This window comes from Williamsia muralis, assembly GCF_051487485.1.
In the GTDB taxonomy this organism is placed as follows: Bacteria; Actinomycetota; Actinomycetes; order Mycobacteriales; family Mycobacteriaceae; genus Williamsia; species Williamsia muralis_B.
On record NZ_JAHVCV010000003.1, the window covers coordinates 518811 to 576481 of the forward strand.

50 protein-coding genes and 1 riboswitch (2 of these 51 cut by a window edge) are annotated in these 57671 nt (G+C 64.7%); of the genes, 33 read left to right on the forward strand and 17 right to left on the reverse strand.

The annotated features are described in order from the left end of the window. The 4 genes from KXR83_RS10810 to hisG form a co-directional block, all read left to right on the forward strand. A protein-coding gene (locus tag KXR83_RS10810) for an acyl-CoA dehydrogenase family protein (RefSeq protein WP_437424824.1) crosses the window boundary here: on the forward strand, nucleotides 1-721 show its 3' portion. Its footprint begins 491 nt before the window's first position; 721 of the gene's 1212 nt are visible here — the last part of the coding sequence; its start codon lies off the left edge, out of view; its stop codon occupies nucleotides 719-721. Nucleotides 722-803: 82 nt separating this feature from the next. Further along, entirely contained in the window at nucleotides 804-1496 is a 693-nt protein-coding gene (locus KXR83_RS10815; RefSeq protein ID WP_437424825.1) for an HAD family hydrolase, read from the forward strand. Continuing rightward, nucleotides 1480-1743 carry a phosphoribosyl-ATP diphosphatase gene (locus KXR83_RS10820; protein ID WP_437424952.1) on the forward strand — a complete coding sequence of 88 codons (264 nt, stop codon included), beginning with the start codon at nucleotides 1480-1482 and terminating at the stop codon, nucleotides 1741-1743. The genes KXR83_RS10815 and KXR83_RS10820 overlap by 17 nt, the downstream gene beginning before the upstream one ends. A 52-nt stretch (nucleotides 1744-1795) precedes the next feature. Next, complete coding sequence (gene hisG / locus KXR83_RS10825) at nucleotides 1796-2641, forward strand: ATP phosphoribosyltransferase (protein ID WP_437424826.1); 846 nt, start codon at nucleotides 1796-1798, stop codon at nucleotides 2639-2641. Between the two features lie 8 nt (nucleotides 2642-2649). On the opposite strand, the gene KXR83_RS10830 is transcribed toward hisG, so the two are convergent. Together KXR83_RS10830 and KXR83_RS10835 are read right to left on the reverse strand one after the other, a co-directional pair. Further along, nucleotides 2650-3393 (reverse strand): thioesterase family protein, encoded by a 744-nt coding sequence (locus KXR83_RS10830; RefSeq protein ID WP_437424827.1) that lies wholly within the window; start codon nucleotides 3391-3393, stop codon nucleotides 2650-2652. Between the two features lie 109 nt (nucleotides 3394-3502). After that, nucleotides 3503-4444, reverse strand: coding sequence for a RecB family exonuclease (locus KXR83_RS10835; RefSeq protein ID WP_437424828.1), 942 nt, complete (start codon nucleotides 4442-4444; stop codon nucleotides 3503-3505). A gap of 108 nt (nucleotides 4445-4552) precedes the next feature. Between KXR83_RS10835 and KXR83_RS10840 the strand changes: the two genes are divergently transcribed. From KXR83_RS10840 to KXR83_RS10850, 3 genes are all read left to right on the forward strand, one after another. Continuing rightward, the gene (locus tag KXR83_RS10840) at nucleotides 4553-5383 is read left to right on the forward strand and encodes a tRNA (adenine-N1)-methyltransferase (protein ID WP_030162962.1); all 831 of its coding nucleotides are present in this window, start codon (nucleotides 4553-4555) and stop codon (nucleotides 5381-5383) included. Nucleotides 5384-5561: 178 nt separating this feature from the next. Continuing rightward, nucleotides 5562-7346: a proteasome ATPase gene (gene arc, locus KXR83_RS10845; protein ID WP_437424829.1), complete on the forward strand. Its 1785-nt coding sequence runs from the start codon at nucleotides 5562-5564 to the stop codon at nucleotides 7344-7346. A gap of 139 nt (nucleotides 7347-7485) precedes the next feature. Next, nucleotides 7486-9954 carry an FHA domain-containing protein gene (locus tag KXR83_RS10850; RefSeq protein ID WP_437424830.1) on the forward strand — a complete coding sequence of 823 codons (2469 nt, stop codon included), beginning with the start codon at nucleotides 7486-7488 and terminating at the stop codon, nucleotides 9952-9954. Nucleotides 9955-9990: 36 nt separating this feature from the next. Here the strand turns inward: KXR83_RS10850 and glgP are convergent, their stop codons facing one another. After that, nucleotides 9991-12576, reverse strand: coding sequence for an alpha-glucan family phosphorylase (glgP, locus tag KXR83_RS10855; RefSeq protein ID WP_437424831.1), 2586 nt, complete (start codon nucleotides 12574-12576; stop codon nucleotides 9991-9993). Between the two features lie 135 nt (nucleotides 12577-12711). Here glgP and dop point away from each other — a divergent pair, with 135 nt between their 5' ends. From dop to KXR83_RS10910, 11 genes are all read left to right on the forward strand, one after another. Continuing rightward, nucleotides 12712-14211, forward strand: coding sequence for a depupylase/deamidase Dop (gene dop, locus KXR83_RS10860; protein WP_437424832.1), 1500 nt, complete (start codon nucleotides 12712-12714; stop codon nucleotides 14209-14211). 100 nt (nucleotides 14212-14311) lie between these two features. Then, nucleotides 14312-14506, forward strand: a complete 195-nt coding sequence (locus KXR83_RS10865; protein WP_023959236.1) for a ubiquitin-like protein Pup — start codon at nucleotides 14312-14314, stop codon at nucleotides 14504-14506. Beyond that, the gene (prcB, locus tag KXR83_RS10870; protein ID WP_437424833.1) at nucleotides 14503-15321 is read left to right on the forward strand and encodes a proteasome subunit beta; all 819 of its coding nucleotides are present in this window, start codon (nucleotides 14503-14505) and stop codon (nucleotides 15319-15321) included. The genes KXR83_RS10865 and prcB overlap by 4 nt, the downstream gene beginning before the upstream one ends. After that, nucleotides 15318-16127, forward strand: a complete 810-nt coding sequence (gene prcA / locus KXR83_RS10875; RefSeq protein ID WP_437424834.1) for a proteasome subunit alpha — start codon at nucleotides 15318-15320, stop codon at nucleotides 16125-16127. Before prcB ends, prcA begins: the two co-directional genes overlap by 4 nt. A 40-nt stretch (nucleotides 16128-16167) precedes the next feature. Then, a complete protein-coding gene (gene pafA / locus KXR83_RS10880) occupies nucleotides 16168-17526 on the forward strand; it encodes a Pup--protein ligase (protein WP_081729813.1) in 1359 nt (452 codons plus the stop codon). Nucleotides 17527-17550: 24 nt separating this feature from the next. Further along, nucleotides 17551-18546, forward strand: coding sequence for a helix-turn-helix transcriptional regulator (locus KXR83_RS10885; protein ID WP_437424835.1), 996 nt, complete (start codon nucleotides 17551-17553; stop codon nucleotides 18544-18546). Beyond that, entirely contained in the window at nucleotides 18543-19508 is a 966-nt protein-coding gene (locus tag KXR83_RS10890; RefSeq protein ID WP_437424836.1) for a helix-turn-helix transcriptional regulator, read from the forward strand. Before KXR83_RS10885 ends, KXR83_RS10890 begins: the two co-directional genes overlap by 4 nt. 89 nt (nucleotides 19509-19597) lie before the next feature. Beyond that, nucleotides 19598-19864 carry a Sec-independent protein translocase subunit TatA gene (gene tatA, locus KXR83_RS10895; RefSeq protein WP_437424837.1) on the forward strand — a complete coding sequence of 89 codons (267 nt, stop codon included), beginning with the start codon at nucleotides 19598-19600 and terminating at the stop codon, nucleotides 19862-19864. A gap of 117 nt (nucleotides 19865-19981) precedes the next feature. Beyond that, complete coding sequence (gene tatC / locus KXR83_RS10900) at nucleotides 19982-20953, forward strand: twin-arginine translocase subunit TatC (protein ID WP_437424838.1); 972 nt, start codon at nucleotides 19982-19984, stop codon at nucleotides 20951-20953. Further along, a complete protein-coding gene (locus KXR83_RS10905; RefSeq protein WP_437424839.1) occupies nucleotides 20940-23732 on the forward strand; it encodes a DEAD/DEAH box helicase in 2793 nt (930 codons plus the stop codon). The genes tatC and KXR83_RS10905 overlap by 14 nt, the downstream gene beginning before the upstream one ends. Nucleotides 23733-23867: 135 nt before the next feature. Further along, on the forward strand, nucleotides 23868-24581 hold the full coding sequence (locus KXR83_RS10910; RefSeq protein ID WP_437424840.1) for a DUF4333 domain-containing protein: 714 nt from the start codon (nucleotides 23868-23870) through the stop codon (nucleotides 24579-24581). Between the two features lie 30 nt (nucleotides 24582-24611). Here KXR83_RS10910 and KXR83_RS10915 read toward each other — a convergent pair whose 3' ends face one another. Continuing rightward, the gene (locus KXR83_RS10915; RefSeq protein ID WP_437424953.1) at nucleotides 24612-25544 is read right to left on the reverse strand and encodes a 5'-3' exonuclease; all 933 of its coding nucleotides are present in this window, start codon (nucleotides 25542-25544) and stop codon (nucleotides 24612-24614) included. Between the two features lie 111 nt (nucleotides 25545-25655). Next, entirely contained in the window at nucleotides 25656-26702 is a 1047-nt protein-coding gene (locus tag KXR83_RS10920) for an alpha/beta fold hydrolase (RefSeq protein ID WP_437424841.1), read from the reverse strand. 94 nt (nucleotides 26703-26796) lie between these two features. Between KXR83_RS10920 and KXR83_RS10925 the strand changes: the two genes are divergently transcribed. Together KXR83_RS10925 and KXR83_RS10930 are read left to right on the forward strand one after the other, a co-directional pair. Then, nucleotides 26797-27915, forward strand: coding sequence for a M24 family metallopeptidase (locus KXR83_RS10925; RefSeq protein WP_437424842.1), 1119 nt, complete (start codon nucleotides 26797-26799; stop codon nucleotides 27913-27915). Between the two features lie 416 nt (nucleotides 27916-28331). Continuing rightward, complete coding sequence (locus KXR83_RS10930) at nucleotides 28332-29858, forward strand: DUF222 domain-containing protein (RefSeq protein WP_437424954.1); 1527 nt, start codon at nucleotides 28332-28334, stop codon at nucleotides 29856-29858. 41 nt (nucleotides 29859-29899) lie between these two features. Here KXR83_RS10930 and KXR83_RS10935 read toward each other — a convergent pair whose 3' ends face one another. Beyond that, nucleotides 29900-30310 (reverse strand): PPOX class F420-dependent oxidoreductase, encoded by a 411-nt coding sequence (locus KXR83_RS10935; protein ID WP_437424843.1) that lies wholly within the window; start codon nucleotides 30308-30310, stop codon nucleotides 29900-29902. Nucleotides 30311-30405: 95 nt separating this feature from the next. On the opposite strand from KXR83_RS10935, the gene KXR83_RS10940 reads away from it, so the two are divergent. From KXR83_RS10940 to KXR83_RS10955, 4 genes are read left to right on the forward strand one after another with little or no spacing between them, the layout of a single operon-like run. Continuing rightward, nucleotides 30406-31164 carry an SDR family NAD(P)-dependent oxidoreductase gene (locus KXR83_RS10940; RefSeq protein ID WP_437424844.1) on the forward strand — a complete coding sequence of 253 codons (759 nt, stop codon included), beginning with the start codon at nucleotides 30406-30408 and terminating at the stop codon, nucleotides 31162-31164. Continuing rightward, nucleotides 31161-32372 (forward strand): precorrin-6y C5,15-methyltransferase (decarboxylating) subunit CbiE, encoded by a 1212-nt coding sequence (cbiE, locus tag KXR83_RS10945; RefSeq protein ID WP_437424845.1) that lies wholly within the window; start codon nucleotides 31161-31163, stop codon nucleotides 32370-32372. The genes KXR83_RS10940 and cbiE overlap by 4 nt, the downstream gene beginning before the upstream one ends. Then, entirely contained in the window at nucleotides 32369-33136 is a 768-nt protein-coding gene (gene cobM, locus KXR83_RS10950) for a precorrin-4 C(11)-methyltransferase (RefSeq protein WP_437424846.1), read from the forward strand. Before cbiE ends, cobM begins: the two co-directional genes overlap by 4 nt. Next, complete coding sequence (locus tag KXR83_RS10955) at nucleotides 33133-33891, forward strand: cobalt-precorrin-6A reductase (RefSeq protein WP_437424847.1); 759 nt, start codon at nucleotides 33133-33135, stop codon at nucleotides 33889-33891. Before cobM ends, KXR83_RS10955 begins: the two co-directional genes overlap by 4 nt. Here the strand turns inward: KXR83_RS10955 and KXR83_RS10960 are convergent. The 3 genes from KXR83_RS10960 to cobG are packed head-to-tail and all read right to left on the reverse strand — an operon-like array spanning nucleotide 33873 to nucleotide 37147. Then, nucleotides 33873-35372, reverse strand: coding sequence for a precorrin-2 C(20)-methyltransferase (locus KXR83_RS10960; protein ID WP_437424848.1), 1500 nt, complete (start codon nucleotides 35370-35372; stop codon nucleotides 33873-33875). The two genes, KXR83_RS10955 and KXR83_RS10960, sit on opposite strands and share 19 nt — an antisense overlap. Before the next feature lies 1 nt (nucleotide 35373). After that, nucleotides 35374-35997, reverse strand: a complete 624-nt coding sequence (locus KXR83_RS10965) for a precorrin-8X methylmutase (RefSeq protein ID WP_437424955.1) — start codon at nucleotides 35995-35997, stop codon at nucleotides 35374-35376. A 25-nt stretch (nucleotides 35998-36022) separates the two neighbouring features. Beyond that, entirely contained in the window at nucleotides 36023-37147 is a 1125-nt protein-coding gene (gene cobG, locus KXR83_RS10970; protein ID WP_437424849.1) for a precorrin-3B synthase, read from the reverse strand. 73 nt (nucleotides 37148-37220) lie between these two features. Continuing rightward, a riboswitch (cobalamin riboswitch) is annotated at nucleotides 37221-37344 on the forward strand. A 51-nt stretch (nucleotides 37345-37395) separates the two neighbouring features. Here cobG and cobN point away from each other — a divergent pair. The 5 genes from cobN (at nucleotide 37396) to KXR83_RS10995 (ending at nucleotide 45775) form a co-directional block, all read left to right on the forward strand. Continuing rightward, nucleotides 37396-40998 (forward strand): cobaltochelatase subunit CobN, encoded by a 3603-nt coding sequence (cobN, locus tag KXR83_RS10975; protein ID WP_437424850.1) that lies wholly within the window; start codon nucleotides 37396-37398, stop codon nucleotides 40996-40998. Nucleotides 40999-41126: 128 nt separating this feature from the next. Next, the gene (locus KXR83_RS10980; RefSeq protein WP_437424851.1) at nucleotides 41127-41663 is read left to right on the forward strand and encodes an FxsA family protein; all 537 of its coding nucleotides are present in this window, start codon (nucleotides 41127-41129) and stop codon (nucleotides 41661-41663) included. A gap of 95 nt (nucleotides 41664-41758) precedes the next feature. Next, nucleotides 41759-43369: an amidohydrolase gene (locus KXR83_RS10985; protein WP_437424852.1), complete on the forward strand. Its 1611-nt coding sequence runs from the start codon at nucleotides 41759-41761 to the stop codon at nucleotides 43367-43369. Between the two features lie 38 nt (nucleotides 43370-43407). Next, nucleotides 43408-45003 carry an apolipoprotein N-acyltransferase gene (gene lnt / locus KXR83_RS10990; RefSeq protein ID WP_437424956.1) on the forward strand — a complete coding sequence of 532 codons (1596 nt, stop codon included), beginning with the start codon at nucleotides 43408-43410 and terminating at the stop codon, nucleotides 45001-45003. After that, nucleotides 44987-45775, forward strand: a complete 789-nt coding sequence (locus KXR83_RS10995) for a polyprenol monophosphomannose synthase (RefSeq protein WP_437424853.1) — start codon at nucleotides 44987-44989, stop codon at nucleotides 45773-45775. Before lnt ends, KXR83_RS10995 begins: the two co-directional genes overlap by 17 nt. A 53-nt stretch (nucleotides 45776-45828) precedes the next feature. On the opposite strand, the gene KXR83_RS11000 is transcribed toward KXR83_RS10995, so the two are convergent. Continuing rightward, the gene (locus KXR83_RS11000; protein WP_023959187.1) at nucleotides 45829-46170 is read right to left on the reverse strand and encodes an RNA polymerase-binding protein RbpA; all 342 of its coding nucleotides are present in this window, start codon (nucleotides 46168-46170) and stop codon (nucleotides 45829-45831) included. 128 nt (nucleotides 46171-46298) lie between these two features. Here KXR83_RS11000 and KXR83_RS11005 point away from each other — a divergent pair, with 128 nt between their 5' ends. Then, nucleotides 46299-46649, forward strand: a complete 351-nt coding sequence (locus KXR83_RS11005; RefSeq protein WP_437424854.1) for a hypothetical protein — start codon at nucleotides 46299-46301, stop codon at nucleotides 46647-46649. 22 nt (nucleotides 46650-46671) lie between these two features. Here the strand turns inward: KXR83_RS11005 and KXR83_RS11010 are convergent, their stop codons facing one another. The 7 genes from KXR83_RS11010 to KXR83_RS11040 are packed head-to-tail and all read right to left on the reverse strand — an operon-like array spanning nucleotide 46672 to nucleotide 55397. After that, on the reverse strand, nucleotides 46672-48306 hold the full coding sequence (locus KXR83_RS11010; RefSeq protein WP_437424855.1) for a TerD family protein: 1635 nt from the start codon (nucleotides 48304-48306) through the stop codon (nucleotides 46672-46674). A 19-nt stretch (nucleotides 48307-48325) separates the two neighbouring features. After that, entirely contained in the window at nucleotides 48326-49648 is a 1323-nt protein-coding gene (locus tag KXR83_RS11015; RefSeq protein ID WP_437424856.1) for a TerD family protein, read from the reverse strand. Beyond that, nucleotides 49645-50607 (reverse strand): HAD family hydrolase, encoded by a 963-nt coding sequence (locus tag KXR83_RS11020; RefSeq protein WP_437424857.1) that lies wholly within the window; start codon nucleotides 50605-50607, stop codon nucleotides 49645-49647. The genes KXR83_RS11015 and KXR83_RS11020 overlap by 4 nt, the downstream gene beginning before the upstream one ends. Then, a complete protein-coding gene (locus KXR83_RS11025) occupies nucleotides 50604-51734 on the reverse strand; it encodes a cysteine protease StiP family protein (protein WP_437424858.1) in 1131 nt (376 codons plus the stop codon). The genes KXR83_RS11020 and KXR83_RS11025 overlap by 4 nt, the downstream gene beginning before the upstream one ends. Beyond that, nucleotides 51731-53029 (reverse strand): phosphoribosyltransferase family protein, encoded by a 1299-nt coding sequence (locus KXR83_RS11030; protein WP_437424859.1) that lies wholly within the window; start codon nucleotides 53027-53029, stop codon nucleotides 51731-51733. The genes KXR83_RS11025 and KXR83_RS11030 overlap by 4 nt, the downstream gene beginning before the upstream one ends. Next, a complete protein-coding gene (locus KXR83_RS11035) occupies nucleotides 53026-54267 on the reverse strand; it encodes an HpcH/HpaI aldolase/citrate lyase family protein (RefSeq protein ID WP_437424860.1) in 1242 nt (413 codons plus the stop codon). The genes KXR83_RS11030 and KXR83_RS11035 overlap by 4 nt, the downstream gene beginning before the upstream one ends. Next, nucleotides 54264-55397 carry a hypothetical protein gene (locus KXR83_RS11040; RefSeq protein WP_437424861.1) on the reverse strand — a complete coding sequence of 378 codons (1134 nt, stop codon included), beginning with the start codon at nucleotides 55395-55397 and terminating at the stop codon, nucleotides 54264-54266. The genes KXR83_RS11035 and KXR83_RS11040 overlap by 4 nt, the downstream gene beginning before the upstream one ends. A 310-nt stretch (nucleotides 55398-55707) precedes the next feature. Here KXR83_RS11040 and KXR83_RS11045 point away from each other — a divergent pair, with 310 nt between their 5' ends. From KXR83_RS11045 to KXR83_RS11055, 3 genes are all read left to right on the forward strand, one after another. Then, on the forward strand, nucleotides 55708-56283 hold the full coding sequence (locus KXR83_RS11045; RefSeq protein ID WP_023959173.1) for a TerD family protein: 576 nt from the start codon (nucleotides 55708-55710) through the stop codon (nucleotides 56281-56283). A gap of 103 nt (nucleotides 56284-56386) precedes the next feature. Beyond that, a complete protein-coding gene (locus KXR83_RS11050; protein ID WP_437424862.1) occupies nucleotides 56387-57505 on the forward strand; it encodes a DUF475 domain-containing protein in 1119 nt (372 codons plus the stop codon). A 150-nt stretch (nucleotides 57506-57655) separates the two neighbouring features. Next, nucleotides 57656-57671, forward strand: the 5' end (the start) of a protein-coding gene (locus KXR83_RS11055; protein WP_437424957.1) for a ferredoxin reductase. It continues 1094 nt past the right edge of the window; 16 of the gene's 1110 nt are visible here — the first part of the coding sequence; it begins with the start codon at nucleotides 57656-57658; its stop codon lies off the right edge, out of view.

Below are 57671 nucleotides of genomic sequence, written 5' to 3' on the forward strand. Positions count from 1 at the left end.
CCACATCCTGGTCGCCGCGGACCAGGACGGCGAACGTGTGTCGGTGCTCGTCGACGCACACGCCGACGGCGTCACCCAACATGACGACTGGGATGGCTTCGGACAAAGGCTGACGGCCAGCGGCACAACGGAATTCAACAATGTCGTGGTCAGCCCAGACCGAATTCTGGGGCCGGGGTACGGAGGCGCGGGAAAGACCTACGCCACGTCGTATCTGCAGCTGGTGCAGTTGGCCGTGCTGGCGGGCATCGCCCAGCGCGCCACCGACGACGCCGCGGCATGGGTTCGCGATCGGACTCGCTCGTACACCCATGCCGCCGCGGATCTGCCCAGGGAGGATCCGCTGGTGCAGCAGGTCATCGGGAAGCTGTCGAGTGCCGCGTTCACTGCGCGCGCTGCGGTGCTGGCAGTTGCCGACGTCCTCGACGAGGTGCTTGTCGACAGTTCGACCGCTCAGGATCCCGAGTTGCTCGATCGTGCCGAACTCGCTGCGGCACAAGCACAATTGACTGTCATCGATCTGGTCCTGACCGCGACGACACAGCTCTTCGAGGTCGGCGGGGCATCCATCACCTCCGAGAGCCTGCGACTGGACCGACACTGGCGCAATGCGCGGACGATCTCCACGCACAATCCGTCGATCTTCAAATCGCAGGCGGTCGGGGCGTACGTCCTCAACGGCACCGAACTGCCCTATGCGTGGAGTGCCGGCAAGCGTTAACGAAGGTGGGGTTCAGCCGGATGCGGTAGCCACGCAAGCAGCACGATTTTCTTCCTGGGCCGGCGTCGGGAAGGATGACGTGGTGAGCGATCTACCCGACGCCGTCTTCTGGGACATGGACGGCACACTGCTCGACTCGGAAAAGCTGTGGGACGTCGCGATGGCCGACCTCGCTGCCGACCTGGGCATCGAGATGGACCATGCACTCCGGCAATCGACACTCGGCAATTCGATGACCGACGCGCTGACCAAGGTGTTCGTGGCCGCGGACGTGCCCGACGGCGAACGCGACTATCCCGGCCGGGCCGCGTGGCTTCGCGCGCGGGTATCGGCGTTGTTCAAGCTCGGGATTCCCTGGATGCCCGGAGCTCGCGAGGCCCTCGACCTCATCGGTGCGCAGGGGATCGCGATGGCGTTGGTGACCAACACTGAGCGCGAGTTGACCGACGAAGCGCTCGAGACAATCGGGGGACACCGGTTCGCGGCGACTGTGTGCGGTGACGAGGTGCCGCTCGGCAAGCCGCAACCCGACCCCTATCTGAAGGCGGCACGGCTGCTGGGCGTCGACCCTTCACAGTGTGTGGCCGTGGAGGACTCGCCGACCGGGTCACAGGCGGCAAGTGCTGCAGGCTGCGCGGTGATCGTCATCCCGTCGGAGGCACCGGTTCCCGGTGGTCCGCGTCGCACATTGCGTGAGAGCCTCGTCGGACTGACCCTCGACGACCTCGCTGCGGCGTCCAATGGAACACTTGAGCACCGTGAAGACCTTCGATGAGCTGTTCGCCGAGTTGACCGATCGGGCCGCCACCCGTCCCGAGGGAAGCGGAACGGTTGCCGCCCTCGACGAGGGAGTGCACGCCCTCGGCAAGAAGATCATCGAGGAAGCCGGCGAGGTGTGGCTCGCGGCCGAGCATGAGAGTGCGGAGGCAACCGCCGAAGAGATATCTCAGTTGCTCTATTGGCTTCAGGTGATGATGATCAAACGCGGCCTGACTCTCGACGACGTCTACAAACACTTGTGAGATGGCCCTGCCGCCGTCTTCCCGAACCGTCCGTTCCCCGATAGGACCACACATGCTGCGCGTTGCCGTTCCCAACAAGGGGGCGCTTTCCGAATCCGCCGCCGAGATCCTCAGCGAGGCCGGCTACCGGCGCCGTTCGGATGCGAAAGACCTCACCGTTCTCGACCCGGCGAATGAGGTGGAGTTCTTCTTCCTGCGCCCCAAGGACATCGCGATCTACGTCGGGTCCGGGGAACTCGACCTGGGTCTCACCGGGCGGGATCTGGCACTCGACTCCGGTGCGGATGTCGAAGAACGCCTTGCTCTCGGAATCGGTTCATCGACGTTCCGCTACGCGGCGCCGACCGAGCAGCAGTGGTCGGTAGCCGACCTCGCGGGCAAGCGCATCGCCACCTCGTATCCCAATCTCGTTCGCGGTGACCTCGCGTCGAAGGGCATCGAGGCCACCATCATCCGGCTCGACGGCGCTGTCGAGATCTCGATCCAGCTGGGCGTCGCCGACGCCATCGCGGACGTGGTGGGCTCCGGTCGCACACTCCGTCAGCACGATCTGACCGCATTCGGTGACTCGCTCTGCGACTCCGAGGGAGTGCTGGTGCAACGGGCGGGTGCCGACCGCTCCAAGGCCGCCGACCGCTTCATCGCCCGCGTGCAGGGCGTCGTGTTCGGGCAGCGGTACGTCATGCTCGACTACGACTGCCCCAAGAGTCTGCTCGAGTCGGCGATCAAGATCACGCCGGGACTCGAATCGCCCACGGTTGCACCCATGGCCGACGACAAGTGGGTGGCCGTCCGGTCGCTGGTACCGCGCAAACAGCACCAGAACCTGATGGACGAGCTGTCCGAACTGGGTGCCAAGGCGATCCTCGCCTCCGACATCCGGTCCTGCCGCTTCTGAGCGACGCCTTACACCGGGCGGATGAGTACGGTCTGCGCGGATCGCCCGACCGGCCCAGCCGCGTCGTAGAGATCGGCGAACGTCGCGCCATAGCCGTTCGGGCCGACCGCCATCTCGGCGGAGATGCCCGTCCAGTCTCCGACCGGCTCGCGGTGGAGGTGGACTGTGGTGTCGGTGTTCATGAACGTCCAATTGCCGATCGCCAGTCGCGATCCGACGCCGTTCGCGACGTCGAGCACCGTGAAGAACTTCTCGAGGTCGGTTGTCTCCTCGCCGGCGACAAGCGGCAGGGTCGGACGGACCCAGGCACGACTCGGGCCCTGTGCGGCGCGGTCGATCAGACGGTGTTCCAGGGTGCCCACGAACCCGACAGACCCCCAGTCCGCGGCGTCGAGAGGCCCGACGCCGGCCAGGCCGATCGATCCCTCGAGCTCGTCCGGAAGCGGCGTCAGACCGGGCGTGACGGAATGCTCCACCGTTGCGGTGTCGGCCGTGGCAAGACGCCATCCGGTGGCTCGCGCGGCAATCCGAAAGCTGCCGTCGGGTTGTTTAACCGACAGCTCTGACGCGAGCAGACTGATCTGCCTACCCGGCCGCAGTACGGTCGTCGACACCCGGTTCTCGGTCATCCCCACCGGACCGAGGATGTCGATTGCGATGCGGGTGAACGAATGTGACGCGTCCGGCTCGTGACGCAGCAGTGCTCGAGTCAGCAATCCGGTCGGTGGGCCGCCCGTGTTGCAGATCGGCACCCCACACGCTGACCGTGTGTTCGGTGGGTTCGAAATGGTCGAATTCGCCGTCATGGCCCAGAGGGATGAAGTAGGCGGGTTGCGCAGACACAAGGGGTGATTCAACCACCTACTCCGACACGGCCTCCGCATAGCTCGTCTCACCCGGCGACGACGGCCATCCGGGGTAGGGCAGCAGCGTCCCGCCGAACTCCGGGCAATGGGCCTTGTGGTCGCACCACTGACACATCCGACTGCGCTTCGGTGGGAAGTCCCCTGTTGTACCGGCTTTCAGGATCGCCTTCCAGATCGCCGTCAGTGTCTTGGCGAATCGATCGAGCTCGGCCTTCTCGGGCGTGTAGATCAGGCTCTGACCATCTGCGAGATAGAGCAGTTGGAGGCGGGCGGGAACGATCCCACGGAGCCGGTAGATCGCCAGCGCGTAGAACTTCATCTGGAACAGCGCGCGGGATTCGAAACTCTCGCCGGGGGAGCGCCCGGTCTTGTAGTCGACCACACGTACGCGGCCGTCCGGTGCGACGTCGATCCGGTCGACGAAGCCGCGCAACAACACTCGATCGGGGTCGTCGTCGTCCTCGGTCAGGTCGACCTCCACCCGCAATTCACACGATTCCGGTGTGAAGGCGGTTGGATTCTCCAGCGTGTAATAGGTGGAGATGAGTTTGTGTGCGTCGGCGAGGAACCGGTCGACCTGGTCATCGGGAACCAGATCGCGTAGTTCGGGTGTCTCCTCGCACAGTGCACCCCACGCGCCGTCCACGAGTAGCTCGGCTGACTCGGGTACCCGCAGCCCAGCCGGCATGTCGAACAGGTTCTCCAGAGCCGCATGCACCACGGTGCCCTTGACCTGGGCCTGCGTCGGGCTCTCCGGAAGCCGGTCGATCGCCCGGTACCGATAGAGCAACGGGCACTGCTTGTAGTCACCTGCACGGCTGGGCGAGAGCGCCGGGGCCCGGACCGCCTTGGCAGTGGTGCCGGTCTGCGTGGGCACTCCTCGAGCCGGCCGGGCGGCTGCACTCGTGTCGGGGCACAATTCGGTACTGAGACTCACACCTGGCAGGGTATGCCTGACCAACGACAACAACGATCATTTCGAGTCCGTGGGTATCCGATGCCGCTCAGGTTCAGATCCGCGCATCGAGGGAAGGCTCACCGCCCCATGTCAACAACAGGTCCGTTTGCCGTCGGCGACCGCGTGCAGCTCTCCGACGCCAAGGGCCGGAAGTTCACCGTCCGGCTCGAAGCCGGCAAGAGCTTCCACACGCACAAGGGCGCCATCGCGCATGACGACCTCATCGGGTCGGACGAGGGAATCGTCGTCAAGTCCACCTCGCAGACGCCGTACCTTGCGTTGCGTCCGTTGCTCATCGATTACGTGTTGTCGATGCCTCGTGGCGCGCAGGTCATCTACCCCAAGGACGCGGCACAGATCGTGATGGAGGGCGACGTCCATCCCGGGTGCACCGTTCTCGAAGCTGGTGCGGGGTCGGGCGCCCTGACCTGCTCCCTGTTGCGCGCTGTCGGCGAGCACGGCCGGGTCCTGTCCTACGAGGTGCGCGAGGACCACGCCGAACATGCGGTCCGCAATGTCAACGAGTTCTTCGGCGGACCACCCCCGAACTGGGACCTGACCCTGGCCGACCTGTCCGACCACCCCGGGACGGCCGACGTCGACCGCGTGGTGCTGGACATGCTGGCGCCGTGGGAAACGCTCGACACGGTGCGTCGCGCCCTGAAGCCGGGCGGCGTGCTGACCGTTTATGTGGCGACGGTGACCCAATTGTCCCGAGTGGTCGAAGCGATCCGTGAGCAACAGTGCTGGACCGAACCGCGCGCCTGGGAATCACTGGTACGCGACTGGAACGTGGTCGGCCTCGCCGTGCGTCCCGGGCACAAAATGCAAGGTCACACCGCATTTCTGGTGACCACCCGACGCCTCGCGGAGGGTACCGCACCGCCGCGGCCTCATCGGCGTCCCAGCAAGGGCTGACCTGCTTGGTGTAGCGTCGGAAAACCTTGCGGCGACACACTATTAACACATCGACAACACCACGTGCCGCGGGGCGTGAGGCAAGCCGGTCGATTCGCCGGTAACCTCGGGTAACGAGTCGATCGCACGGGCACCACGTGGTGGTGGCGCAGAGTCGACTCGGGGAGAGGAGTCAGAAATGACGGATTCCAGCAACGACGAGCCTCGGCAGAGTCGCGGTCCACAAGATTCGGCCGCAACCGATGCCGAGTGGGGATCGTCTTCGCGCCCTGCCACCGGGGCCGGCCCCACACCAGGAGGCGGCTCGTACGGCAAAGTCGGCGACGACGACATGCAGGCACGTGTCGACACGCTCACGACGCGAAATGCCAAGCTGCTCGAGACCCTCAAAGAGGCCCGGGCCCAGCTCATCGCCCTGCGCGAAGAGGTGGATCGGCTCGGTCAACCGCCCAGTGGCTACGGCGTCCTCCTCGAGATCTTCGAGGACTCGACGGTCGACGTCTTCACCTCGGGCCGCAAGATGCGGCTGACGTGCTCTCCCAACATCGATCTCGACACACTTCGTCGCGGTCAGACCGTGCGTCTGAACGAGGCCCTCACGATCGTCGAGGCCGGATCCTACGACTCCGTGGGTGAGATCAGCACCCTGCGCGAGGTCCTCGAGGACGGCCAGCGAGCGCTTGTGGTCGGTCATGCCGACGAGGAGCGGGTGGTGTGGCTGGCCGAACCGCTGAGCGAGAGTGTTCTCTCGGAGGTCGAGGGCAATCGCAAACTACGCCCGGGCGACTCCCTGCTCATCGACACCAAAGCCGGCTTTGCTTTCGAGCGGGTTCCCAAGGCCGAGGTCGAGGACCTGGTTCTGGAAGAGGTGCCCGATGTCGGGTACGAGGACATCGGTGGACTCGGCCGGCAGATCGAGCAGATCCGCGACGCCGTCGAATTGCCGTTCCTCCACAAAGACCTGTTCCGCGAGTACTCGCTGCGGCCACCGAAGGGTGTGCTGCTCTACGGCCCTCCCGGTTGCGGCAAGACCCTCATCGCCAAGGCTGTTGCCAACTCGCTGGCCAAGAAGATCGCGTTGGCCCGTGGTGATGATGCCAAGGAGGCGAAGTCGTACTTCCTGAACATCAAGGGCCCCGAGTTGCTCAACAAGTTCGTGGGCGAGACCGAACGTCACATTCGCCTGATCTTCCAGCGGGCTCGCGAGAAGGCGTCCGAGGGCACCCCGGTCATCGTCTTCTTCGACGAGATGGACTCGATCTTCCGTACCCGCGGTTCCGGCGTCTCCTCGGATGTCGAGACCACGGTCGTGCCTCAGCTGCTCAGTGAGATCGACGGTGTGGAAGGGCTGGAGAACGTCATCGTCATCGGCGCCTCCAACCGCGAGGACATGATCGATCCGGCCATCCTGCGTCCAGGTCGACTCGACGTGAAGATCAAGATCGAGCGTCCCGATGCCGAATCGGCGATGGACATCTTCTCCAAGTACCTGGTCCCGACACTGCCTGTGCACCCCGACGACATCAACGAGTTCGGCGGGGATCGGGCCGCGTGCGTCAAGGCGATGATCGAGCGTGTCGTGGAGAGGATGTACGCAGAGAGCGACGACAACCGCTTCCTGGAGGTCACCTACGCCAACGGCGACAAAGAGATCATGTACTTCAAGGACTTCAACTCCGGAGCCATGATCCAGAACGTGGTGGACCGCGCGAAGAAGTACGCCATCAAGTCGCAGTTGGAGACGGGCCAGGGAGGCCTTCGGATCCAGCACTTGTTCGATTCCATCCTCGACGAGTTCGCTGAGAACGAAGACCTGCCGAACACCACCAACCCCGACGACTGGGCGAGGATCTCGGGCAAGAAGGGTGAGCGGATCGTCTACATCCGCACACTGGTCACGGGCAAGAGCTCGGGTGCGAGCCGGGCGATCGACACCGAGACCAACACCGGTCAATACCTGTAACACCTCACGCAGAGTCAGGAGCGGTGGGGACGAAGTCGAGAACTTCGTCCCCACCGCTTTTCTGTCTCCGAACGGCGGATGCTCAATTGTCCGCACGAACCGCGGCGCCGCGGTCGGGGCCGTCTACAGTGATGCGTTAATGAACGCATCGCCTACGCCGCTCCGCATCTGGGTCGACGGCACCGAGCAGCGGCTGAGACAGGCCGGACGCTTCACCATCGGGCGCACCCCGGACAATGACATACCGATCGTCCACCCGATGGTCTCGCGCCACCATCTGGCCATCGAGTGGTCGGGCGACGCATGGCGAATAGTCGATGTGGGCAGCACCAACGGTTTCTACTTGGACGGCAAGCGGTTGACCGGCATGACGCTGTCGGGCAATCGTCGTATTCGACTGGGCGACAACGTGGTCGGGCCGCTGGTCGACATCGCGGTGATGCAACCGGCTACCGGTGGACACGTTGCACCGGCCCAGTACCGATCGGGTCCGATTCCACACCGCGGTGCCCAGCCACCCCCTCGAGCAACCCCGGCGCCGATGCGTCCGGCACCCCCAGGATTCAGTGGGGCGTCGGCGGCACCACACCTGCAAGCACTGCATCAGAACGTGTCGGCGGTCTACCAGATCAGTCCGGACGGCCAGATCAGCCCGCAGGCCGGCTCCGGGCAGCGAGAGGCCATCGACATCGGGGCATCGGCGCGAATGAGTATCGGCCGCACCCCGGACAACGACATCGTCGTCAGCGACGTCCTCGCTTCGCGTCGCCATGCCCAATTGACCGCATCGCCGCAGGGACTGGTCATCGAGGACCTCCGATCGGTGAACGGCACCTACGTCGACGGCCGGCGGATCAGCAGGCAGCTGCTCACCGAGGGCAGCGTGGTCACCATCGGCAACAGCGACTTCGTGGTCCAGGGCGGAACACTTGTCCGGGGACAGTCACAGGCCGCGGTCGCGGACGGTCTGCACGTGCAGGCGATCGGGCTGAACATCGACGGCAAACAATTGCTCCACGAAGTCGAGTTCGCGGCCGGGCCCGGGAGCCTCACCGCCGTCATCGGACCTTCTGGGGCGGGTAAGTCGACGGTCTCGAAGATCGTCGCAGGCGGGGCGAACCCGTCCACCGGAACCGTCACATTCGAAGGCCGCAGTGTCCACGCCGAGTACGAGGCGCTGCGCACGCGCATCGGAATGGTGCCACAGGACGATGTGCTGCATCGGCGGCTCACCTTGCGACAGGCGCTTCGCTACGCAGCTGAACTCAGGTTGCCGCCGGACATGAGCAAGGCCGACCGCGACAACGTCATTCACGGAGTGTTGGCCGAACTGCAGCTCATCGAGCACCTCGACACCAGGGTGGACAAGCTGTCCGGCGGGCAACGGAAACGGGCGTCGGTGGCGATGGAGTTGCTCACCGGCCCTTCTCTGCTCATCCTCGACGAGCCGACCTCAGGACTCGACCCCGCGCTGGACCGTCAGGTCATGTCGACTCTTCGTCGACTCGCCGACGCCGGACGTGTCGTGATCGTGGTGACCCATTCCTTGACGTACCTGTCGATGTGTGACCAGGTGCTGTTGCTCGCTCCGGGCGGGAAGACCGCCTATTGCGGCAGTCCTGGCGCCGTGGGCCCGGCAATGGGTACCGAGGACTGGGCTGAGATCTTCGCGTATGTCGCAGAACAACCCGACGCCGCTCACGAGCGTTATCGGGCCCGGAATCGACGCCCGCCGGCCAGACCGCCGAGTCGGCGGGCCGGGTCACCGATACGTCCGCCCCAGACCAGTGTCGCGCGCCAGACGTCGACGGTCTCGCGACGACAAGTTCGGCTGATCCTGGCAGACACCGGCTATCTGGTGTTCCTGGCGCTGCTGCCGATTGTGCTCGGGCTCCTGTCGTTGGTGATCCCCGGCACCGCGGGCTTTGATGTGAACAGCAGCACGAGTCTTGGTGAGACAGTTCAGATCCTGGTTGTGCTGGTGGTGGGGGCGAGCTTCATGGGCGCGGCTCTGACCGTGCGTGATCTGGTCGGGGAGCGGGCCATTTTTGTCCGGGAACGGGCAGTGGGCCTTCGCCCCGGCGCCTACCTGTTGGCCAAAGTCGTGGTCTTCTTTGTCGTCTCCGTGTTGCAGTGTGCGGTGATGGTCGCAATCACGTACGCGGGCAAGGAAGTTCCCGGGTCGGGCCTGTTCACCGCCGGTGCTGTGGAATTGTTCGTCGCCATCGCGTTTTTGGGATGCGTCAGCACGCTCATCGGACTGGCCATCTCGGCGGCGGTTCGGTCGAGTGAACAGACGATGCCGCCACTTGTGGTGGTCGTGATGGTGCAACTCGTCTTCTGCGGCGGGCTGTTCCCTCTGGCCGGGCGGGTCGGCCTCGAACAGTTGTCGTGGATCTTCCCCGCCCGGTGGGGGTACGCCGCGGCAGCGAATGCCGTTGATCTGCGCGCGGTCTCACCGTCCTCACCGTCCACACAGAAAGAGACCATCTGGGATCAGACGGTTGCCAACGCCGCCCTCGCCTACGGCGCGATGACGGTGATCGCGTTGATCCTCGCCTGGTTCACCTACCGCCGCCTGGTCTTGAAGAAAAAGTCACTGTCTTGAAGAAAAAGTCTCTCTAGCCGACGCAGTACCTGCGGCCTAGTGGGCGAAGGCCACCTTCGCGAGCTCGGCAGTGTTGGTGAGCAAGGGATGTGTGGGCATCACCCGCACGGTGTATCCCACCGGTCCGGTCATCGGAAGCGGCACCGCGACCTCGAAGATGGTCGACTCGTCGGGCAGTCCGCCACCGGCACTCACCGACATCGTCGTGGTGACGGCCTGCGACAGGTTCTCCTCGTCATCGACCCGACCCACGACGGCCTGGACCAGCACCTGGTCCGGGCTCAAACCGGCGAGGTCGACATGAGCGGTGATCGTCATGGTCGAGCCGAGCAGGGGAGTGTCGGGCAGGCCGGCTGTGTCGACATGACGCACCCTCACCGACGGCCAGGCCTCGTCCACCTGCGCCCGGAATCCGGACAGTTCACGGGCCCCGGCGAAGTCGTTGTCCGACACCGCGTGGCCAGAGATGGCTGCAGGCGCGTAGAACTGCTCGGCGTAGTCGCGCACCATGCGCGAGGCCAGGACCTGCGGCCCAAGGGTGTGCAACGTGTGGCGCACCATCTCCACCCATCGGGCCGGGACCCCGTCTTGCCCAACGTCGTAGAACTTGGGCACCACCACGTTCTCGAGCAACTCGTACAGCGCGGCTGCCTCGAGATCGTCGCGCCGGACTTCATCGGTGACGCCGTCCGCTGTCGGGATGGCCCATCCGTTCTCGTTGTCGGACATCTCATCCCACCATCCGTCGAGGATGGACAGGTTCAACCCGCCGTTGAGCGCCGACTTCATGCCAGAGGTACCGCACGCCTCCATCGGTCGCAGCGGATTGTTCAGCCACACATCGCATCCGCCGTACAGGTATCGAGCCATCGACATGTCGTAGTCAGGCAGGAACACGATCCGGTGCCGCACATCGTTGGCGTCGGCGAAGCGAACGATCTTCTGGATGAGTGCCTTGCCGCCCTCGTCGGCCGGATGGGCCTTGCCCGCCACCACGAGTTGCACCGGACGTTCTTTGTCGAGCAACAGCGCTTTGAGGCGATCGGTGTCGCGCAGCATCAGGGTGAGCCGCTTGTACGTCGCTGCGCGTCGGGCGAAACCGATGGTCAGCACTCGCGCGGAGAACACGCCGGCAGTCCAGCCCAGCTCGGCGGCCGAGTAGCCGCGCTCGAGCCCCGACTTGCGCAGGCGCCTGCGGACCTCGGCGATCAACTCGGTGCGCAGTTCATTTCTGGTCTTCCAGATCTGCTCTGCCGGAACATCTTTCATCGCAGCGAGCGCCTCGGTCTCGGTGAGACCGACTGACTCGCCGTCAGTGACCAATTCCGCCCAACGCCGCGACGACCACGTGGGTGCGTGTACCCCGTTGGTCACCGATCCGATGGGTACCTGGGCCGCGTCGAAGCCCGGCCACAGTGGACCGAACATCTCGCGACTGACCGCCCCGTGCAGTTTGGACACACCGTTGGTGCGCTGACCCAGCCGTAAACCCATGTGCGCCATGTTGAACACGGTCGGGTCCTTTTCCCGGCCGAGTTCGAGGATCCTCGCCAACTCGATCCCGGGCAGCAGCGTCGACTGCCCGCCGTCGTCGCCGAAGTAGCGGCGCACCATGTCGATCGGGAACCGGTCGATTCCGGCCGGAACCGGTGTGTGCGTGGTGAACACGGTCGACGCGCGCACCGCGGTGAGGGCCGTGTCGAAGTCGAGCCCGGCGCCGGCCGGACCCACCAGCTCGCGAATCCGCTCGGCGCCCAGGAAACCCGCGTGCCCCTCGTTCATGTGGAAGACGTCGGGGTCGGGCAGAGCGTTGATCCGGGTGTACTCCCGCACCGCGCGCACTCCACCGACACCGGCGAGGATTTCCTGATTGATCCGGTGTTCCTGATCCCCTCCGTAGAGCCGGTCGGTGATCATCCGTAGATCGGTGTCGTTGTCGGGGATGTCGGAGTCCAGGAGCAGCAGTGGGATTCGGCCCACGTCGGCAATCCAGACCTTGGCGTGCAGCACGCGGTTGTCGGGCATCAGAACCCGCACCGTCACCGGATTACCCTCGGCGTCGAGCACCGCTCGCACGGGCAGGCCCTGGGGGTCGAGATTCGGGTAGCGCTCGGTCTGCCATCCGTCCGCCGTCAGAGACTGACGGAAATAGCCGTAGCGGTAGAGCAGTCCTACACCGATCAGCGGCAAGCCCAGGTCAGAGGCCGCTTTGAGGTGATCGCCCGCGAGGATGCCGAGACCACCGGAGTAGATCGGCAGCACTTCCGACACACCGAACTCCATCGAGAAGTAGGCGATCGAGCGAGGGAATCGATTGCCCGAGGCCACCTGCTCCTGGAACCATCGCGGGCTGTTCAGATAGTTCTGCAGATCGGACGCCAACTCGTCCAGGCGACGAAGAAACCCTTCGTCGGCGGCAAGTTCGGACAGCCGCTGCGGTCCGACATCGGCGAGCAGCCGCACCGGATCCTTGCCGGTCGCCCACAGATCTGCATCGATCGATGCGAACAGATCCTGGGTGGCCGGGTGCCACGACCATCGGAGATTGGTCGACAGTTCGGCGAGGGCTGAAAGGGGCTCTGGGAGGTGGGCGCGGACGGTGAAGTGGCGCAGTGCTTTCACCGAGCAAACCCTACCCACGCGACAGCGGGTTCGCGACCCCCGAGAACTTCTGTACATCAGCCCGTCATCAGACGGCCGGACAATTCGGCGGGAGCGCTCGGTATGTGCCCGGCGACCCCCGGCTACGCTCGGGGAATGCAGCGAATTATCGGAACCGAAGTCGAGTACGGAATCTCGGCTCCGAACGATCCCGGTGCCAACCCGATCATGACGTCGACGCAGGCGGTCCTCGCCTATGCAGCGGCCGCCGGGGTGCCCCGCGCCAAGCGCACTCGCTGGGACTACGAGGTGGAGTCGCCGCTGCGTGATGCACGCGGCTTCGACCTCGGTCGCAGTTCGGGCCCGGCACCCATCATCGACGCCGACGAGGTCGGTGCGGCGAACATGATCTTGACCAACGGCGCCCGGCTCTACGTCGACCACGCCCATCCCGAGTACTCGGCGCCCGAGGTGACCGATCCACTCGACGCCGTCATCTGGGACAAGGCGGGGGAGCGCGTGATGGAAGCGGCAGCGCGGCACGTCGCCAGCGTTCCCGGGGCGCCGAAACTACAGCTCTACAAGAACAACATCGACGGAAAGGGTGCCTCCTACGGCACCCATGAGAACTATCTGATGGCCCGGTCCACGCCGTTCACCTCGGTGATCACCGGACTCACCCCGTTCTTCGCCTCCCGACAGGTGATCACCGGATCCGGCCGCGTCGGTATCGGCCAATCCGGTGACGATGCCGGGTTCCAGCTGAGCCAGCGTGCGGACTACATCGAGGTCGAGGTGGGTCTGGAGACCACCCTCAAGCGCGGCATCATCAACACCCGCGACGAACCGCACGCCGACCCCGAGCGCTATCGCCGGCTGCACGTCATCATCGGCGACGCCAACCTGGCCGAGACCGCGACGTACCTCAAGGTGGGAACCGCCTCGCTCGTGCTGGATCTGATCGAGGCCGGCGTCGAACTGGGCGACCTCGAACTGGCTCGCCCGGTCCACGCCGTACACGTCATCAGCCACGACCCCACGCTGCAGACCACGGTCGCGCTGGCGGACGGGCGGGAGATGACGGCGCTGGCGATCCAGCGGATCTATCACGAGCGTTGTGCCGCGTTCCACGACAAGAACAACAGCGATGACCTCAGGGCCAAGGACGTTCTCGACACGTGGGCCGACGTCCTGGACAAGCTCGAACGCGATCCGATGGAATGCGCAAACCTGCTCGACTGGCCGGCGAAACTGCGCCTGCTCGAGGGTTTCCGCAACCGCGAGGGCTTGGCATGGTCGGCACCCCGGTTGCAGCTGGTCGATCTGCAGTACTCCGACGTCCGCCTCGACAAAGGCCTCTACAACCGACTGGTGGCGCGCGGTTCGATGAAGCGGCTCACCACCGAGCAACAGGTGATGGACGCCGTCGGCAATCCCCCGGAGAACACCCGCGCGTACTTCCGCGGTGAATGCCTCAGGCGGTTCGGCGCCGACATAGCCGCCGCCAGCTGGGATTCGGTCATCTTCGATCTGGGCGGCGAGTCCCTGGTCCGCATCCCGACCCTGGAGCCGCTACGAGGCAGCCGCGCACACGTCGGCGAACTGCTCGATTCGGTGAAGTCGGCCGCCGAACTCGTGGAGCAGCTCACGAATTGAGGATCTGGCACGACTCGTATATCCCGAGCGGTGTCGGCTTTGAACGGTAGTGTGAATATACGGACGGCCCCGGCGGGGCCGTGTTCTGAAGGAGGCAGCGATGGCGCAGGAGCAAACCAAGCGTTCAGGCGGTAACGACGACGACAACGATGCCGGTTCGGATTCGGGCGCGGGTCAAGAGCGTCGCGAGAAGCTGGCCGACGACACCGACGACCTGCTCGACGAGATCGATGACGTGCTCGAGGAGAACGCCGAAGACTTTGTGCGCGCCTATGTCCAGAAGGGCGGCCAGTGACCGATCGAATCCAGTCACTTGGTCAGGACATCTCGTCGTTCTCCGACTACCTGCGTAACCACGCGCCAGACCTGTTGCCGGTCAACCGGTTTCCCGAGGGGGTAACTGCGAACATCCCGCACGGAACAACCATCGTCGCCATTGCCTATCCGGGTGGCGTGGTGTTGGCCGGCGACCGCAGAGCCACCGCGGGCAACATGATCGCCAGTCGCGACATGCGCAAGGTGTTCATCACTGACGATTACTCGGCGGCAGGTATCGCCGGCACAGCGGGCGTCGCCGTGGAGATGATCCGGCTCTTCGCCGTCGAACTCGAGCACTACGAGAAGATCGAGGGTGTCTCGCTCACCCTCGACGGCAAAGTCAATCGACTTGCCTCGATGGTTCGCTCCAACCTCCAGGCGGCCATGGCCGGACTCGCAGCCATCCCTCTGCTCGTCGGTTACGACTCCGATTCGATCGACCCGCAGCGGCCGGGTCGCATCTTCTCGTTCGACGTCGCGGGGGACCGCCACGAGGAACACGGCGGATTCCAGGCGATCGGGTCGGGCTCGGTGTTCGCGAAGTCGGCTATCAAGAAACTCTATCGACACGACCTGACCGGCCCCCAAGCTCTCGAGATCGCTGTCGAATCGCTGTACGACGCGGCCGACGACGACTCCGCCACCGGTGGTCCCGACATGGTCCGGGGGCTGTACCCGACTGCCGCGGTGGTGACCGCCGAAGGTGCAGCCGAGGTGTCGGCCGCCCAGATCGAAGAGGCGGCCCGATCGGTGATCACCCGTCGCTCCGCCGTCGAAGGGACTCAGTCATGACGTTCCCGTATTACGCCAGCGCCGAACAGATCATGCGTGACCGGTCAGAACTGGCACGCAAGGGTATTGCCCGGGGCCGCAGCGTCATCGCGTTGACCTACGCCGACGGAGTGCTCTTCGTCGCCGAGAATCCCTCGAACACACTGCGCAAGGTCAGCGAGATCTATGACCGGATCGGGTTTGCCGCGGTCGGCAAGTACAACGAGTTCGAGAGCCTGCGCAAGGCCGGTATCCAGCACGCGGACATGCGTGGCTACAACTACGACCGCGCCGACGTGAGTGGGTTGTCGCTCGCCAACGCCTACGCCAACACACTCGGCTCGGTGTTCACCGAGCAGCCGAAACCGTTCGAGGTCGAGCTGTGTGTGGCCGAGGTGAGTCGGCCCGGGAAGCCTGGCCCGTCCCAGCTGTACCGGATCACCTATGACGGATCCATCGTCGACGAGACACGGTTCCTGGTCATGGGTGGCGCCACCGAGGCGATCTCGGCTTCCATGAAGGACGCTTACGACGGGAACGCCGATCTACGAGGCGCGTTGGCCTCGGCGATCAAGGCGCTCGAAACCCCGCCTGCGCCCAACGGTTCGAGCTCCGGCTCGAGCTCGAGCGCCACGGTCGCCGAGCCGCGCAAGCTCGAACCGGGCGACCTCGAGGTGGCAATTCTGGATCACGGACGGCCTCGACGAGCGTTCCGACGGCTGACCGGAACCGCTTTGGTGGACCTGTTGCCAGAACGTCCTTCCACCGACTCCGATGGCGCCACCGGCGCGACCGGTGCCGGTGGCTCCATTGGAACCGAAAGCTGAATCCGTACCCACTCGGATACTCGGCGGTAGGGTTGAAATCGTGCAGCGACGAATTATGGGTATCGAAACCGAATTCGGTGTCACATGTACTTTTCATGGGCACCGCCGGCTCAGTCCCGATGAAGTCGCTCGATATCTGTTCCGCCGGGTGGTGTCGTGGGGCCGTTCGTCGAACGTGTTCTTGCAGAACGGGGCACGCCTCTACCTCGACGTCGGTTCGCACCCCGAGTACGCCACGGCCGAGTGCGACAACCTGCAACAACTGATCGAGCACGACCGCGCGGGCGAACTCGTACTCGAGGATCTGCTCATCGACGCCGAACGTCGATTGGCCGACGAGGGTATCGGTGGGGACATCTACCTGTTCAAGAACAACACCGACTCCGCAGGCAACTCGTACGGTTGCCACGAGAACTACCTGGTGGTGCGTGCCGGTGAGTTCTCGAAGATCTCGGACGTCCTGCTCCCGTTCCTCGTCACCCGGCAATTGATCTGCGGCGCAGGCAAAGTCTTGCAGACGCCCAAGGCGGCCACATTCTGTCTGTCGCAGCGCGCCGAGCACATCTGGGAGGGTGTGTCATCGGCGACCACCCGCAGCCGGCCGATCATCAACACCCGCGACGAGCCGCACGCCGACGCCGAGAAGTATCGCCGGCTCCACGTGATCGTCGGCGATTCGAACATGGCCGAGACCACCACGATGCTCAAAGTGGGTTCGGCAGCTCTGGTCCTGGAGATGATCGAGGCCGGCGTCGCCTTCCGTGACTTCGCCTTGGACAACCCGATTCGGGCGATCCGCGAGGTGTCGCACGACCTCACCGGACGCCGCCCGGTTCGCCTGGCCGGCGGCCGCCAGGCCAGCGCCCTGGACATCCAGCGGGAGTACCACGCCCGAGCTGTCGAGCACCTGCGCACCCGTAAACCAGATCAGCAGATGACCCAGGTCGTCGACCTGTGGGGCCGGATGCTCGATGCGGTCGAGCAGCAGGACTACGCCAAGGTGGACACCGAGGTCGACTGGGTCATCAAGCGCAAGCTGTTCCAGCGCTACCAGGACCGCTACTCGATGGATCTGTCTGATCCCAAGATCTCTCAGCTGGACCTCGCGTACCACGACATCAAACGAGGCCGCGGTGTCTTCGATCTGCTTCAGCGCAAGGGCCTGGCCGCGCGCGTCACCACCGACGAGGCCATCGCCGCGGCGGTGGACACACCGCCTCAGACCACGCGCGCCAAGCTTCGCGGCGACTTCATCGCGGCCGCGCAGAAGGCCGGCCGCGACTTCACCGTCGACTGGGTGCATCTGAAATTGAACGACCAAGCGCAGCGGACGGTGCTCTGCAAGGACCCGTTCCGCAATGTCGATGAGCGCGTCGATCGCCTGATTGCCTCTATGTAGCGAGGCCGACATTAAGCTGTCCGGGTGGCGATCAATAAGGTTGAACGATTGATGAACCTGGTCATCTGTCTGCTGGCCACCCGGCAATACCTCTCGGCCGACCAGATCCGCAGTAGTGTCGCCGGATACCAGGACTCCAAATCCGACGAGGCATTCAATCGGATGTTCGAGCGGGACAAGACCGAGTTGCGCGATCTCGGCATCCCGCTGGAGACGGGGCGCAGTTCTGGGTTCTCGCCGGTCGACGGTTACCGAATCAACCGCGAATCCTACGAGTTGCCCGACATCGACCTCGACACCGACGAGGCCGCCGCTGTCGCTTTGGCCGCCGCGCTGTGGGACACCCCCGAGTTGGCGGCCACCAGCAACAGCGCGCTGATGAAGTTGCGTGCCGCAGGTGTGCAGATGGATTCCGAATCCGCCTTCGACGCCGGTGCCACCGCGATCCACTCGAGTGCCCCTCGTGGAATCGGGTCGCCAGAAGTCCTCGGAACGTTGCTGGCCGCTCTGGAGGAGAGCCGGCCGGTGCGGTTCGAACATCGCTCATCGCGCACCGCGCCCTACGTCACCCGCACGGTCGAACCGTGGGGCGTGGTCACCCATCAAGGTCGTTGGTACCTCGTCGGCCACGACCGCGACCGCGGACAAACCCGCACGTTCCGGTTGACGCGTATCGCATCGGTCACCCCGTTCGGCAAGGCCGGCGACGTCGCCCGGCCCGGAGATGTGGATTTACGGGCCATCGTGGGCGCGGCCGTCGACCGCTCGGGGCCTGCGGTCACTGCCCATGTGTGGGTCGCCGCGAACCGCGCCGCCGGGCTGCGACGGATCGCGAAGGGGGAGGAGCCCGGCGACCACAACGGGCGACAGGGGTCTGTTCTCCAGATCGAGATGAGGTCGGTGGACGGATTGACCCGACAGGTTCTCGGAGCGGGGACAGACGCGGTGGTGATCGATCCCCCCGAACTACGCAACACGGTGATCGACGGTCTCAAAAGCCTTGCGGGGGCGAGCTCGTGAGCTCGGGAACAAGTCGGCTCACCCGCCTGCTCGTGATGGTGCCGTACTTCTTGGCGAACCCCGGGGTCAGCGCTGCAGAAGCGGCTCGGGACCTCGGTACCACGCCGAAGCAGGTGATGGACGACCTCAATCAACTGTGGATGTGCGGACTGCCGGGGTATTCGCCCGGCGACCTCATCGACCTGTCGTTCACCGAGGACAGCGTCGAGGTGACATTCTCGGCAGGCATCGACCGACCGCTCAAGCTCACCGCGGCCGAAGCCGCACCACTGCTGGTGGCCCTGCGCTCGCTGATCGACGCATCGGGGGTGGTGGATGCTGCTGCTGCGCGGCGGGCGATCGCCAAGATCGAGAACGCGATGGGCACCCCGATAGGGGAAGCCGTCACCGAGACACCGACCGCCGACTCCGAGCCTGCCGAGTCGCCTGCGGTGATCGCCGTGCGGGATGCAGTACGTCAGCGTCATGCGGTTCGGCTGCGGTACTACTCCGCATCTCGCGACGAGGTCACCGAGCGGGTCGTCGACCCCATCCGTATCCAGGCGGTGGACGGTCGCGGATACCTGGAGGGCTGGTGCCGTTCGAGTGGCGGTATCCGGTTGTTCCGTTTCGACCGGATCGACGAGGCATCGGTACTCGACGAGGTGGCCCGGCCACCGGCTACCGCGGAGTCCGACCAGACGCTTGCGCTCTTCGAATCCGACCCCACGCTGCCGCAGGCGGTGATCGAGATCGATCCGGAGGTTGTCTGGGTTCTCGACTATTACCTGATCGAGCCGGTTGATCCTGACGGGATCGCGGGTTCGGATCGGCCGGTGCTGGCGACGATGACGTACGGGTCAAGCGAATGGCTCACCCGGTTTGTTCTCGGTTTCGGTGGCAAGATCAAGGTGCTCAATGCCGACGAGATGGCCGCGGACATCCAGGCCAGGGCAGCTGCGACGCTGGCGATGTACAGCTGAACAACCGCCGAGCGTCGGCACTCACACGTCGACTGCCCGGTTTCCGGGTAGCATCGCAGACATACTCGATTGGGAGAGGTAACCGCACCATGAACGCATTACAGCCTTGGCACATCATCCTGGTGGTGGTCGTTTTTCTGATCCTTTTCGGATCAAAGAAGCTTCCTGACGCCGCGCGCGGACTGGGCCGGTCGATGCGCATCTTCAAGAGCGAGGTCAAGGAGATGCAGAACGACGGCAAGTCGGACACGGAGACACCGAATACGACCGCCGCGACCCCGGACCCACGACAGATCACCACGGGTACGGACGCTGCTTCGGCCACCAGCACCGAATCCGAACGCAGATCTGCCTGAGCGTTTCCACCGCCGTACGGCCGGCACAGGACGACGACCTCTTCATGGACCACACTGCGGACCGGAGAGGTCGCTTTCTGTTCGGCGCACCTCTCACTGACCTGAATAGTTCACACCGTGCGCATTCCTCTTGACCCTCGGCGCCGCAAGCGCAAGGTGAACCCCGACGGAACGATGTCGTTGGTGGACCACCTGCGTGAATTGCGGACCCGGCTGCTGATCTCGGTGGCCGCGATAGCACTCACCACGATCCTCGGTTTCGTGTGGTACTCCCACGGCTTCCTGGGTATCGACTCGCTCGGCGATCTCCTGCGTGAGCCCTACTGCAACCTGCCGGAATCCTCCCGCGCCAATCTCACCGGCGACGATGCCTGCCGTCTTCTCGCGACCGGTCCGTTCGACCAGTTCATGCTGCGATTGAAGGTGGCGCTGACTGCCGGTTTCGTGATGGCGTGCCCGATCTGGTTCTACCAACTGTGGGAGTTCATCACCCCGGGCATGGTTGAGAAGGAACGCAAGTACGCGGTCTCGTTCGTCAGCTGCGCGGCCCTGCTGTTCCTCGCCGGAACGGTGCTTGCGTACCTGGTCATGACCAAGGCGTTCGAGGTCCTGCTGACCATCGGTGACAACGTGCAGATCACCGCGCTCGCCGGCGACCAGTACTTCAACTTCCTGCTGCATCTGCTGATCATCTTCGGGGTGAGTTTCGAACTGCCGTTGTTGATCGTGGCCCTGAACATGATCGGCGTGCTCAGCTACGAGCGACTCAAGGCCTGGCGCCGCGGACTGATCTTCGGCATGTTCGTGTTCGCCGCGTTCTTCACACCGGGCTCTGATCCGTTCACGATGCTCGCGTTGGCGGGTGCGTTGACGATCCTGCTCGAGATGGCCATCCAGATCGCCCATCTCCACGACTACCGCAAGGCAAAACGTCAGGAAGCCGAATGGGGAGACGTCAGTGATGACGAGGCCTCGCCGATCGGCGGCCCGACAGGATCAGTGCCCGCTTCCGGCCCGGTCGAGCGCCCCGCGCCGGTGTCGACGGCCCCTTCGATGAGCGGAGCCGATCACTTCGATGACACTCTCTGAGGCGCAACTAGAGCTGGACACGTTTGCGGGGCGTCAGCCATTTGCCCTCGATCCGTTCCAGCGTGATGCCTGCTCGGCGCTCGCCGACGGACACGGCGTCCTGGTATGCGCGCCCACCGGTGCAGGCAAGACGATTGTCGGCGAGTTCGCCGTGCATCTCGCCCTGGCCGCCGGCACCAAGTGCTTCTACACCACCCCCATCAAGGCGTTGAGCAACCAGAAGTACGCGGATCTGGTCCGGGCACACGGTGCGGAGTCCATCGGTCTGCTCACCGGCGATTCGTCGATCAATTCCTCGGCACCCGTGGTGGTCATGACCACCGAGGTGTTGCGGAACATGATCTACGCCAATTCGCCCGCGCTCGAACGTCTTTCGCATGTGGTGATGGATGAGGTCCACTTCCTGGCCGACCGCTTTCGCGGCGCGGTGTGGGAGGAGGTCATCCTGCATCTTGCTCCTTCGGTCCGTGTGGTGAGCCTGTCGGCGACGGTCAGCAACGCCGAAGAGTTCGGTGCGTGGATCCAGACCGTCCGTGGAGACACCACGGTGATCGTCGACGAACATCGGCCCGTGCCACTCAGTCAGCACATGCTGGTCGGCAACCGACTCTTCGACCTGTTCGACCACCGTGATGCCACTGCACCGAACAAGAAGCCCGCAGTCAATCCAGAACTCACCCGCTACATCCGGCATCGTGAACTCGCGGCGCGACGCGATGACGATTTTCCTCCACGCGGACGCGGTCGGCGCGGACCCCAACGTGGCGAGGGGCGTCGTGGGGGCGTTCCGAGACCGGTTTCCCGGCCCGACCTCATCGCGCGTCTCGATCGTGAAGGTCTGCTGCCCGCAATCAGTTTCATCTTCTCGCGAGCAGGATGCGAGGGTGCACTGAGCCAGTGCCTGCGTTCAGGCCTCCGGTTGCTCGAGCCCGACCAGGCCAAGCAGGTCGACATCATCGTCGACAAATACGTCGCCGAACTCTCCGCAGCCGATCAGGACATACTCGGTGTGCCCGCGTGGCGCGAAGGTCTCACACGAGGGTTCGCCGCCCACCACGCCGGACTCCTGCCCGCGTTTCGTCATGCCGTCGAAGAATTGTTCGTCAAGGGTCTCGTCAAAGCCGTGTTCGCCACCGAGACACTGGCTTTGGGCATCAACATGCCGGCACGATCGGTGGTCTTGGAGCGGTTGATCAAGTTCAACGGCGAGGCGCATGTCGACCTGACGCCTGGGGAGTACACCCAGCTGACCGGGCGAGCCGGGCGTCGAGGGATCGACATCGAGGGCCACGCAGTGGTCGTGTGGACCGACGATCTCGAACCGACGCGGGTCGCAGGCCTGGCGGGTGCCCGCACGTTCCCGTTGCGCAGTTCCTTTGCGCCCGAGTACAACATGGCCGTGAACCTGATCGGGCGGTTGGGTTTGGCGGGTGCACGAAATCTGCTGGATCGGTCGTTTGCACAGTTTCAGGCGGACAAGTCGGTGGTCGGTCAGGCCCGGCAGATCGACACCGCGCGCCGTCAACTGCGCAAGATCGAGGTCGAACTGGAAGGCCGCGCCGAGGGCCGCGGCCTCGACGAGGGCATCGACGGGTTCTTGGGTTACACCAGGTTGCGTGAGCAGATCCGGTCTAGAGAGCGCTCTCTCAAGTTCGAGTCACGGATGGCCTCGCAGCAGAGCACGGTCGAAGATCTGTCCGCACTCAAGCGCGGTCAGGTCATCGGCCTGCACGGTGGCCGGCACCGAGGGCTCGCGGTGGTTCTCGAACCGGCGACAGACATTCGCGATCCCAAGCCGCTCGTGATCTGCGAAGACGCTTGGTGTGGCAGGGTCGGTCCCCGCGACTTCCTGAACCCGCCCCAGGTACTCGGCAACATGCGGCTCGCCAAGCAGATCGACAGGCGAACGGGGCGTGGTCGACGAGACCTCGCGTCTGCGTTGCGGTCGTCGGGCATCGACATGCCCCGCGGTAAACAGGCGAAGCGCGCCCGTGCGGCAGATGACCGCGAATTGAGTCGTTTGCGTAGCGAATTGCGCAATCACCCAGCACATCAGATTCCTCAGGACGACGAACTCTTTCGGTTGGCCGAACGACGAAACCGGGTTGCGCGTGAGATCTCGGCGCTCGAAGAGTCGGTTGCTCAGCGGACGTCGACGTTGTCGATCAACTTCAACCGCATCGTGGCGGTGCTCATCGAACTGGGTTACCTCGAGAAGGCGGAGTCGGAGGGCGAGCTGAACATCACGTCGGCAGGCGACACCCTGAGCCGCGTGTACAGCGAGAGCGACCTGTTGATCTGTCAGTGCATCAGAGACGGCCTGTGGGATGAGCTGGGTCCGTCCGAACTCGCGGCTGTCGCATCGTCGGTGGTCTACGAATCCCGCCGCGACTCGTACGGTGGTGCCGAGCTCGTCACCGGAGTGGTCAGTGTGCGCGACGCACTGCACCGGACCCACTCGGCCTGGCACGACCTGACCCGCCTGGAGATGAAGCACCTCGTGGAACCCACGCGGGAGCCCGACGCCGGGTTCGCCACGGCGATTCATCTGTGGGCATCGGGCCGAGGTCTCACCGAGGTGCTCGCGGCGGCCGGGGAGCGCGGCACCTCACTTCCGGCCGGTGATTTTGTCCGATGGAGCCGCCAGGTCATCGACCTGCTCGAACAGATCAGAACCGCCGCAAGCCTGCAGACATCAGGGCAGTCGCGTCTGACCCGCTCCGCCTCTGCGGCCATCGCCAGTATCCGAAAAGGCGTGGTGGCCGTCGAACTCGGCTGAACCGTGCGCTCCGGCCGGTCTACCTCTGCGTTTGCCGGTCGCGTCTGCTGAACCGTTTGATGGGTGTGCGGTATGTTCGGGGTCGGTAATTCTGGCACCGCGAGTCTCCACGGTGCGGACAAGCGGAGGGAACACATGAGCGGGCCCAACGACCCCAACAACCCCGGATCGCCTGAACAGTGGCAGCAGGGTCAGCAACCGGGCCCGTGGGGTCAACCGACACAGGGCCCGCCACCGGGGCAGGGGTGGGGTCAGCAGCCGCCGCAGCAGTACCCGCCTCAGCAGAACCCAGGTCAGCAGGGGCCCAGCCAGTATCAGCCGCCCAATTACCCGCAGCAGGGCGGCCAATACGGCCAGCCACAGGGACAGCCTGGCAATTACGGCCAACCTCAAGGTCAGCAACCCGGTTACGGCCAGCCCCAGGGCCAGTACGGACAACCTGGTCCGTACGGGCAGCCCGGGCAGTACGGACAGCCGGGCCCCGGTGGCTCTGATCAGTTCTCGGCGATGGCTCAGCCGAAGTCGGGAAAGAAGCTGCCCCTCATCATCGGGGCGTCCGTGGTGGCGTTGATCGCAGTGATCTTGGCCGTCACAGCGTTTCTCGCACCGGGATTCGCCGTCACGAAGGTACTCAGCCAGGAGGCGGCCCAGGAGGGTGTCAAAACCGTTCTGGAGAACGACTATCAGGCAGAGGGCGTCGAAAACGTCAAGTGCCCCAAGGACAAAGAGATCAAGAAGGGCGACAGCTTCACCTGCACGGTGACGGTGAGCGGCGCCAATCAGCAGGTCAAGATCACGTTCCTCGACGATGACGGCAAATACGAGGTGGGTCAGCCGACCGCCGGCTGATGCCTGCGGTCGGCCGCTTGTCGTTACTGATCAGGGGAACTGCCAGCCCAGTGCTTTCCCGAGTCGGGAGACCGCCGAGCCGATGCCGAGCTCCTCGATCAGGTCGGCCAGCGCGGCCGGATCTGCCGGCTCGCTGGGCAACCGGTCGTCCCCGCTGCTGATTATCTCTGCGTCGGTTCGAACGAACACAACCGTGCGAGCGGCACTCAGATAGTCGGCGGCAGCCTTGAGAGACGTGCGTTGGCGGGTGGAGATCCGCTTGTCGGCGGTGGTTGAAGCGACGCGCTCCAGTTCGTCGAGAGTCCCGAACGCCTGCAACAGTTTTGACGCTGTTTTCTCCCCGATTCCGGCCACCCCGGGCAGTCCGTCGGATGGGTCACCCCGGAGGATGGCCATCTCGGCGTACGCCGAACCCGGGTCGGATGTCGGCACGTCGTATCGTTCGGCGAGTTCGGCAGGTCCGTACATCTCGGCCTTCGCGAGCCCGCGTCCCACGTACAGAACCCGGACCGGAACAGGGTCGTCTGCCACCACTTGCAGGAGGTCTCGGTCTCCACTGACCACCACCACCGGATCCACGGCTTCGGTGTGGGCGAGGGTACCGATCACGTCATCGGCCTCGCAGCCTTCTGCGCCGGCGGTTGAGATCCCGGCTGCCGCGAGAACGTTCATGATCATGTCGACTTGGGGTGTCAGTGTGTCGGGCACCTCTTCCGATCCGTCTCCCGCGGCGTCGGCTACACGGTGCGCCTTGTACGACGGGATGAGGTCCGTGCGAAATGTGGGTCGCCACGAGAGGTCCAGACACACAACCAATCGATGGGGATGCTCGCGGGTGACCAGGGCGGCGATCATGTCGAGGAATCCACGGACGGCGTTGACCGGACGTCCGTCAGGAGCGGTCATCTTCTCCGGAAGAGCGTGAAAAGCCCGGAACCACAGACTCGCACCGTCTAGCAGCATCACTGGTTGGTTCATGGCGTAAACCATGCCAGATCCACCAACGGGTGATTGCTCGTCCCGGTGATCCCAGTCGATTCGAACGATGTCCGCAGACGACGGTCGGCGACAGTTCTACGTCGCGCTTCGTTCGTCGCTGTCTATCGCGTCGAGAACTGCGATTCGCGTATGAGGATCGCCCGTCAGTGGCCTGGGCGGGGGTCCTTGTCGCAGAGCCACTTTCACGTCGTTGCGATTGATCGACGCAGGCTTTGTGGCTGAGACGAATCGGAGGAAGAGTTCGACGAACCGGTCGGGCTCGTCGCGGAACGGAAAATGGCCTGACTTCTCGAATATCTCGAGCTGCGAGTCTGGCATCGCACTGTGCAACATATGGGCATGGCTCACCGGGATCACCTGGTCGTCGGACCCCCACACGATCAAAGTCGGGATGGCGGCGCTGAGGTAGCAGCGGTCCAGCATGGTGACCACCTGACCGCGCCAGTCGACAGCCGATCGTAGAGTCCGCGCGAACACCTCGGCCGAACCTTTCTCCGGCATCCGCTCGAGGACACGGACCACCTCGGTGTTGTCGCGGAACATCGCCATGGGCAACAGGTTCTGCATCATCCGGGCTGCCGTCGAGAAGGTCGGGAACACGCCGGGTACAGAGAGCACACCCAAGGCAAGTTCGGAGAGGGGCAGCGACAGCGCTCGGAGAGCTGGGTTGACACCTTTGGTGACTCCACCGGTGCCGATGAGAACCAGGCGTTCCACCATCTCGGGGTATTGATAGGCGAATTGTCCGGCCACGCCCCCGCCCAGCGAGTGTCCGACCACGGTGACGCGTTCGACATCGAGGTACGTGAGCAGATCACGCATCCCGTTCGCGAATGCCGAGACCGAGTAGTCGGCTCGGGGCCGGTCCGATAGTCCATGACCCAGGAGATCGGGAGCTATCACCGTGTACTTCTCGCTCAGCTGCTCGAACACCGGCTCCCAGGCGAGCGAGTTGTCACCGATTCCGTGCAGCAACAAGACGGCCGGACCGCTCCCTGCCATACGAAATGCGCGCTTGTAACCGTGCAGAGTCGCGAACTGCGGGTCGGTATGCGCACTCGGGACCGCACGGAGTCTGCGCGGCTCGCGTCCACGGTTCACAGTGCTGTCCTTCGATCCCATCTGTACATCTTCCGTCGATCCGGCCGTTTTCGCCCGTTCAGCGATCGCTCACCGGGAGGACAGCCCTCTTCGAGGGCCCGTTAGCCTGATGGACATGGCCCACGAGCGATTCTCAGCAGAGGTGTATCGGTCCCGACTTCAACGTGCCCAGCAGTTGACGGCCTCAGCCGGATTGACTTCTCTGTTCATCACGCCCGGACCTGATCTGCGCTACCTGACCGGTTCCCGCGCCAGTACGTTCGAACGTCTCACTGCGCTGGTGATCAGTCCCGATAGGGATCCGCAGGTGGTGGTTCCGAGGCTGGAACTCGCGGCCCTGAGGGAGTCTGCGGTCGGCGAGCTGGGCCTGGTTGTCCACGACTGGGTGGACGGTCAGGACCCGTATGCCATCGCAGTCGAAGCAGCCGGCGTGAGCGCAGGCCGTTACGCCGTCTCTGATGCGGCACCGGCACTTCACACCGTTCCTTTGGCAGCCCGGTTCGGTTCGAGCCCCGAATTGGCCACAGGGGTTCTACGTCAGTTACGGATGATCAAAGACGACGCCGAGATCGACGCCTTGCGCCGAGCGGGTGCGGCGATCGATCGGGTTCATGCTCGCGTCGGCGAATGGCTCTCGGCGGGAAGGACAGAACGCGAGGTCGCCACCGACATCGAGGCCGCGATCGTCGCCGAGGGTCATACCGGCGCCGAGTTCATCATCGTCGGCTCCGGCCCCAACGGCGCCGACCCACACCACGAGGTGTCCGACCGGGTGATCGAAGACGGTGATGTGGTGGTCGTCGATATCGGCGGCCCTGTCGAGCCCGGGTACAACTCGGATTGCACCCGAACCTATTGTGTTGGTGAACCTTCCGGAGAGATAGCCCGTCAGTACCGGATACTGGAAGAAGCCCAGCGTGCAGCGGTGGCGGCAGTACGGCCGGGTGTCAGTGCCCAGCAGATCGATGCAGCGGCCCGCGACGTGCTGGCCCAGGCCGGACTGGCCGACAAGTTCGTCCATCGGACCGGTCACGGAATCGGCCTGTCAGTCCACGAAGAGCCCTACATCGTTGAGGGAAACGATATCGAGCTGCAGGTCGGGATGGCCTTCAGCATCGAACCCGGGATCTACTTCCCCGGTGGATGGGGTGCACGAATCGAAGACATCGTCGTCGTCACGGCCGACGGATGCGAATCACTCAATCAGCAGCCTCACGAGCTGAAGTCGGTCTGACGGCGCGCTTTCGACCCACTGTGTAGCCAAAAGGCTGCAGGAGCGACGACGGCAATCAGCAGGCCGCGGCCGGCGGCAGTAGCGGAGTAGCCGTCCCGAACCGACTCCGGTAACAATCCGGATTGATCGTTCGGCGATGACCCGACCCCGGGAACCTCTGCGGCGAAGCGGGTCTGCATCAGGGCCGCCTACCTCGGGGGTCAGCGGTGTGTGAATCATGTTCTTTCGCCACATGATTCGCGCATCGTTGTTTTCGTGATAGGCCACTGAGGCCTCGTTCGACGATGTTGTCGTATGCCCGTTGACATCGAACACATGTTCGACAATATCGGATTCTGTTGGTAGACTTAATGAAAGGGGTTCGAGGGCTGGGGGGCTTGTCGATGAGTGATTCGGTGACGGTGGATCCACCGCCAATGCCGGTGTTGGTGGGGTTGTATCGCGATCTTGATGTTCTGCTGCAGCGGATTGCTGGTGCGTCAGCAGCGGATGTTGATGATGTGCAGGTGGCTGAGTTAGTGCGGGTGAACGAGAAAGTTGTTCGGGCACTGTCGTTTCAGGGCCTCAAGCGGTTGCAGGAGGTCAATGATCGAGGCTTGTTTCGTAAGGCTGGCCATTCGACGTTGCATCGGTTTGTGATGAGTGAACTGCGAGTCTCTCGCGGTGATGCCTCCTCACGGTTGAAAGCACTTGATGCTGCCGGTGTGTTGTGGTCGATGCAGGGGCAGCCGTTGCCCCCGAAATGCCCGGCCGCCGCGGAAGCGTTGGCCGAGGGTGCGATTGGGTTGGCGCACATGGATGTGATGCTCAAAGTCCGCGACAAGATCCCGCACAAATCAGCACCGGAAGTGTATGACGTGGTTGACGCGTGGCTGACCGACAACGCCCGCACCCTAGGACCTACCGAGCTTGAAGTGTGTGGGCGAGAAGTGTTGGCGCGGGTCGATCCGGACGGGACACTCACTGACGACGCTGACCGCAAACGCAACCGAGGTTTGTCCGACGGTCCCCAAGGGTTGGACATGATGAGCAAGCTCACCGGCAACCTCGACCCGGCAACGTTGGCGCTGTTTCGAACCGTGATGGATGTGTGGGCGGCACCCGGGATGAACAATCCCGATGACCCGAACTCATCGACCGGCGCCGCTGACGACCCGACCATGGATCCAGCGATCATCGAAGCCGCGGCCGGCCGTGACACCCGTTCGCGTGCCCAGCGTCAGCACGACGCATTCAAAGCGATCTTGAAGACCATCCTGGAGTACAAACTGCTCGGTACTTCCCACCGTGGGTTGCCGGTGCAGGTCATCATCACCATGACCAAACAACAGCTTGATGAGGCGGCAGGAATCGCCCACACCGCCTCCGGCGTCGATGTACCCGTGAAGGATGCCTTGGAGTTGGCCGCCCGGGCGGATTGGTCGTTGGCGGTGTTCGCCAACCACTCCGCCGACGTCCTGTATTTCGCGCGGGCCAAACGTACTGCCCAGCAAGGGCAGCGGATGGCGTTGTTCGCCAAAGACCGAGGCTGCACCAGCCCAGGCTGCCGTAACCCCATCTCCTGGACTGAAATCCATCACACCACCGCCTGGGCCGACGGCGGGCACACTGACATCGACGAGCTGGCCCCGGCGTGCATTCCGCATCACGCGATGATCGGACCTGGCGAAGATCAGTGGCAGACGGTGATGGTCACCGACGGCCCCGACGCCGGCCGGGTGGCGTGGATCCCACCGAAATACATCGACCCGGACCAACAACCACGAATAAACCGGGCCCACCACACCGACCACACCATCGAGGCGGCCTGGCAGAAAATCATCGCCGAACGCCAACAGGCACTCGACGAACGCGAACAACGCGTGCAGCTACAGCAACAGAGTACTGACGAGCGGATGGACACCGGTAACGACGATCTTGAGAAATCTGGTTCGCCAGACTGATACGTATTGACAGCCAATGTGTTCCGGCTGTGCGTTACGAACTAGTCAGTGGTTCCAAGGAGCGTTCGGGAGCCGAGTACTCGCTTGACTTCGATCTGAACGACGACGCGTCGCGGGTTGACCTTCGGTTGCTTGTAGCGGTTCGCGTAGCGACGTTCACCTTCGGCGACAGCGTCGGGGTCGCGGTGCACCGATGCCGGGCCCTCGAGGGTCAGCCAGCGCGGTCCATCCACCTGGAAGACCGCCGCGTACCCCGCGCGCTCTACGTTGAGTACCTTCTGGCTTCCTTCGAAGGTGATCACGCGGACGAGCTCGGCTTCTTCGTCGTAGGTGAAGCCGACCGCAACAACGTGGGGCGTCCCGGCCTGCCGCACGGTGGTCAGGCTTCCCAGATGGCGGGCGCTCAGAAACTCGAGCGCTTCAGGGGTGAGGTCGGCTGCTGTTTTGGACATCTACAGAGAATAGTCAACTTGACGTCATCCCTGAGCATGAGCCGCTCAGAGGCCTGACCCACAAGAGCCCGCGTCCGGTTTGGAATACTCGACCGGTGAGCAATCGTCGAGTGGTGGTTCTGTTCGGAGGACGTAGCGAGATCGGTGTCGAGGTCGCTGCCCGTCTCGCCGGGGGAGCGACGGTGATCCTGGCCGCGCGTCGTTCCGATGACTTGGCTGATCAGCGCGAACGGATGCTCGGTGAAAACGCCGCTGAGGTGCACACCATCGAGTTCGACGCGAATGACACGGCGCAGCACGACGAGCTGATCAGGAAAATAGTCGCCGAGTTCGGCAGGATCGACGTGGCGATCATCGCCTTCGGCATCCTCGGCGATCAAGCCCGCGCCGAGGTGGACACCCAGCACGCCCTGCAGATCGCCCACACCGACTACCTGGCGCACATCAGCGTGATGACCCCCTTGGCCGCAGCCATGACGTCCCAGGGAAGCGGCGACCTCATCGTCTTCTCCTCGGTCGCCGGTGTACGGGTCCGTCGCGCGAACTACGTCTACGGATCGACCAAGGCAGGACTGGACGGGTTCGCTTCCGGTCTCTCGGACGCGTTGCACGGCACGGGTGTTCGTCTACTACTGGCACGCCCCGGGTTCGTCATCGGGAACATGACCAAAGAACTGATGGCGTCGGGCGTCAAACCCGCACCGATGTCGAAGACAGCTCCTCAGGTGGCAGACGCAGTGGTCAAAGCTCTGCATGCCGGCAAAACAGAGGTATGGATACCGGCTGCACTGCGCCCCATGTTCTTCATCATGCGCTTGCTGCCTCGGGCCATCTGGCGTCGGATGCCACGATGATCGACCCGCGGTTTGTCGTGGTGGGGATCGGAGCCGATGGTTGGGACGGTCTCACCGTGGCAGCCCAGCGGGAATTGCAGTCCGCCCACGTCATCTACGGATCAGCCCGCCAGATCGACCTTCTCGCACCCGTCCAGGCTGAATTGCGTCCGTGGACCAGCCCCATGTCGAAACATCTTCGCGATGTCCTCGCCGGTGCAGAACCCGAACCGGTCCACATCCTCGCCTCAGGCGACCCGATGTTTCACGGCGTAGGCGCATCCATTGTCAAACAAGTTGGAGCGCAACATGTCCGAATCATCCCGGCGGTGTCGAGCGTCAGTCTCGCCGCCGCAAGACTGGGCTGGGACCTGTCCACGACGTCGATCCGCAGCATCGTCGACCGCCCACTGAACTCGATCCTGTCGGCGGTCACCGACAACGTACGTTTGCTCATCCTCAGTCGCGACGAGACATCGCCGGCTGAAATCGCAGAACTGCTGACCACGCATGGATTCGGGTGGTCGCAGGTCACGGTGCTCGAGCAACTCGGATCAGACCGCGAACGGCATGTCACCGGGATCGCCCGAACGTGGGGAGCGCCGGTTGTCGACCGGCTCAACCTTGTGGCCGTGCACTGTGTGGGACCCGCGGTGAGCAGTCAGGCAGGACTTCCCGACACCGATTTCTCCAACGATGGGCAACTCACCAAACAGGGCGTTCGTGCCCTGACGGTGACCGCGTTGCGCCCGGCGCCGCGCCAGCTGATGTGGGATGTGGGCGCAGGTGCGGGCAGCATTGCCATCGAGTGGTTGCGCACCGATCCCAGTTGCACAGCGATAGCGTTCGAATCCGACCCGGTGCGGCGCGAGCGAATCGCCCGGAACGCGGCAGACATGGGTGTCAGCGGCACTCTCACCGTACTCGGCAGAGCGCCCGACGATTTCGAACACGCGCCCGACCCGGACACGATTTTCATCGGCGGGGGAGTCACGGCGCCAGGGATCATCGATGGCTGCTGGGAAGCCCTTCTCGACGGCGGCCGCATAGTGGCCAACGCCGTGACCATCGAATCAGAGGCAGTGCTCGTGAGATGGCGATCTCTGGTGGGCGGAACGCTACGACGTTTCCACATCGACCATGCCGAACCACTCGGCTCGATGACAACGTGGCGTCCCACTTTGCCTGTGACGCAGTGGATCGCAGACAAACCCAGGAGCGTCGAGTGACCGTCTACTTCATCGGCGCCGGACCAGGAGCCGCCGATCTCATCACCCTGCGTGGTGCGACACTCCTATCGCAATGCGGCACATGCCTTTACGCGGGCTCCCTCGTCCCAGCCGAGATGCTGGAACACTGCCCACCCGACGCCACCCTGATCAACACCGCAAAGATGCCGTTGTCCCAGATCATCGAACACATCGTGTCGGCGGACAGGTCCGGCCACGATGTAGCGCGCTTGCACAGCGGCGACCCCAGCTTGTACTCGGCTGTCGCAGAACAAGTGCGACTCCTCGAGCAACACGGCGTGGCCTACCAGATCGTTCCCGGCGTCCCGGCGTTCTCGGCTGCGGCCGCCGCACTTGGCCAGGAACTGACGGTGCCAGGCGTCGGACAGTCGCTGCTGATCACACGCGTGTCGACACTGTCGACGGACATGCCGAAAGGCGAACAACTCGCGGAACTGGCGCGTACAGGTGTCACGATGGCGCTTCACCTGGCGGCGCATCAAGCCGAACAGATCACGGATGCGCTTGGGCCGCACTACGGGTTCGACTGCCCCGTCGCAGTGGTTGCTTTTGCCACCCGCGACAATCAGCAGATCATCCGATGCGCTCTACGTGAACTTCCTGGTCGCCTCGCACAGGCGGATGTCCGGCGTACCGCAGTGATATTTGTGGGCAAAGTACTTGCTGCTGAACAGTTTCCGGATAGCTACCTGTACTCGTCGGCTCGTATGACCAAGCTCCGTGACGACGACGTGTCGTCGTGAGCGGCCCCGTTCTCATCCTCGGGGGCACCGCGGAAGCACGTGCTCTGGCCGAGATACTCGATCGGGACGGCATCCCGATCATCACCTCGCTGGCAGGCCGCGTCCAGAACCCGGCGCTGCCCAGGGGTGAGGTTCGTATCGGCGGCTTCGGGGGAGTGAACGGGCTCCTGACCTGGCTGCGCGAGCAACAGTGCATAGGTGTGGTCGACGCCACGCATCCCTTTGCCCGAAAGATCTCCGCCAACGCGGCGGCAGCGACGATGTCGGCGAGACTGCCGTTGCTGTCGCTTCGTCGGCCCCCGTGGCAATCGCAGGCCGGGGACCATTGGCTGGACGTTCCGGATATCGCCGGCGCGGCCGCGAAAGTCGCCGAGCACGCCGACCGACAGCCCGGTCTCCGGGTCTTCCTCACCACAGGTCGGCAAGATGTTGACGTTTTCGCTCACGTCGAGAACGCCTGGTTCTTGATCCGTCTTGTCGACCCACCCGAGCGCGAGACTCCGCCGCAGCACTTGATCCTGCGCAACCGCGGGCCGTACACCCTCGAAGGTGAGCGCACGCTTCTGCGCGAGCACCGAATCGATGTGGTCGTCACCAAGAACAGCGGCGGAGATCTGGTTCGAGCGAAACTGGATGCAGCTCGTGAGCTCGAACTGCCGGTCATCATGGTGCAGCGACCGGTCACCCTGACCGGTACGGCTGTGGAAAGGCCTGAGGACGCGGCCCGCTGGGTCCGTCAGCGGGTGCTGTCGTAACGGCGGTTGGTGAACACCGCCGGACCACCGGCCCGCTCGATCACCGTGGTGGTGGACGACCCCACGATGAGCAGCGTCCGCATGTCGACAGCTGCCGGATCGAAATCGGCGACCGTGCTGATGACAACAGATTGCTCGGGTCCGCCCACGTCTCGCCCCAGAATGACGGGCGTCGAGGGCGCTTTGTGTTCCAGCAGAATGCCTTTGAGCTCGGCTACTTGCCAGTTCCGGCTGGCCGAACCGGGGTTGTAGATGGCGATCACCAGATCAGCACGTAGCGCTGCCCGCACTCGCTCGACGATGACGTCCCACCCTTTGAGCCTGTCCGACAGTGAGATCACCGCGTAGTCATGGCCCAGGGGTGCGCCGGCGAGACTTGCCACGGCATTGGCTGCGGTGACCCCTGGAACAACTCGGACCGGCACATCGCGCCACTGGTCGTCGGCGGACTCCTCGACAACCGCGGCTGCCATGGCGAACACACCGGGATCGCCCGACGAGACCACGACAACGCGCGCGCCGTTCTTGGCCAGATCCAGTGCCAGGCAGGCCCGCTCGGATTCGACACGGTTGTCACTGGCATGCATTCGCTGGCCAGGTCGCGGGTTGATGCGGTTCAGGTACGTCTTGTAACCCACCAGATCGGTGGCCTTTGCGAGCTCCGCCCGAACCTCTGGCGTGGTCCAGCGCGCCGCCCCGGGCCCCAGGCCGACAACCACCACCTCGCCCTGGACAGCCGGTTCCGATAGAGGTGGGCTGTTGAGCCGGCCCGGTATCACCACCATGGAGAAGTAGGGGACCGAGGTGATGTCCACATCAGATATGGGCAGGACCTTCTGTGCGCCCGTCGAAGCACGTTCCACGTACCAGGCGTGATCGATACGTCCGGACTCTTCAAGGGCCGTAACGACATCTGGGAAGGTACGCCCGAGTTTCATGATCGCGACGGCGTCGCTGTCCTCGAGGCGGCGCACCAATTCGTCCTTCGGCAGCGTCCCGGGCAACACCGTCAACGTCTCGTCGGCCTCCACAAGCGGCAATCCGGTGGCCGCCGCCGATGCGCTGACCGACGTCACACCGGGGATGATCTCGGTTTCGAACCGGCTCGCCAACCGTTTGTGCATGTGCATGTACGAGCTGTAGAAGAGCGGGTCTCCTTCGGCCAGCAGTGCAACCGAGCGGCCGGCCGAAAGATGCTGCGCAAGAACGTCAGCCGCTTCGGTGTAGAAGTCGTCGAGCGCCCCTCGGTACCCACCGGGATGATCGGTTGTCTCCGTGGTCACCGGATACATCAGCTTTTCTTCGAGCTGGGCCGAGCGCAGATACGGTTCGGCCACCGATCGCGCGATCGACCTGCCGTGCCGAGCGCAGTGGTAGGCGACAACGTCTGCCTCACCGATGATGCGGGCTGCTTTCACCGTGACGAGTTCGCTGTCACCCGGGCCGATTCCGACGCCCCAGAGTTTTCCCTGTACTGCCATGTCACTCCACCGTCGATGCCAACGCGTTGATGGCCGCAGCGGTGATGGCGGAGCCGCCGCGGCGGCCGAGCACGGTCAAGAATTCGATGTCGTCGCGCTCGGCCAGCGCTGCACAGGACTCGGCGGCGCCGATGAAACCCACCGGGGCCCCGATCACGGCGGCAGGTCGAGGCCCGCCGGCATCGATCAGTTCGAGCAGGGCGAACAAGGCCGTCGGCGCGTTCCCGATGGCCACGACCGCCCCTTCCAGTCGAGGCCGCCACAATTCCACCGCCGCAGCGGTTCTGGTGGTCTGCAGGTCGGCCGCCAGCTGCGGGGTGGCCGGATCGGTCAGCAGGCAAAGCACATCGTTGTCTGCAGGCAGACGTTTGCGGGTGACCCCGGACGCAACCATGTTCGCGTCGCACAGCACGGGAGCGCCGCGGTTCAGTGCGTCGCGCGCCGCCGCGACGAGCCCCGGGGATGCGCGCACATCGTCGGTGAGGTCCACCTGACCGCAGGCGTGAATCATCCGCACGACGACCTGAGACAAATCGTCGTCGAACTCGGCCAGATCGGCCTCGGCGCGGATGGTCGCAAACGACTGACGGTAAATCTCCGCGCCGTCACGGATGTAGGTGTACATGGTGAAAGCCACCATAGTTGGTCGATCAGAACGCTCGGCGCTCGTACCCCACCGGGGTCGCCTGCACCCGGATGTGAGCAGCGTGCGGCGATCCACAGCCGCGTTCGCAGCCCACCCAGTGCTCGCGGCTGTCAACGGACTGGTCGCCGACCGCCAGATATTGCTCGAGATCCCTACGCACATCGGCATGCGATTTGTCGCATCCCGGCAATCCAGAGCAGGCGCTCACCCGCGTCCACGGCGACGTTGCATCGAAGATCAGACCCATGGGGGCCAGCACCCGCACCACCGTGTCCGCCATTCCGTCGGTCAGATCACAGATGAGGATTTCCTTGCGCGGCGTGAGGTAGATGTCGCGCTCGATGGCGGCAAGGAACTCGGCGATACGCGCAGACAATCGACCGTGAGGCACCACCGAACCCAACGAGATGAGGTCGTCGTCCTGCGCGAGCCACCCCACCAGCGGCTCCGACGGTGGGGCAGGCGGTGTGTGGGGTCGAGTTCGGGGAAGACCTTCAAGCAATCCTGTGATCGTCGGCGAAGCATCAAGGTCCTGTACTCGCCACTCGTCCGCACGGTCGGTGAGGAACGCGCGAGCCACATCGAGCATGGTCACGGCCGCGCGATCTGCTGTGACCTGCCGGCCGGTGGGGCTTCCGGCGACCACGAGGTCGAAATGCTCGCTGTCGACCGCGACGACACCGGCGTCGGGTCCCTCGGCCAGCACGTCGCCGCGCCCGTCGTCGACGCCGAAGAGGAAACGAGCCGGCAGGGCAGCCAGCACGTCGTCCCCGCGAAGGGCGACGTCGAGTCGGTCGAGAACCGGTCGGCCGTCGAGCAGCCCGCCGCGGCGACCACTCAACGCCGACAGTTGCAGGTTGCGCACCCGTTCGTGACTCGGCGTCGGGATGAGATCAGCGTCGACGATCATGTCGCCCGCGCCTGCCACGTCCGCTATTCCCCGTAGCTGCAGGTTCCCGCGCGAAGTGAGTTCCATGTGCCCGTCCCCGAACTCGTCCGCCACCACGACCAGAGCTTGCAACTGGGCGGGAGTTATGCGGCCGCCGGGGAGACGGATACGCGCCAGATGGCCGTCGGCCGCGGGATGCGCCGAGAACACGCCCGGACAACGATCGGCGGGACGGGACATGGGGTCCACGGTACTGGCCGTGCGTGGGGTGATGCCGGATCGGCAGGTCACCGGCAGCCGAGCCATCGACGACCAGACGTGGTCACTTGACTGCGGGCTTCTATAGGCTGAGCCCGACCCGCAACGGGGAAGCCGGTGGAAATCCGGCGCGGTCGCGCCACTGTGTCGGGGAGACCCGGAGTCAGACCCTCGTTGCCGTACCGCCACACCAACCCGCTGGGCGCGAGATCCCGGCAAGGAGGAACCCCGTGATCCTGCTGCTGTCCACCTCGGACACCGATCTGCTGACGGCCAAGGCCAGCGGCGCGGACTTCCGATTGGCCAACCCATCGCGGCTACTGGTCAGCGAGGATCTGCCGGTCCTGCTCGACGGCGCCGATCTCGTCGTGGTCCGGATCCTCGGTGGCCGACGGATGTGGGAAGAAGGCCTTGACGCCGTTCTGGCCGCGGGGCTGCCCACCGTGGTGCTCTCGGGCGAGCAGCTACCTGATCCTGATCTGATGTCGTTGTCCACGGTGGCACCCGGTGTTGCCGCCGACGCACACAACTACCTCGCCCAAGGCGGGCCGGACAACCTCGCCAACCTCCACGCGTTCCTGTCCGACACCGTCCTGTTGACCGGCCACGGCTTCCAGGGTCCCGTCGCGACCGCGCAATGGGGACTGCTCGAGCGTTCGGCGCCATCCGACACCGACGGTCGGCCGACCATCGCGGTGCTCTACTACCGGGCTCAGCACCTGGCGGGGAACACGGCTTATATCCATGCACTGTGTGATGCCATCGAGGACAAAGGTGGCCGGGCACTGCCCATCTTCTGCGCGTCGCTACGCACTGCCCCCGACGATCTGCTGGCACAACTCGCGGTCGCCGACGCGCTGGTGGTCACCGTCCTCGCGGCCGGCGGCGCCACACCCGCGACGGCGTCCGCCGGTGGCGACGACGACAACTGGAACATCGAGCAACTCGCGCGTCTCGACGTGCCGATCCTGCAGGGCCTGTGCCTGACCTCGTCCCGTGAGAGCTGGGCCGCCAACGACGACGGGATGTCACCCCTCGACGTGGCGACGCAGGTGGCGGTCCCGGAATTCGATGGTCGGATCATCACGGTCCCGTTCTCCTTCAAGGAGATCGGCGACGACGGACTGCCCTGGTACCGACCCGACGCCGAGCGTTGTGCGCGAGTGGCAGGAATCGCGGTGCGGCACGGACGCTTACGGCATATTCCTACACCGCAACGACGTATCGCAGTGATGCTCTCGGCCTATCCCACCAAGCATGCCCGTATCGGCAATGCCGTCGGCCTGGACACGCCCCAGAGTCTGCTTCGGCTCCTCGAGGCCATGCGTACCGCCGGGTATGACATCGGTCCGGAAGTCGGCGACAGCGCCGTACCCGGTTTGGCAGAGAACGATTCGGACAAGCTGATCCACACGCTGATCGCGGCGGGGGGACAAGATCCCGATTGGCTCACCGAGGAAGCATTGGCGGCCAATCCGATTCGTCTGTCGGCAAGGGACTATCGCGATTGGTTCGCGACGTTGCCCGCCGACCTGCAAGAGTCGATGATCGAACACTGGGGGCCTGCGCCCGGCGAGTTGTTCGTCGACCGGTCGGCCAACCCCGAAGGCGATATCGTCATTGCGGCAATGCAATTCGGCAACATCGTCCTGATGGTCCAGCCGCCACGCGGCTTCGGCGAGAACCCCGTTGCCATCTACCACGACCCTGACCTGCCACCGAGCCACCACTACCTGGCCTGCTATCGGTGGGTTGCCGCGGAGAACGGGTTCGGCGCCGACGCAGTGGTGCACGTCGGCAAACACGGCAACCTCGAGTGGCTGCCCGGCAAGACGCTCGGGATGTCGGCGTCATGCGGAACCGACGCGGCACTGGGCGACCTCCCGATGATCTACCCGTTCCTCGTGAACGACCCCGGCGAGGGCACCCAGGCCAAGCGTCGTGCCCATGCGACGCTGGTCGACCACCTGATCCCGCCGATGGCGCGAGCCGAAAGCTACGGAGACATCGCACGTCTGGAGCAGTTGCTGGACGAGCACGCCAACATCTCCGCGCTCGACCCGGGCAAGTTGCCTGCGATTCGACAGCAGATCTGGACGCTGCTGCAGGCGGCGAAGATGGATCACGACCTGGGGCTGTCCGAACGACCTGAGGAAGACGTCTTCGACGACATGCTGCTGCATGTCGACGGCTGGTTGTGCGAGATCAAGGACGTACAGATCCGCGACGGGCTCCACATTCTCGGCCAGCCGCCGGCCGATGACGTCGAAGTCGATCTGGTGCTGGCAATGTTGCGCGCACGTCAGCTCTGGGGCGGAAAACAGAGCCTGCCCGGGCTGCGGGAGGCACTCGGTCTTGTCGAGGACGGCACCGCAGGCCGCGGCGCCACCGACGACATCGAAGCCCAGGCACGCGAACTCGTGGCTGCATGCGCGAAGAGCAACTGGGACATGACAACCGTCGCGGAGGTGGCCGCCGGGCACTCCAGCGAGGTGGCTCAGATCCTCGAGTTCGCCGGAACGGAGATCGTTCCACGGCTGCGGCAGACCGACCAGGAGATACCGCGGATACTGCATGCTCTCGACGGCGGTTTCATCCCCGCCGGTCCCAGTGGATCGCCGCTGCGCGGCTTGATCAATGTGCTTCCCACCGGCCGCAACTTCTATTCCGTCGACCCCAAGGCGGTCCCGTCCAAGCTCGCGTGGGAGACGGGCCGCGCCATGGCCGATTCGCTGCTCGAGCGCTACCTGAAAGACCATGGCGAGTACCCGAAGTCGGTCGGATTGTCGGTGTGGGGGACCAGCGCCATGCGCACATCGGGCGACGACATCGCCGAGGTTCTCGCGCTCCTCGGAGTGATGCCGATCTGGGACGAGGCCTCGAGACGGGTCACCTCCCTCGATCTGATCGAGCCCGCCGAACTCGGCCGACCGCGAATCGACGTCACCGTGCGCATCTCCGGATTCTTCCGCGACGCCTTTCCCCATGTGGTGACCATCCTCGACGACGCGGTCCGAATGGTGGCCGCTCTTGATGAACCCGATGATGTGAACTTCGTTGCCGCACACGCCCGGGCCGACATCGCAGAGCACGGTGACATCGACCGGGCGACCACCCGGATCTTCGGCTCCAAGCCCGGTACCTATGGCGCGGGATTGCTGCAGTTGATCGATTCCAAGGATTGGCGCACCGACCAGGACCTGGCGCAGGTGTACACAGCGTGGGGAGGCTACGCGTACGGGCGTGGCCGTGACGGTGTCGCCGCCGTCGAGGACATGCGGTCGGCGTATCGGCGAATAGCGGTGGCCGCCAAGAACACCGACACCCGCGAGCACGACATCGCCGATTCGGACGACTACTTCCAGTATCACGGCGGCATGGTCGCAACCGTTCGCGCTCTGACCGGTCGGGATCCGGAGGCGTACATCGGGGACAGCACCACGCCCGACAATGTGCGCACACGCACTCTGTCCGAGGAGACGACACGAGTGTTTCGTGCGAGAGTCGTCAACCCACGGTGGATCGGTGCGATGCAGCGGCACGGGTACAAGGGCGCCTTCGAGATGGCCGCCACCGTGGACTATCTCTTCGGTTACGACGCGACCACCAACGTGATGGCCGACTGGATGTACGAGCAGCTCACGGAGTCCTATGTCCTCGACGAGGCCAACAAGGACTTCATGACCAAGTCGAACCCGTGGGCGCTGCACGGCATCGCCGAGCGACTGCTCGAGGCGGCCCAACGTCAGATGTGGTCTGCGCCGCCGCCGGAGATGCTCGACGAGCTGCGCCGCGTGTACCTGGAAACCGAGGGTGACATCGAGGGCGCCTGAGCTCATCGGCTTCGATTTGCGCTGGTGAACACCGTTGAGATCGTCGATCCCACGGGTCGGGAGAAAATCGGGCATGTCGTTCGTTGTCCCGGTGTACGCACATGCCGATAGTCGGGACGGTTGACATCATGAAGTTCGCACTCTTTTTGCTCTATGTGGCGATCGAGATCGCTGCGTTCGTCGGACTCTGTTACGCCATCGGCTTCGGCTGGACACTGCTACTGGTGGTCGCAACGGTCATCGGCGGGTTCTGGTTGCTGCGTCGTCAGGGCGCCAAGACTCTCGCCAATCTGCGCGACGCCGGGCGCAGCGCAGCAGGTGGCAGTCCGGTCGATCCGGCCGACTCGGCAGCACCCGTCGCCGACACCGCACTGCTGGCCGCGGCGACGATCTTCATGATCATCCCCGGCCTGGTGTCGAGTGCGGTCGGTATCCTCTTGCTCCTCAAGCCCATTCGCGTTCTGTTGCGGCCCATGGTCATCGCCGTCGGGACACGCAAGGTGGTCAGCGCCATGGAGAAGAACTACGCACGGTATGGCCGCGGCATGGCAGGAGTCACCGTCGTGGACGGCCAGGTCATCGATACCTCCGGTGCGGAAACCACGGGAACCACCGGCTTCGACCCGGCACGTCCCCAACTCCGCAAGCCCTACACCGAGCTCTGATCCGGTTGCCCATCGAAACCGATCCGGCCGCGGCGGCAGCATATTCACAGCCCTGCAGCGACTGACGATCGGTTCGACAGGCAGACTGGACGCTCGTGGAGAGTCAATTGCTGATCGGTGGCCATATCTACACCCCGAGTGCCCCCGACGCGACGGCCATGGCAGTTGCGAACGGCACCATCGTCTGGGTGGGTTCCGATCACGTCGGCCGTACCTTGCACCCCGACGCGCAGGTGATCGATCTCGACGGCGCACTGGTGGCGCCCGCCTTCGTCGACTCGCACGTGCACCTGACGTCGGCCGGGCTGGCTCTACGTGGCCTGGACCTCAGTGACGCCGTGAGCCGGGACGACTGTCTCGAACAGATCCGTCGATACGCTGCCGAACACACCGACACCGACCTGATCTGGGGCCTGGGTTGGGATGAATCGACGTGGCCGGATCTGACCTGCCCGTCAACAGCCGAAGTGGATGCCGTGGTCGGCAATCGACCGGTGTATCTGGCGCGCATCGACGAACACTCGGCCGTGGTGTCCACTGCGTTGCGGGCTCGGGCCGACGGTCTGGTGGGCAGTCACGGCTACGACGAGCAGGGACCGCTGACCGCCGACGCCCACCACCGCGTCCGTGCCGCAGCCCGGATGTTGTTGAGCGCCAACGGCCGACATCGCGCCCAGCGTGCAGCTCTCGACGATGCAGCCGCCCACGGCATCGTGGCGGTCCACGAGAACGGCGGCCCAGACATCAGCGGACGCGACGACTTCCTGTCACTGGCCCACCTCGACCACCCCGTCGAGATCCGTCGATACTGGGGCGAAGCCGTCACCGACGCCGAGCACGCCCGCGCTCTGCAGGCCGAGACGGCCGCACACGGTCTCGGTGGTGACCTCTTCATCGACGGGGCCATCGGGTCACACACCGCCCTGCTCCGAGAGCCCTACAGCGACGCCGACACCCACGGCGTCTGCTACCTCGACGAAGACACCGTCACCACTCATCTACGCGCCTGCACCGCTGCCGGTATCCAGTCGGGCTTCCACGTGATCGGCGACGGCGCGATGGACGTCGTGGTGAATGCGTTCGGCGAAGTGGCGGGGGAGTTCGGCGGGCCGGCGATGGCCCGATTGGGACACCGCATCGAGCATGCGGAGATGATCACCGCCGATCAGGCCACCACTCTTGCTGCCTGCGGCGTCATCGCCAGTATGCAGCCGCTGTTCGACGCCCTCTGGGGTGGCCCGGGCCAGCTGTACGAGCAGCGTCTCGGCCTCGATCGTGGCCGCTCACTCAACAACTTCGCCCAGTTGGCCAAAGCAGGCGTCGGCCTGGCCTTCAGCTCGGATGCGCCGGTGACCTCGATGCGCCCGTGGGAGGCAATCGCCGCGGCCGCGCATCACAACAACCCGGCCAGCGCCATCTCCGTTCGAGCAGCTTTTGCAGCGGTCACCCGAGGGGCGTGGCGGGCCGGTGGTCACCGCGACGGTGTGGCCGGAACCCTCGTTCCCGGCGCGCCCGCCGATTACGCCGTCTGGGACGTGGACAACCTTGTTGTTGCCGGATCGGCTGATCCGGCCGTGGCCCGGTGGTCCACCGACCCGCGATCGCGCGTACCTGCACTTCCCGACCTGAGTTCAGGCAGCCGGCTCCCGGAGTGCATTCGCACCGTGAGGGCAGGCGTGACGATCTACGACCGGGCGGGGCTGTGACGACGGCTATCGCGCCAGGGGAGTCCGAGGGCGGAACGATCGCCCGGCTCCGAGACGCGACGCAGCGGCCATGGGTGATTCGCACCGCGGTCAGTGCACTCGGAGGAGTGCTCATGTGGGCCGCGTTCCCGCCGCGCGATCTCTGGTTCCTGGGCATCCTGTCGCTGGCGTTGCTGGCGGCCGCGCTCAGAGGCGTTGTTCGATTCCGCGAGGGATTCTGGTACGGATTCGTCTTCGGCCTGGGGTTCTTCCTCCCGCTGCTGCCGTGGATCGGGGTGTACGTGGGGCCGCTCCCGTGGGTGGCGCTGGCAGTGGTGATGTCGCTCTACACCGGGTTGTTCGGCGTGATCGCCTGCCGTACCACCACCTGGCCTGCGGCACCGTTGTGGTTCGCGATCATGTGGGTCACCGTCGAGTGGGCACGTTCATCATTCCCATTCGGTGGGTTTCCCTGGGGTCGTACAGCTTTCGGTCAAGTCGGTGGACCGATGCTGTCGCTTGCCTCGATCGGGGGTGCACCTCTGGTGTCGTTCTCGGTGGCCTTGACGGGGGCAGCGCTCACCGCAGTGATCGGGGCGGCGATCCGACGGCCGGTCAGATGGCAGACCGTGGTGCCGGCCCTGGTGCTCGCGCTCATCACACCGATTGTCGCGGCCGCCCTGTGGCCTTCTGTGGACAGCCGAAACAGCTCTGACGACGACATCACCGTTGCCGCGATTCAGGGCAACGTCCCCCGGCTGGGCCTCGACTTCAACGATCAACGTCGGGCGGTCCTGGACAACCACGTACGCGAGACCTTACGTCTGGCTGCCGCGGTCGACGCCGGCGACGCCGCCCGTCCCGACATCGTGGTGTGGCCCGAGAACGCCTCGGACATCGACCCAACCGCGAATGAAGATGCAGCCGAAGAGATCACGGCGGCCTCAGCAGCTGTCGGCGCCCCGATCCTGGTGGGCACGCTCGTCCGGAACGCCGACGGACGCCCGACGAACACCGTGCTCGTGTGGGACGGACGGCGCGATTCCGGAGACCAGATACGTGGCCGGTACGACAAGCAGATCATTCAGCCGTTCGGCGAATACCTGCCGTGGCGAAGCTTCTTCACTCTCTTCTCCTCGTATGCCGAACAGGCAGGCAATTTCCGCGCGGGCACCGGCCCCGGTGTTGTCGCCGTCGAGACCACCGGTGGGCAGAGCGTGACCGTGGGGGTGTCGACGTGTTGGGAGATCGCGTTCGACCGTTCGGCACGTAAGGCGGTGCAATCGGGGGCCCAGTTCCTCTCGGTGCCCACGAACAACGCCACCTTCGGACGCACGCAGATGACCTACCAGCAGTTGGCGATGTCACAGCTGCGGGCGGTCGAGCACGGGCGCACCGTGGTGGTGGCAGCAACGAGCGGTGTGAGCGCGATCATCGCGCCCGACGGCCACACCAGCTCACGCAGCGGGTTCTTCGAACCCGCGACCCTGCAGGGCACGATTCCGTTGCACACCGGCGAGACCATCGCCACGAAAATCGGGCCGTGGCCCGAGCGATTGGCCGTACTCTTGGGCGTCTGCGCCTTTTTGTTCCTGCTGGCGCCAGGCATTAGGTTCAGGGGATGGTCAAAGGAGGAGCATGGTGACGGAGCCTGAGCACAACTCGCAGGCTGCGCGGCCGGTCGGGGCCGACGGGGCGGGCACCCTGGTGATCATCCCGACGTTCAACGAGATCGAGAACCTGCCGTTGATCGTCAAGCGTGTGCACGCAGCGCAGCCCGCGGTGCACATCTTGATCGTCGACGACAGCAGTCCCGACGGCACCGGCGAACTCGCCGACAAGCTGGCGGCGACCGACGGCGCTGACCGCATCCACGTGATGCACCGCACCGTGAAAGACGGTCTCGGCGCCGCATACATCGCCGGCTTCAAGTGGGGCCTGGCTCGCGACTACACCGTCTTGGTGGAGATGGATGCCGATGGCAGCCATGCTCCGGAGCAGCTGCATCGACTGCTCGACCGCCTCAACGAGGGTCCCGACCTGGTGATCGGGTCTCGGTACGTTCCGGGAGGAACGGTGGTCAATTGGCCGCGGCGACGCGAGATCCTCTCGCGGGGTGGCAATGTCTACTCGAGGCTGGCGCTCGGGGTCAAGATCAAAGACATCACCGGAGGGTTCCGCGCGTATCGCCGCCATGTGCTGGAAACGCTCGACCTGTCGTCGATCGAATCTCACGGCTACTGCTTCCAGGTGGACCTCGGGTGGCGAACGGTCCAGGCCGGGTTCGATGTGGCCGAAGTCCCCATCACGTTCACCGAGCGCGAGCTGGGGGAGTCGAAGATGAGCGGGAGCATCGTCCGCGAGGCAGCCTTCAAGGTCCCTCGCTGGGGAGTGGCCAACCGGATGGCCAAGCTCCGCCGGAAATGACAAAACGCCGCGGCACCGTGAGGTGCCGCGGCGATGTCGTGAATCGACCGGATCTAGCTGGCGCCCCGGCGACGAGCCTTGAGCAGGTCCAGGCGCTCGGCGAGCAACACCTCGAGCTCCTCTTCGCTTCGACGTTCGAGCAGCATGTCCCAGTGGGTACGCGGCGGCTTGACCTTCTTCTCTTCCGGCTCGGCACCTTCTAGAATGGTGCCTTCCATACCGTTCTTGCACGGCCACGTCGACGGGATCTCGGCGTCATCCGCAAACGGGACGTCGAAAATCTCACCATTGTCGGTGCGGTACTGGACGATGCGCCGGGGAGCAAGGTCATGATCGCGATCGGTCTCGTAGCTCACCGCTCCGAGACGGCTGCCGCGTAGGACTCGATCTGCCATAACTACTGTCCTCTCGTTGGATTACCTATCCATCTTACGCGCGTTGCGGGACCACGTGCGAAATACGTCCTCGAGACGCCGCGGTCGCTCCACGAGTTCGGGTCTGCGGCCCGGTACCGTCATCGTCCATGGATCATTCGTCCACGACGGCAAGACGAAGCCGGACCCGCAATTCCTGCTCGTGGTGCGGCCGCGAGGTCATCGAGTCGGACATGGGCCGTCGTCGCAAGTACTGCAAGCAGTCGTGCCGCCAACGCGCATACGAGCAACGCAGTCTGGTCGCCGGTTCTTCCATCCCGGCCGATGCAGTGGTTCTGAGCGCGGGCGAAGCCGACGAACTGATCGAACGGCTGTTCCGGCTGCGGTGCGCGGCCGAGGACATTGCTACGGCGGTTGCCGAGGAGGCCGACAGATCCGAACTCGCCGAGCTGGGCGCCGATTTGGTGGCTCTGGCCAAAGAAGCCGAGCGGTGGCGCTGACGGGCCCGACGGCCGGGTTTCGCTACAGCTGCCGCCGTGCCCCGGGCTGCGGCGCCGGGTCGGCGAGGCGGGCGACGATCTGACGCGCCTGCGGCGACTGTGGCTCGATCTGTTCGGGCTTCACCGACCATTGCAGACCCACCCACGGGTCGTGCGCCGTGGCGTCGGCCGACATCGGGAACATCAGCGTGCGGTCGGCGATCATGCTGACCAGCGGGTCGGCGTCATGCTCATCGACCGGCCCTGACAACACGAACGACCAGCCCAGCCGGCCGCCTCTGTCGATGATGCGCAGCAATCGGGCCATGGTTGCCGCATCCCATCCGAACGGCAGGTCCGCGATGACAACAACCCTGTTGTAGACGTCGGCGACGTCCCCGGCTTCCAGCGCCATCTGCGCCAGTTCCAGAGACGATTCCAGCGCGCCCAGACGATCGACCAACACGTCCGCGGATGTGACTGCCGCGGAGCCGAGTAGCGGCGTCAGCAGATCCGACAGCGGCGCAAGCGAACCGGTGAGGTCGAACACATCGACCGCCACGGACCTGGCCGCGGTTGTCAAGGAGCTCGGTACTGCCCGCGCGGCGACGACCAGTCGCAACACCAAGGACGTGACCGCTGACAGGGCCGGCAGGTCGCCGTCCAGAACCCAGATCGGGCGCGCGATGGGTGTCGGCACGCAGAAGGGCAGTCGTAGCTCGCCACGTTCGGGAGCTGCGAACTCACCGATGCGCACACCGCTGGCAGGTGGCCCGTTCAACCGTGTCCAGGCCGGCGATGCCCACGACGCCATCGCAGGTGGCAACTGGGGATCGAGGGCTGCCAGTTCGGCGATCAGAACCTGTGAATCGGCGTCGAATCGCCTTCGTGCAGCAGCGATCAGCTCGTCGCAGCGACGTTGCGCCTGTTCGCGCTGATGTGAGGCTGCAGGCGAATTACGTTGTGCCGGATCGGAGATCGCGTCGCTCAGCTCCTGGTCGAGACGGTCCGTCGCAAATGCCTCAGCCTGTACGTATCCCGCTGCCGACCGGGCCGCATCTTCGAAGACCACCTGCGCGCGGGCGATGGCAGCGGTGTAGTCCGATCCCAAGACCACAGACGCCGGATCCAGTTCGCCACGTGAATGAGGTTGTCCTGCAGCAGCATCGGGAATCTGCGCCGGCGCGCTCGATTCCGCTTGCGGCGGGTCGTCGACGTCCACGCCATGACTCGTGAGCAACTGGGCGAGCCCGCCGCTGTAGCCCTGACCCAGAGCACGAACCCGCCAACGCCCGCCGCGTTGATAGAGCTCGAAACAGAGCAGCGCCGTCTCGCCGTGCGCGGGCCGAGCATCGAATCCGAACAGGACCTCGCCGTCCGGTAGTCCGGTCAGTTCCGCATGCACCCCCGAGCCCGGGGCCGGCTCCGCGCTGACGGCGCACAGTACGGTCGCGCCGCCCCGGACGCCGTCCAGGTCGACCGTGAGCTGCGGACCGTCCAGCCGGACCCCGCCTGTCGCCGGCTGGTTGTAGAACACCACATCACCGGAATCGAGGACCCGGAGGTCGGAATCCACGACAAGGCCCACCAGGTCGACGTCCTCACCGGTGGCCGCCACCCGAAAGCTGATGTGCGACACCTCGACGGGCGCATTTTGGCCGGCGACCAGCTTCTTCATCCCGCTCGGACCTCGCGGGCTATCTCATGTACTCGTTGGACAGGAACCGCTGCAGCTGCGGAAGCGCTTCACCGGCGTGACGGGCGGTGATGCCCTCGCCGATCGCCTGCAGCTTCCACGTGCCGCCCTCGCGGAACACCTTGGCCATCACCACACCGGTATAGGGCATCCCACCGGCCAGCGTGTATCTGGCCAATTCGGCCTTGTTGGTCTGGTCGACCAGACGACAGAATGCGTTCTGCACCTGCTCGAAGGTCTGTCCCTGGTAGGAGGTGACGATGAAGATCAAGGCGTTCACGTGGATCGGCACCCGCGTGAGATCCACCGTGATCACCTCGTCGTCGCCTTCACCCTCGCCCGTGAGGTTGTCACCGAGATGGCGGATCGAGCCGTCCTTCGATGTGAGCTGACCGTAATAGGCGACGTCGGCCACCTGTGTATCGGCGAACATGACCACCGACGCGTCCAGATCGATGTCGGCGCTGCGGTTGCCGAACATCTTCTTGACGGTCACCGGGTCCCAGCCCAGACCCATCTGAATGTTCGTCAGTGCCACGCCGCCTTCTTTGTTCAGCGACACGCGTTGGCCCTTGGCGAGACTCACCGGGCGGTCTTTGCTCAGACTCACCTCTGGCCTGCCGGCGGGCGCTGCCGGCGCCGGGGGTGCGGCATACCCAGGTTGCTGGTTGTAAGCGGGCTGCTGCTGGGGCGCGGCCTGCTGGGGCGGTGGGAAGTTCTGTTGCGGCGGGTTCTGCGGGGCCGAGGTCGGTTGGCGGGTGTAGCTCGGGGGTGCGGTGTTCTGCACCGGCTGAGAAGGCGCGGGAGGAGGCGGCGCTGCAGCGGGCGACGGGGCATCATCGACCGAGACACCGTGATCGGTCACGAGTGCGGCGAATCCTCCCGCGTAACCCTGTCCGACCGCGCGAACCTTCCAGTCGCCGCCGCGGCGGTACACCTCCAGCGCGATCACGATGGACTCACTCGACAAGCCGTCGATGCGGTATTCATACAGCGACTGTCCACCGGCGGAAACCCGCGCGACCGGCGGCGCGACGGCGCCGAATGTGCCGTTCTCCAGCGTGATCACTGCTCGGACCTGGCTGATGTCGGCGGGCACCGCAGCCAGCGAGATCAACAACGTGCCTACGCCGGTCCCCGGCTGCAAGGTGACACCCGGTCCCGACGGCTGGTTGAAGAACACGAAGTCTGCGTCTGTCCGGACTTTGCCACTGTCGGTGACGAGCAGAGCGGACAGGTCGCCGGCGGTGGCAAGGTCGACCGTGATCTCAACCGTCGGTGCGGACAGCGGACCGTTTTGTCCTTTGACCAGAGTTGTTGTCATCGCCTGAGCCCTTCGTTGGGTGTGGATTGTTTCGCGATTCCGGGGGCCGGGAGCGCGCTCGCGCGGATGTCCGATTCGCCAATGCCCCCCATTGTGCCTGTCTGCTCCAGCATCCAGACCAACATCTCTTCCGACGCGGCCAGACCGCGCCCTGCGGTGACGGCGACATTGGGATGAACCCATCCGAGTTCTTCCAGTTCGCCGTGACGTGGGCGGATCGCCGCATCCGCTGCGACGAGCATCGGTTGATCGAGCACCCCGTCGCCGGCGGCTAACGTCACGTCGGGGGGCGAGTCGAGTCTCGTCCGAACTTCATCGATTGCCAGTTGCTTGGTCACGGGGTCGGGCATCACGTACACCTTGCGGCCCTGGCGGGACACGTTCCAGCCGAGTTCCGCCGCCCAGCTCGCCCATGCCGGAACAATATGCGGCGGAAGGAGATCGAGCTCCACCACTACGTAACAGAACAGCCCGTCGGCGATCCGCATGGTCCGCAGCCAGGGGGCGTCGGCCGTATCCTGCGCGAGGCGGGCATACACCTCGTCCACACCCACTGCGAGGCGGCCCAGCAGAGAGGCGACCCGCCTGCTCCATTCCGGGTCGGGGTGGCCGTCGACGAGGATGTTGCCGCCGTTACTGGTGATGGCGAAGCGGGGAACGCCGATCGGCAATCGGATCCGCCGATATTGCTCGATCGTGCGGGTGGTGGTCGGCACCACGTCCGAGGCGGCGTGCAGGTCGCCGAGGAGGGTCATCGACATCGTCGACATGAACGACTGCGGACGGCCCTGGTACATCTCCACACACTGCGCTGCAGACAGCACCGCATCGGCATCTGCCCCTGGGCCGGCACCTTCGGCGATCGCATGCGCCGAGTAGATCAGGGTACGGTCGAGATCCAGCGTCACCAGGGCACGTCGAGACGCGGTGGTCGATGGCGTGGTGTCTGTGGATGTCACCGGAGTTCTTTCACCAATCCCATGCAGCTGTATGCGAGGTCAGGCACCACTTCGACGGGTACGTCGCGTGCGTCGGCGAGAACTCGGATGTGTTCGTGTTCGGGGTCGTCCGGGGTTCGGACGAGAACACGCCACGGTACCCGGCGGAGAAGGACCCTCGTTGTCTCACCCACCCCTGGTTTGACGAAGTTGACCGACGATATTCCGTAGTGCGCGCGTACGGCCTCCACCGATTGCCAGCCCGACCAGGTCGGCGTTCGATCAGATGCCTCGATCTCCGCCCGACGGATCGCCGCTTCGTCGGCGGCGGCATCGAACTCCCGGGTAACCGCGTCGAGCAGCACCCCTGAGACATCCTGATCGGCGAGTTCGGCATAGAACTTGGCCCCGTGGAAGTCGGCGGGACCGATGAGCTCTTCGTTCAGAACGGTGCGCGAAACCAGCCCGGAGACAGTGGAATTGAGGCATGCCGAGGCGATGAGGAAGTCGTCTCGCGTCCCGAATGTGCGCACGCAGGAGCCGGGGTCGGCGAGTACGGCGAGCTCCGGGTCGAACACCGGGCCACCATCGGCGGCCAACTGCGTCAACGCTTCATCGAGTTCACGTGCGATCGCCCCTTTCCCTGTCCACCCGTCGATGAACACCACGGACGCAGGGTCGTGGTGGGCTGCCAGATATCTCATGGCGTTCGCGTCGATCCCCCGGTCGCGCACGATCGAGACCGCATAGTGGGGCAGCTCCAGACCATGACGTTGCGCCCAGCGCCGCATGAGTATTCCCACCGGGGTTCCGGCTCTGGCCAACGACACCAGCACGATGTCAGAGCCTCGTTCGGCCAGCACGAGATCGGTCACCGCCCCGACCGCTACCGCCAACCGTCGCGCGCTGCCGGCCAGGACTCGATGGAACAACTCCTGGTAGGCCGCATCCGGCTGGAACTCCACCGGGAGAGTCTCCGCGTAGTGAGCCACACCCGCTTGAATCCTTTTCTCGCGGAGGGTGACATCGCCCTCGAGCGCGAGGTGCGAGAGGTCTTTGAGCAGCCAACGAACCTCGTCGGCGGCGTAACTGCCGAAATCAGGTCCGACGAGCGGCTCCTGGTACCTCACGGCGCTCTGCTCGGTCATCCGTCCATCCTTGCCGCACGCAGCAATTGGTAGTCGGTCGCGGGGACGACAACGAGGAGCAGGTCGTCACCGCGTGCGCTCACCACGTCCACCAGACCGCCGGGTTCGCTCAATGCCGTTGTGTCCGCGGGAGAATCGACGATCATCACGACCCGGGCGCCGTCGTGGTCGTGAGTTGCGTTGTACAGGTACCTGTCTCGAGCGTCATCGGGCTCCGGAGCTTGGAAGTGGTACCCCCGACGCAGGGGGTAGGTGGGGTCGTCGATGACGTGGGCCGGTGAGCGGGTTGTGGTCTGGCTCAAGACCGGGGCTTGGCTCCACTCGGCCAACTCGGCCGCGATCCGCTGGGGGAGGTACATCAGTTCTTCATGCCCGATGACCACTGTCGGCCGGGTGGGGTCGAGGCGGCCGACAACTCGCTGCGCGACCTCCGTGACCGCGCGATCGAAGTGGGGCCAGTCGGACCGCGAGAATCCGTACCGTCCGCCGTCGGGAACGTGAGATGGCCATGCCACGTCCAGTCGCTCGACGTGACCCTTCTGGTGCGCAACGGGCGGTGAGGGTGCCGGGAGTTGCAACACCCGATCGGTCAGGTCGGGCGGGATCGAAGTCGCCCCTTGCGCAAGGCTGATGAAGTCGACCGATGTCCCGAGCGCGTCGGCACGCTGCTCACATCGCACGATGTCGTCACTCGTTCGCATGTCGACCAGCGCCGCGACGACATAGAGCGACCGCGGATGAATTTCTTGCATCGAACGGATCGCGTCCAATGCAGTTGCACCGGTGGAGATCTCGTCGTCGACGAGCACCACAGGAAGATCGCTGGAGAGAACCGCAGGATCGGTGGGGACGATGAGATGGTCGGTCGCGTGCGAATGTCCCTCCTCGAAACGCGCGGCCACCGGCACATCGGCCGCGTTACGTCGCGTCGATTGCAGGTACAGCGTCGCGTCGATTCGCCGGGCGACTGCGTGACCGAGCCCGGTGGCCGTCTCCGCGAACCCGAAGACGAGCCCGTCGCGCTGCTCTCGATCCGCAAGTGTCCGTACGGCCAGATCGCCGAGATCGTCTGCCGCGGCGAAGATGTCCGACGGGGCGACCGGTATGTGCTTACCGAGGACGGTGGACACCCAGAGGTGTGCCCGCCGGGGATTGCGCCGCAGGCCAGGCCGGATCAGATCCTCGACTCGCCAAGATCGGTACCCGGACCCATGGGTTGCCGCGAGGCCGAATCGGGTTGTGGCGTAGGGGGTTGCAAGCGTTGTCGACTTGTCGCCGATTGTCGGGACGTTCATCGGTCGACCACTGACGTGAGCAGGTCCACGACGCCGACCTCCGGTTGCAGTACCCCGAAGATCTGCGCTCTGATCAGGGTCTTGACCGCCCAGTTCCGATGGGGCCGCCGCTCGTTCATCTTGTTCCGATACGCCGACGGCTCGACCCCGCCCGCGTCATCGACACCGAGCACCGCCACCGCATCGACGTACTCTTCGTGCGGCACCGCACTCATCGAGTGGACGACGTTCACGTGCGAAGGATGGATCACCGTCTTTCCCTGCAACCCGTTGGCCCGATCCAATACCAGCTCACGCAGCAGCCCGTCGAGGTCTCGGCTGACGAGGTGCGTGCGGAACCGGACTGCATCGATCTGCTCGAAAGGCGTGTGGCGCAACAGCGGGCGAAACATCCTGTCGTGGGTGTTGTAGTACTCCCAGACGGGCCCGGTGATGGTGAACCCGGTGCCGTCGGCCCGCCCGAGCACGTTCACGATCGAGCCGATGACCTCGGCGACCGGATGAACGTCATAGATGGTCAGGTCCGGGTCACGCCGGATCCCGAGCGCGCCACACATGTCGGTGCCACCGATCCTCACCGCAAGCACCTTGTCCCGGTGCTGGGCCAGCACCTGGCGAATGGTCTCCAGAGCATATGCACGCGACTCGAGATGCAAGACCGAGGTCGACTCGATGATCGGCATCGCGTACAGCAACCGTCCGATCCGCGTGCTCGCGGCACCGATCCGGTCCAGGTGGTCACCACCATCGGTTGCCGTGAACTTGGGCAGCACAAAACCGGAGAGCACACCGGCCCCTGCGTCGAGTCGCCCGACGAGTTCATCGATCTGCTCGGCGCGGCGCACCCGGACGAACAACATCGGTACCCGTTCGTCGCGGAGGGCCAAGTCATCCAGCACCGTCGACAGATTGCTCATCGCGAGTTCCACGTCGTGGTCGGCGATCGCGTCCTCGAGATCGATCACCATGGACGTGGATCCACTCCGTGCCTGGCGGAGGATCAGCTCGGCCAAACGCTCCCGATTCGCCGGGATGTACAGGGTTGCACCGAGGGCCACGCTGAGGAGTTCGGGAGTCGCATCCACATCGATTCGTTCAGGTAACCGATGAAAGAGGCGTTCTCGCTCATTGGGGTCGAGATCGGCGAAATGTTCAATCTGTTTGATCGGCCCAGCATGGGACTGCGCCCCATCACCACGGCTGCCGTCTGTGCCGTCGGTGAGTGTTCTCTCGGTCATGAACGCCGCGCCTCGTCCTTCATCTTGTTCACGACTCCGGTCACGAAGTCGGAGATGGCCCGTAGGTCCACCAGATAGCCCCAGTAGTCGGGGTGCCGCCCGGTCAGTGTGGCAACGGCCCGGTCCACGCGCAAGACCTGGGCGTCGAGGACCGAGCCCCACTGCTCGACCAGTCCGAGATTCACCGCCAGGAGTTGGGCGTCTCGGATCTGGAAGCGAACCCTACCGGCCGCGGCCGGCGGATCCTTCTGGACCACGCGAAGTTCATTCAATCGATCGGTGACGCCGTCCACCAGATGCTCAGCGTTTGCCAGAGCCGAACGGGCGCGGGTGATCGCCGCCAATGCGGCTTCCGGATCGGACGTTATTTCCTGTGCGGCGGTGTCGATTTCAGCAGCTGCCGCGTCGATGTCCCGGGCGCTGAGCTGGTCGTGGCCGATCAGGTCCTTCGAACACGCCGCGCTGAACTCCCGCAGCAGTGCCGAGTACGCCTCGGGCATGCGTGCGCTGCGGTTTCGTACCGCAGACAACCTCGTCCGGACCGAGGCGAGCGCAGCGGTGGCCTCGCCGACCCGGGTCGGAGCACGGTCGACCGCCTGACTCAACTTGTCGGTGGCGGCGACCAGAGCGGCAGCCTTGTTCCTCAGGCCGGCCCGGTCGCCGCCCCCTCCCGACACGTCGAGTTGAGCCGCCTCCAGCTGCAACCGGGCCTGATCGTGTTGTTCGCGAGCTGTTTTGACCGACGTATAGGAGAGTTGGTCGGCGGGGAGCGTGCTCAGCCGGGTGAGCAATTGATCCGACTGTGTTCGGGCCGTGGCAGCTTCATCGGGGACCGCGGCGTAGGAGATCCGGGCGTGTTCGAGCTGGGTGGAGTTTCGTTCATAGAACCGGTCGAGAAGCTGGATCGCTTCGATGATCCGGGCCATCGTGCGCTGCACATCGCCGGGTGCGGTTGTGGCCGCGTCCTGGCCGCTGATTGTCAGATAGTCGTTGATGGTCTCGTAACAGGCCTCGCGAACCGGAGCGAATGCCCGGACCAGTTCAGCCGACATGCCGAGTGCCGCCGCGGCTTCGACCCCGTCGGTGATGATGGACAAGCGCTGATCGAGTTGGAGAAACGCACTGACCATGTCGCTGCGCGCACGGTCGATGGCGTCAGTGGGCCTGCCACCGACGCTTCGGTCCTCTCGTCGAAACCAGCCCCGGGCCACAGCCGCATCCTACTGGGACCAGGGCCCGGTACCCGGTGAGCCGAACGTGATCCCAGGACAGTTGCGCTCACCGGCGTGTCATTCGAACGGCTCCGGGGAATGGTCCTCACACTCCCGCCGATGTCCACTTTCACGTACGGTTACTCACAAGGAGCGGCTCCGGAGGGACCCGCTCATCGTGGTCTGCTTCTACGAAGTTTTGGAACAACCTCACGAAAGGGTTACTGACATGGGCGTCAGCTTGAGCAAGGGTGGAAACGTCTCGTTGACCAAGGAGGCTCCGAACCTGACCGCAGTCGCGGTCGGACTCGGCTGGGACATCCGTTCCACCACCGGCACGGACTTCGACCTCGATGCCAGCGCCATCGGCGCCGGTGGCGACAAGAAGGTCGTCTCGGACCAGCACTTCGTGTTCTTCAACAACTTGCGCTCGCCCGACGGTGCGATCGAGCACACCGGAGATAACACCACCGGTGAGGGTGAAGGTGACGACGAGGTCATCAACGTCGATCTGGCTGCGATGCCCCCGAACATCGAGTCCGTGATCTTCCCCGTCTCCATCTACGATGCCGACGCCCGCTCGCAGTCGTTCGGTCAGGTTCGCAACGCGTACATCCGCGTTGTCGACCGTGCCAACGGAAACGAACTCGCCCGCTACGACCTCTCCGAGGACGCGTCCACCGAGACGGCAATGGTCTTCGGGGAGCTGTACCGCAACGGGGCCGAGTGGAAGTTCCGCGCGATCGGCCAGGGGTACGCCTCCGGTCTGGCCGGAATCGCACGCGACTACGGTGTCAACGTCTAGTTCGACTGGTCAGAACGACGCCAGAATCTGCACGCCAGCGCTATCGCGGAACCCGACGGGTCCGCGATAGCGCTGTTCATACGTAACAAAAGAAGGAGTCCGCGTGGTCATCCGCGTATTCGGGATCTCGATCGTGGTCACGCTCGTCTCGCTTGTCGTGGCGTTCCTGTATGGCGGCTGGACGGCGCTCGCACTGTGCGCGATCCTCGGCATCCTCGAGGTCTCGTTGTCCTTCGACAACGCGGTCATCAATGCCACAGTGCTGGAACGGATGAGCGACTTCTGGCAGAAGATCTTCCTGACCATCGGCATCCTCATCGCCGTCTTCGGCATGCGGCTCGCATTCCCGCTGGTGATCGTCTGGATAACCGCCGGATTGAACCCTGTCGAAGCATTTGATCTGGCGATGAACGTTCCCGAGGAGGGATCGGGGCAGCAATCCTACGAAGAGATACTCACCGCCGCGCATCCGCAGATCGCAGCGTTCGGCGGCATGTTCCTCTTCATGCTCTTCCTCAACTTCATCCTCGCCGACCGCGAGATCACCTGGCTGTCCTGGCTCGAGAAGCCGTTGGCCACTCTCGGAAAGCTCGACCAGCTGGCAGTTGTCATCGCCGGAGGCACTCTGGTGCTGGTCGCGGAGGTCCTGGCCGACGACGACCACCGGGCCACGATCATGGTTGCCGGTGTCCTCGGCATGATCACCTACATCGCGGTTGACGGCCTGGGATCGCTCTTCCACACCGAGCAGTTCGACGAGGAACACCAAGCGGCGGCAGACGGTGGCCCGTCGCAGCTGGTGAAGGCGACCGGTAAGGCCGGCTTCTTCCTGTTCCTCTACCTCGAGGTCCTCGACGCCTCGTTCTCTTTCGACGGCGTCATCGGTGCGTTCGCGATCACGGCGGATCCGATCATCATCGCCCTGGGTCTCGGTTTCATCGGTGCGATGTTCGTCCGTTCCATCACGGTCTACCTGGTGCGAGCGGGAACTCTCTCCGAATACCGTTACCTCGAACACGGCGCACACTGGGCGATCGGTGCACTGGCGGTCATCTTGTTCGTCAGCATCGAGTACCACATCAACGAGGTCATCACCGGTCTTGTCGGTGTCGCATTCATCGGTGCGGCTGCCATCTCCAGCATTCTCGCGAACAGGCGTGAAGGCGGCGACGGAGGAGCGTCCACGGACGCAGCGGAAAAGAACGCAGTCACCACCACGTAGTCCCCGTACACGGCCGTTTCGGATATCTGCCCGGTATCCGAAACGGCCGTTTGCACGGTGTACATGTGTACACTCGAATCACATTGCACCGTCGTGGCCAATCTCGCTCTCAGCCTCCGCCACGACACCGTGCCTGCGAACGGAGTGCATGTGGATCTGCTGAAGT

Excerpts from the sequence above, each read along its gene's own strand:
- hisG (WP_437424826.1), top strand. The coding sequence starts at position 1,796 with ATGCTGCGCGTTGCCGTTCCCAACAAGGGGGCGCTTTCCGAATCCGCC.
- KXR83_RS10840 (WP_030162962.1), top strand. The coding sequence starts at position 4,553 with ATGTCAACAACAGGTCCGTTTGCCGTCGGCGACCGCGTGCAGCTCTCC.
- arc (WP_437424829.1), top strand. The coding sequence starts at position 5,562 with ATGACGGATTCCAGCAACGACGAGCCTCGGCAGAGTCGCGGTCCACAA.
- KXR83_RS10850 (WP_437424830.1), top strand. The coding sequence starts at position 7,486 with ATGAACGCATCGCCTACGCCGCTCCGCATCTGGGTCGACGGCACCGAG.
- dop (WP_437424832.1), top strand. The coding sequence starts at position 12,712 with ATGCAGCGAATTATCGGAACCGAAGTCGAGTACGGAATCTCGGCTCCG.
- KXR83_RS10865 (WP_023959236.1), top strand. The coding sequence starts at position 14,312 with ATGGCGCAGGAGCAAACCAAGCGTTCAGGCGGTAACGACGACGACAAC.
- prcA (WP_437424834.1), top strand. The coding sequence starts at position 15,318 with ATGACGTTCCCGTATTACGCCAGCGCCGAACAGATCATGCGTGACCGG.
- tatA (WP_437424837.1), top strand. The coding sequence starts at position 19,598 with ATGAACGCATTACAGCCTTGGCACATCATCCTGGTGGTGGTCGTTTTT.
- KXR83_RS10905 (WP_437424839.1), top strand. The coding sequence starts at position 20,940 with ATGACACTCTCTGAGGCGCAACTAGAGCTGGACACGTTTGCGGGGCGT.
- KXR83_RS10910 (WP_437424840.1), top strand. The coding sequence starts at position 23,868 with ATGAGCGGGCCCAACGACCCCAACAACCCCGGATCGCCTGAACAGTGG.
- KXR83_RS10915 (WP_437424953.1), bottom strand. The coding sequence starts at position 25,544 with ATGCTGCTAGACGGTGCGAGTCTGTGGTTCCGGGCTTTTCACGCTCTT.
- KXR83_RS10920 (WP_437424841.1), bottom strand. The coding sequence starts at position 26,702 with ATGGGATCGAAGGACAGCACTGTGAACCGTGGACGCGAGCCGCGCAGA.
- KXR83_RS10925 (WP_437424842.1), top strand. The coding sequence starts at position 26,797 with ATGGCCCACGAGCGATTCTCAGCAGAGGTGTATCGGTCCCGACTTCAA.
- KXR83_RS10930 (WP_437424954.1), top strand. The coding sequence starts at position 28,332 with ATGCCGGTGTTGGTGGGGTTGTATCGCGATCTTGATGTTCTGCTGCAG.
- KXR83_RS10935 (WP_437424843.1), bottom strand. The coding sequence starts at position 30,310 with ATGTCCAAAACAGCAGCCGACCTCACCCCTGAAGCGCTCGAGTTTCTG.
- cbiE (WP_437424845.1), top strand. The coding sequence starts at position 31,161 with ATGATCGACCCGCGGTTTGTCGTGGTGGGGATCGGAGCCGATGGTTGG.
- KXR83_RS10960 (WP_437424848.1), bottom strand. The coding sequence starts at position 35,372 with ATGGCAGTACAGGGAAAACTCTGGGGCGTCGGAATCGGCCCGGGTGAC.
- KXR83_RS10965 (WP_437424955.1), bottom strand. The coding sequence starts at position 35,997 with ATGTACACCTACATCCGTGACGGCGCGGAGATTTACCGTCAGTCGTTT.
- cobG (WP_437424849.1), bottom strand. The coding sequence starts at position 37,147 with ATGTCCCGTCCCGCCGATCGTTGTCCGGGCGTGTTCTCGGCGCATCCC.
- KXR83_RS10980 (WP_437424851.1), top strand. The coding sequence starts at position 41,127 with ATGAAGTTCGCACTCTTTTTGCTCTATGTGGCGATCGAGATCGCTGCG.
- KXR83_RS10995 (WP_437424853.1), top strand. The coding sequence starts at position 44,987 with ATGGTGACGGAGCCTGAGCACAACTCGCAGGCTGCGCGGCCGGTCGGG.
- KXR83_RS11000 (WP_023959187.1), bottom strand. The coding sequence starts at position 46,170 with ATGGCAGATCGAGTCCTACGCGGCAGCCGTCTCGGAGCGGTGAGCTAC.
- KXR83_RS11005 (WP_437424854.1), top strand. The coding sequence starts at position 46,299 with ATGGATCATTCGTCCACGACGGCAAGACGAAGCCGGACCCGCAATTCC.
- KXR83_RS11010 (WP_437424855.1), bottom strand. The coding sequence starts at position 48,306 with ATGAAGAAGCTGGTCGCCGGCCAAAATGCGCCCGTCGAGGTGTCGCAC.
- KXR83_RS11015 (WP_437424856.1), bottom strand. The coding sequence starts at position 49,648 with ATGACAACAACTCTGGTCAAAGGACAAAACGGTCCGCTGTCCGCACCG.
- KXR83_RS11025 (WP_437424858.1), bottom strand. The coding sequence starts at position 51,734 with ATGACCGAGCAGAGCGCCGTGAGGTACCAGGAGCCGCTCGTCGGACCT.
- KXR83_RS11030 (WP_437424859.1), bottom strand. The coding sequence starts at position 53,029 with ATGAACGTCCCGACAATCGGCGACAAGTCGACAACGCTTGCAACCCCC.
- KXR83_RS11035 (WP_437424860.1), bottom strand. The coding sequence starts at position 54,267 with ATGACCGAGAGAACACTCACCGACGGCACAGACGGCAGCCGTGGTGAT.
- KXR83_RS11040 (WP_437424861.1), bottom strand. The coding sequence starts at position 55,397 with ATGGTCAGTGCGTTTCTCCAACTCGATCAGCGCTTGTCCATCATCACC.
- KXR83_RS11045 (WP_023959173.1), top strand. The coding sequence starts at position 55,708 with ATGGGCGTCAGCTTGAGCAAGGGTGGAAACGTCTCGTTGACCAAGGAG.